Annotated in this window: 62 protein-coding genes (2 of these 62 only partly in view); 38 read left to right on the forward strand and 24 right to left on the reverse strand. The window is 59.8% G+C overall.

Annotated elements, in window-relative coordinates:
* From fliS to PW792_11610, 3 genes are all read right to left on the reverse strand, one after another.
* Positions 1-286, reverse strand: the 5' portion of a protein-coding gene (fliS, locus tag PW792_11600; GenBank protein MDE1162574.1) for a flagellar export chaperone FliS. 209 nt of this gene lie to the left of the window's left edge; only the first 286 of its 495 coding nucleotides appear in the window; it begins with the start codon at positions 284-286; the stop codon falls past the left edge of the window.
* Positions 287-303: 17 nt separating this feature from the next.
* A complete protein-coding gene (gene fliD / locus PW792_11605; GenBank protein MDE1162575.1) occupies positions 304-1,662 on the reverse strand; it encodes a flagellar filament capping protein FliD in 1,359 nt (452 codons plus the stop codon).
* 152 nt (positions 1,663-1,814) lie between these two features.
* Positions 1,815-2,672 carry a flagellin gene (locus PW792_11610; protein ID MDE1162576.1) on the reverse strand — a complete coding sequence of 286 codons (858 nt, stop codon included), beginning with the start codon at positions 2,670-2,672 and terminating at the stop codon, positions 1,815-1,817.
* A 193-nt stretch (positions 2,673-2,865) separates the two neighbouring features.
* Here PW792_11610 and PW792_11615 point away from each other — a divergent pair, with 193 nt between their 5' ends.
* From PW792_11615 to sdhB, 8 genes are all read left to right on the forward strand, one after another.
* The gene (locus PW792_11615; GenBank protein ID MDE1162577.1) at positions 2,866-3,138 is read left to right on the forward strand and encodes a flagellar FlbD family protein; all 273 of its coding nucleotides are present in this window, start codon (positions 2,866-2,868) and stop codon (positions 3,136-3,138) included.
* Positions 3,139-3,168: 30 nt separating this feature from the next.
* Positions 3,169-3,948 (forward strand): flagellar motor protein, encoded by a 780-nt coding sequence (locus tag PW792_11620; GenBank protein MDE1162578.1) that lies wholly within the window; start codon positions 3,169-3,171, stop codon positions 3,946-3,948.
* Entirely contained in the window at positions 3,945-4,691 is a 747-nt protein-coding gene (locus tag PW792_11625) for a flagellar motor protein MotB (GenBank protein ID MDE1162579.1), read from the forward strand. Before PW792_11620 ends, PW792_11625 begins: the two co-directional genes overlap by 4 nt.
* A gap of 93 nt (positions 4,692-4,784) precedes the next feature.
* Positions 4,785-5,960, forward strand: coding sequence for a hypothetical protein (locus PW792_11630; protein MDE1162580.1), 1,176 nt, complete (start codon positions 4,785-4,787; stop codon positions 5,958-5,960).
* 226 nt (positions 5,961-6,186) lie between these two features.
* Positions 6,187-6,834: a non-canonical purine NTP pyrophosphatase gene (locus tag PW792_11635; GenBank protein MDE1162581.1), complete on the forward strand. Its 648-nt coding sequence runs from the start codon at positions 6,187-6,189 to the stop codon at positions 6,832-6,834.
* A 236-nt stretch (positions 6,835-7,070) separates the two neighbouring features.
* Positions 7,071-7,859: a succinate dehydrogenase gene (locus PW792_11640; GenBank protein MDE1162582.1), complete on the forward strand. Its 789-nt coding sequence runs from the start codon at positions 7,071-7,073 to the stop codon at positions 7,857-7,859.
* A gap of 291 nt (positions 7,860-8,150) precedes the next feature.
* Positions 8,151-9,926 (forward strand): succinate dehydrogenase flavoprotein subunit, encoded by a 1,776-nt coding sequence (gene sdhA, locus PW792_11645; protein MDE1162583.1) that lies wholly within the window; start codon positions 8,151-8,153, stop codon positions 9,924-9,926.
* Between the two features lie 177 nt (positions 9,927-10,103).
* Positions 10,104-10,865, forward strand: a complete 762-nt coding sequence (sdhB, locus tag PW792_11650) for a succinate dehydrogenase iron-sulfur subunit (GenBank protein ID MDE1162584.1) — start codon at positions 10,104-10,106, stop codon at positions 10,863-10,865.
* A gap of 47 nt (positions 10,866-10,912) precedes the next feature.
* Here sdhB and PW792_11655 read toward each other — a convergent pair whose 3' ends face one another.
* Positions 10,913-12,559, reverse strand: a complete 1,647-nt coding sequence (locus PW792_11655; protein MDE1162585.1) for a HAMP domain-containing sensor histidine kinase — start codon at positions 12,557-12,559, stop codon at positions 10,913-10,915.
* 157 nt (positions 12,560-12,716) lie between these two features.
* Here PW792_11655 and PW792_11660 point away from each other — a divergent pair, with 157 nt between their 5' ends.
* On the forward strand, positions 12,717-13,121 hold the full coding sequence (locus PW792_11660; GenBank protein MDE1162586.1) for a heme-binding protein: 405 nt from the start codon (positions 12,717-12,719) through the stop codon (positions 13,119-13,121).
* A gap of 113 nt (positions 13,122-13,234) precedes the next feature.
* On the opposite strand, the gene PW792_11665 is transcribed toward PW792_11660, so the two are convergent.
* On the reverse strand, positions 13,235-13,417 hold the full coding sequence (locus tag PW792_11665) for a hypothetical protein (GenBank protein MDE1162587.1): 183 nt from the start codon (positions 13,415-13,417) through the stop codon (positions 13,235-13,237).
* An 88-nt stretch (positions 13,418-13,505) separates the two neighbouring features.
* On the opposite strand from PW792_11665, the gene PW792_11670 reads away from it, so the two are divergent.
* The 3 genes from PW792_11670 to PW792_11680 all read left to right on the forward strand — a co-directional run bounded on the left by PW792_11670 (position 13,506) and on the right by PW792_11680 (position 16,069).
* The gene (locus tag PW792_11670; protein ID MDE1162588.1) at positions 13,506-14,669 is read left to right on the forward strand and encodes a dipeptidase; all 1,164 of its coding nucleotides are present in this window, start codon (positions 13,506-13,508) and stop codon (positions 14,667-14,669) included.
* Between the two features lie 101 nt (positions 14,670-14,770).
* A complete protein-coding gene (locus PW792_11675) occupies positions 14,771-15,517 on the forward strand; it encodes a peptidylprolyl isomerase (protein MDE1162589.1) in 747 nt (248 codons plus the stop codon).
* Between the two features lie 45 nt (positions 15,518-15,562).
* Positions 15,563-16,069 carry a peptidylprolyl isomerase gene (locus PW792_11680; protein MDE1162590.1) on the forward strand — a complete coding sequence of 169 codons (507 nt, stop codon included), beginning with the start codon at positions 15,563-15,565 and terminating at the stop codon, positions 16,067-16,069.
* Positions 16,070-16,136: 67 nt separating this feature from the next.
* Here the strand turns inward: PW792_11680 and PW792_11685 are convergent, their stop codons facing one another.
* Complete coding sequence (locus PW792_11685; protein ID MDE1162591.1) at positions 16,137-17,447, reverse strand: hypothetical protein; 1,311 nt, start codon at positions 17,445-17,447, stop codon at positions 16,137-16,139.
* A gap of 112 nt (positions 17,448-17,559) precedes the next feature.
* Here PW792_11685 and PW792_11690 point away from each other — a divergent pair, with 112 nt between their 5' ends.
* Entirely contained in the window at positions 17,560-18,390 is an 831-nt protein-coding gene (locus PW792_11690) for a TPM domain-containing protein (GenBank protein MDE1162592.1), read from the forward strand.
* Between the two features lie 49 nt (positions 18,391-18,439).
* Here the strand turns inward: PW792_11690 and mdh are convergent, their stop codons facing one another.
* Both mdh and purB read right to left on the reverse strand, forming a co-directional pair.
* The gene (mdh, locus tag PW792_11695) at positions 18,440-19,372 is read right to left on the reverse strand and encodes a malate dehydrogenase (protein MDE1162593.1); all 933 of its coding nucleotides are present in this window, start codon (positions 19,370-19,372) and stop codon (positions 18,440-18,442) included.
* Positions 19,373-19,507: 135 nt separating this feature from the next.
* Positions 19,508-20,818 (reverse strand): adenylosuccinate lyase, encoded by a 1,311-nt coding sequence (gene purB, locus PW792_11700; protein ID MDE1162594.1) that lies wholly within the window; start codon positions 20,816-20,818, stop codon positions 19,508-19,510.
* 173 nt (positions 20,819-20,991) lie between these two features.
* Here purB and PW792_11705 point away from each other — a divergent pair, with 173 nt between their 5' ends.
* Positions 20,992-21,432: a MarR family transcriptional regulator gene (locus tag PW792_11705; protein MDE1162595.1), complete on the forward strand. Its 441-nt coding sequence runs from the start codon at positions 20,992-20,994 to the stop codon at positions 21,430-21,432.
* Entirely contained in the window at positions 21,429-23,330 is a 1,902-nt protein-coding gene (locus PW792_11710) for a chloride channel protein (GenBank protein MDE1162596.1), read from the forward strand. The genes PW792_11705 and PW792_11710 overlap by 4 nt, the downstream gene beginning before the upstream one ends.
* A 73-nt stretch (positions 23,331-23,403) precedes the next feature.
* On the opposite strand, the gene PW792_11715 is transcribed toward PW792_11710, so the two are convergent.
* The 3 genes from PW792_11715 to PW792_11725 are packed head-to-tail and all read right to left on the reverse strand — an operon-like array spanning position 23,404 to position 24,811.
* Complete coding sequence (locus tag PW792_11715) at positions 23,404-23,661, reverse strand: glutaredoxin domain-containing protein (protein ID MDE1162597.1); 258 nt, start codon at positions 23,659-23,661, stop codon at positions 23,404-23,406.
* A 32-nt stretch (positions 23,662-23,693) separates the two neighbouring features.
* Positions 23,694-24,467 (reverse strand): glucose 1-dehydrogenase, encoded by a 774-nt coding sequence (locus PW792_11720; GenBank protein MDE1162598.1) that lies wholly within the window; start codon positions 24,465-24,467, stop codon positions 23,694-23,696.
* The gene (locus PW792_11725; GenBank protein MDE1162599.1) at positions 24,467-24,811 is read right to left on the reverse strand and encodes a DUF3175 domain-containing protein; all 345 of its coding nucleotides are present in this window, start codon (positions 24,809-24,811) and stop codon (positions 24,467-24,469) included. Before PW792_11725 ends, PW792_11720 begins: the two co-directional genes overlap by 1 nt.
* Here PW792_11725 and PW792_11730 point away from each other — a divergent pair.
* Positions 24,753-24,971 (forward strand): hypothetical protein, encoded by a 219-nt coding sequence (locus PW792_11730; protein ID MDE1162600.1) that lies wholly within the window; start codon positions 24,753-24,755, stop codon positions 24,969-24,971. The two genes, PW792_11725 and PW792_11730, sit on opposite strands and share 59 nt — an antisense overlap.
* A gap of 74 nt (positions 24,972-25,045) precedes the next feature.
* Here the strand turns inward: PW792_11730 and tadA are convergent, their stop codons facing one another.
* The 7 genes from tadA to PW792_11765 all read right to left on the reverse strand — a co-directional run bounded on the left by tadA (position 25,046) and on the right by PW792_11765 (position 29,967).
* Complete coding sequence (gene tadA, locus PW792_11735; protein ID MDE1162601.1) at positions 25,046-25,516, reverse strand: tRNA adenosine(34) deaminase TadA; 471 nt, start codon at positions 25,514-25,516, stop codon at positions 25,046-25,048.
* Positions 25,517-25,548: 32 nt separating this feature from the next.
* Positions 25,549-26,907 (reverse strand): amidohydrolase family protein, encoded by a 1,359-nt coding sequence (locus tag PW792_11740; protein ID MDE1162602.1) that lies wholly within the window; start codon positions 26,905-26,907, stop codon positions 25,549-25,551.
* Between the two features lie 22 nt (positions 26,908-26,929).
* Positions 26,930-27,541 (reverse strand): HD domain-containing protein, encoded by a 612-nt coding sequence (locus PW792_11745; GenBank protein MDE1162603.1) that lies wholly within the window; start codon positions 27,539-27,541, stop codon positions 26,930-26,932.
* Positions 27,534-27,809 (reverse strand): Imm53 family immunity protein, encoded by a 276-nt coding sequence (locus PW792_11750; protein ID MDE1162604.1) that lies wholly within the window; start codon positions 27,807-27,809, stop codon positions 27,534-27,536. The genes PW792_11745 and PW792_11750 overlap by 8 nt, the downstream gene beginning before the upstream one ends.
* Positions 27,810-27,884: 75 nt before the next feature.
* On the reverse strand, positions 27,885-28,211 hold the full coding sequence (locus PW792_11755; GenBank protein MDE1162605.1) for a hypothetical protein: 327 nt from the start codon (positions 28,209-28,211) through the stop codon (positions 27,885-27,887).
* Positions 28,212-28,239: 28 nt separating this feature from the next.
* Entirely contained in the window at positions 28,240-28,830 is a 591-nt protein-coding gene (locus PW792_11760; GenBank protein MDE1162606.1) for a cytochrome P460 family protein, read from the reverse strand.
* A 75-nt stretch (positions 28,831-28,905) separates the two neighbouring features.
* Positions 28,906-29,967 carry an agmatine deiminase family protein gene (locus tag PW792_11765; protein MDE1162607.1) on the reverse strand — a complete coding sequence of 354 codons (1,062 nt, stop codon included), beginning with the start codon at positions 29,965-29,967 and terminating at the stop codon, positions 28,906-28,908.
* Between the two features lie 104 nt (positions 29,968-30,071).
* Between PW792_11765 and PW792_11770 the strand changes: the two genes are divergently transcribed.
* Complete coding sequence (locus PW792_11770; protein ID MDE1162608.1) at positions 30,072-31,028, forward strand: hypothetical protein; 957 nt, start codon at positions 30,072-30,074, stop codon at positions 31,026-31,028.
* 22 nt (positions 31,029-31,050) lie between these two features.
* On the opposite strand, the gene PW792_11775 is transcribed toward PW792_11770, so the two are convergent.
* Positions 31,051-31,980, reverse strand: coding sequence for a carbon-nitrogen hydrolase (locus PW792_11775; GenBank protein MDE1162609.1), 930 nt, complete (start codon positions 31,978-31,980; stop codon positions 31,051-31,053).
* Between the two features lie 98 nt (positions 31,981-32,078).
* Positions 32,079-32,633 (reverse strand): pyruvoyl-dependent arginine decarboxylase, encoded by a 555-nt coding sequence (locus PW792_11780; protein MDE1162610.1) that lies wholly within the window; start codon positions 32,631-32,633, stop codon positions 32,079-32,081.
* Between the two features lie 390 nt (positions 32,634-33,023).
* On the opposite strand from PW792_11780, the gene PW792_11785 reads away from it, so the two are divergent.
* A complete protein-coding gene (locus tag PW792_11785; protein ID MDE1162611.1) occupies positions 33,024-34,454 on the forward strand; it encodes a glutamine synthetase family protein in 1,431 nt (476 codons plus the stop codon).
* 80 nt (positions 34,455-34,534) lie between these two features.
* Here PW792_11785 and PW792_11790 read toward each other — a convergent pair whose 3' ends face one another.
* Positions 34,535-34,885 (reverse strand): hypothetical protein, encoded by a 351-nt coding sequence (locus tag PW792_11790; protein MDE1162612.1) that lies wholly within the window; start codon positions 34,883-34,885, stop codon positions 34,535-34,537.
* Between the two features lie 109 nt (positions 34,886-34,994).
* Between PW792_11790 and PW792_11795 the strand changes: the two genes are divergently transcribed.
* Together PW792_11795 and PW792_11800 are read left to right on the forward strand one after the other, a co-directional pair.
* On the forward strand, positions 34,995-35,921 hold the full coding sequence (locus tag PW792_11795) for an EamA family transporter (GenBank protein ID MDE1162613.1): 927 nt from the start codon (positions 34,995-34,997) through the stop codon (positions 35,919-35,921).
* A 56-nt stretch (positions 35,922-35,977) separates the two neighbouring features.
* Positions 35,978-36,274: a hypothetical protein gene (locus PW792_11800; protein ID MDE1162614.1), complete on the forward strand. Its 297-nt coding sequence runs from the start codon at positions 35,978-35,980 to the stop codon at positions 36,272-36,274.
* Positions 36,275-36,415: 141 nt separating this feature from the next.
* On the opposite strand, the gene PW792_11805 is transcribed toward PW792_11800, so the two are convergent.
* Positions 36,416-37,672: a threonine synthase gene (locus tag PW792_11805; GenBank protein MDE1162615.1), complete on the reverse strand. Its 1,257-nt coding sequence runs from the start codon at positions 37,670-37,672 to the stop codon at positions 36,416-36,418.
* 60 nt (positions 37,673-37,732) lie between these two features.
* On the opposite strand from PW792_11805, the gene PW792_11810 reads away from it, so the two are divergent.
* From PW792_11810 to PW792_11830, 5 genes are all read left to right on the forward strand, one after another.
* A complete protein-coding gene (locus PW792_11810) occupies positions 37,733-37,906 on the forward strand; it encodes a hypothetical protein (protein MDE1162616.1) in 174 nt (57 codons plus the stop codon).
* On the forward strand, positions 37,903-38,196 hold the full coding sequence (locus tag PW792_11815; protein ID MDE1162617.1) for a type II toxin-antitoxin system RelE/ParE family toxin: 294 nt from the start codon (positions 37,903-37,905) through the stop codon (positions 38,194-38,196). Before PW792_11810 ends, PW792_11815 begins: the two co-directional genes overlap by 4 nt.
* 1 nt (position 38,197) lies before the next feature.
* Positions 38,198-39,133, forward strand: a complete 936-nt coding sequence (locus tag PW792_11820) for an HAD family hydrolase (GenBank protein MDE1162618.1) — start codon at positions 38,198-38,200, stop codon at positions 39,131-39,133.
* A 78-nt stretch (positions 39,134-39,211) separates the two neighbouring features.
* Positions 39,212-39,883 carry a lytic transglycosylase domain-containing protein gene (locus PW792_11825; protein MDE1162619.1) on the forward strand — a complete coding sequence of 224 codons (672 nt, stop codon included), beginning with the start codon at positions 39,212-39,214 and terminating at the stop codon, positions 39,881-39,883.
* A gap of 24 nt (positions 39,884-39,907) precedes the next feature.
* Positions 39,908-40,978, forward strand: a complete 1,071-nt coding sequence (locus PW792_11830) for a lysylphosphatidylglycerol synthase transmembrane domain-containing protein (GenBank protein MDE1162620.1) — start codon at positions 39,908-39,910, stop codon at positions 40,976-40,978.
* 103 nt (positions 40,979-41,081) lie between these two features.
* On the opposite strand, the gene PW792_11835 is transcribed toward PW792_11830, so the two are convergent.
* On the reverse strand, positions 41,082-42,626 hold the full coding sequence (locus tag PW792_11835; protein ID MDE1162621.1) for a VWA domain-containing protein: 1,545 nt from the start codon (positions 42,624-42,626) through the stop codon (positions 41,082-41,084).
* Between the two features lie 133 nt (positions 42,627-42,759).
* Between PW792_11835 and nrdR the strand changes: the two genes are divergently transcribed.
* The 9 genes from nrdR to dapB all read left to right on the forward strand — a co-directional run bounded on the left by nrdR (position 42,760) and on the right by dapB (position 49,248).
* The gene (nrdR, locus tag PW792_11840; protein MDE1162622.1) at positions 42,760-43,257 is read left to right on the forward strand and encodes a transcriptional regulator NrdR; all 498 of its coding nucleotides are present in this window, start codon (positions 42,760-42,762) and stop codon (positions 43,255-43,257) included.
* A gap of 71 nt (positions 43,258-43,328) precedes the next feature.
* The gene (locus PW792_11845; GenBank protein MDE1162623.1) at positions 43,329-44,351 is read left to right on the forward strand and encodes an isocitrate/isopropylmalate dehydrogenase family protein; all 1,023 of its coding nucleotides are present in this window, start codon (positions 43,329-43,331) and stop codon (positions 44,349-44,351) included.
* 17 nt (positions 44,352-44,368) lie between these two features.
* Positions 44,369-44,758 carry a hypothetical protein gene (locus PW792_11850; protein MDE1162624.1) on the forward strand — a complete coding sequence of 130 codons (390 nt, stop codon included), beginning with the start codon at positions 44,369-44,371 and terminating at the stop codon, positions 44,756-44,758.
* Between the two features lie 33 nt (positions 44,759-44,791).
* Positions 44,792-45,184, forward strand: coding sequence for a hypothetical protein (locus tag PW792_11855; protein ID MDE1162625.1), 393 nt, complete (start codon positions 44,792-44,794; stop codon positions 45,182-45,184).
* A 23-nt stretch (positions 45,185-45,207) separates the two neighbouring features.
* Positions 45,208-45,567, forward strand: a complete 360-nt coding sequence (locus PW792_11860) for a carboxypeptidase regulatory-like domain-containing protein (GenBank protein MDE1162626.1) — start codon at positions 45,208-45,210, stop codon at positions 45,565-45,567.
* Between the two features lie 33 nt (positions 45,568-45,600).
* Positions 45,601-45,912 (forward strand): hypothetical protein, encoded by a 312-nt coding sequence (locus tag PW792_11865; protein ID MDE1162627.1) that lies wholly within the window; start codon positions 45,601-45,603, stop codon positions 45,910-45,912.
* An 81-nt stretch (positions 45,913-45,993) separates the two neighbouring features.
* A complete protein-coding gene (gene asd, locus PW792_11870; GenBank protein MDE1162628.1) occupies positions 45,994-47,103 on the forward strand; it encodes an aspartate-semialdehyde dehydrogenase in 1,110 nt (369 codons plus the stop codon).
* Positions 47,104-47,116: 13 nt separating this feature from the next.
* Complete coding sequence (gene lysC / locus PW792_11875; GenBank protein MDE1162629.1) at positions 47,117-48,547, forward strand: lysine-sensitive aspartokinase 3; 1,431 nt, start codon at positions 47,117-47,119, stop codon at positions 48,545-48,547.
* Between the two features lie 8 nt (positions 48,548-48,555).
* Positions 48,556-49,248, forward strand: a complete 693-nt coding sequence (gene dapB, locus PW792_11880; GenBank protein MDE1162630.1) for a 4-hydroxy-tetrahydrodipicolinate reductase — start codon at positions 48,556-48,558, stop codon at positions 49,246-49,248.
* Between the two features lie 69 nt (positions 49,249-49,317).
* Here dapB and PW792_11885 read toward each other — a convergent pair whose 3' ends face one another.
* The gene (locus PW792_11885) at positions 49,318-51,153 is read right to left on the reverse strand and encodes a TonB-dependent receptor (GenBank protein MDE1162631.1); all 1,836 of its coding nucleotides are present in this window, start codon (positions 51,151-51,153) and stop codon (positions 49,318-49,320) included.
* 120 nt (positions 51,154-51,273) lie between these two features.
* Here PW792_11885 and PW792_11890 point away from each other — a divergent pair, with 120 nt between their 5' ends.
* From PW792_11890 to PW792_11905, 4 genes are all read left to right on the forward strand, one after another.
* On the forward strand, positions 51,274-51,708 hold the full coding sequence (locus PW792_11890; GenBank protein MDE1162632.1) for a MarR family transcriptional regulator: 435 nt from the start codon (positions 51,274-51,276) through the stop codon (positions 51,706-51,708).
* Positions 51,709-51,769: 61 nt separating this feature from the next.
* Positions 51,770-53,038: an aminopeptidase gene (locus tag PW792_11895; GenBank protein ID MDE1162633.1), complete on the forward strand. Its 1,269-nt coding sequence runs from the start codon at positions 51,770-51,772 to the stop codon at positions 53,036-53,038.
* The gene (locus PW792_11900) at positions 53,029-54,660 is read left to right on the forward strand and encodes a trehalase family glycosidase (GenBank protein ID MDE1162634.1); all 1,632 of its coding nucleotides are present in this window, start codon (positions 53,029-53,031) and stop codon (positions 54,658-54,660) included. The genes PW792_11895 and PW792_11900 overlap by 10 nt, the downstream gene beginning before the upstream one ends.
* Positions 54,661-54,680: 20 nt before the next feature.
* Positions 54,681-55,191 carry the 5' portion of a TMEM175 family protein gene (locus PW792_11905; GenBank protein ID MDE1162635.1) on the forward strand. It continues 86 nt past the right edge of the window, so the window shows 511 of its 597 coding nt (coding positions 1-511); it begins with the start codon at positions 54,681-54,683; its stop codon lies off the right edge, out of view.

Consider the following 55,191-nt stretch of genomic DNA (forward strand, 5'->3'; position numbering starts at 1 on the left):
GCGAAGCCTCCAGGGTGAGTTGAAACATCGCCGCATAGAAGTCACCGAGCACATCCGCGGTCTTGCCTCCGATATCCGGGCGAAGACGTGCCTGCAGATACATCAGGATGTCGAGCGCCTTCTTCACCGCCACCCGGCGACCACGAACATCATCCTCCAACACAGCCTGCTGCGCACGATAGAGAAAGCGGATCGCACCGTCGTACAACGCGATAATCAGGTCCACTCCTGTTGCACCTGCAAGAGCCTGGTCACGGTAGTTATTGGCAAGATATTCCTGGGTCAAAGCGGTCTCCTCAAACATTACTTCGTGTTGTAGCCCGTCACAGCCGAGTACATCTTCTCGACCTGCTCTAGCTGGCTGGGGATGGATTGCAGAATTTCGTTCGCCTCGTTCAACTGCGTCGTCAACGTATCCTTCTGCGTGGCAATGCGTGCCTCGGTGTCGGAGATATTCTTGTTCAGCGTGCTCTCCTGCGAAGTATTCTGCTGCAGCGCAAGATAGATGACGCCAGTCGTTCGCGTAGAGCTCAAGCCGTTCAACGTGTTCGTGAGACTCGAACCAAAGCTTCCCGTGTTCTGAAAGAAGCCCACAGCATCGGAGAAGTTTGACGACAACTCCGCAAGCGCGGTGCTCTGGGTAAACGTCAACGTGCCATCCTGCCCGACATCAATCCCTAGCTGCGATAGCGAAGAGATACCCCCCGAGGCAGCCCCTGCGATCAGCGTGCTTCCCAGCTGCTGCTGAATCAACGCAAGCGTTGGATCACCATAGAGAGGCTGCGCGTTCCCGCTCGAATCCTTCCCTTCCTGCGTCTTGATGTCAGCCACCACCGTGTTGTACGCCGTCACAAACGAGCTCAAAGCCGTTGCGATCGAAGCCGTGTCATTCGTAATCTGCACCTGTATCGCGCTCGACGACGTGTTCAAAATCTGAAAGGTCACACCTGGAATCGCATTCGAAACGGTGTTCGACGAACTCGAGATCGCGATACCGTCCACCGTAAGACTTGCGTCCTTTCCGTTGTGGCCTACCTGCGTCCCAACCGCCGCGCCCGTCGTGGTGTCCGTCAAATTATTGGTCAGGGTCAACTGCCCTGCCGTGCCGCTCGTCCCGCTGACCAGCGACAGGCGCGAGCCCGATGAGTCCGTAATTACGCTCGCCGTAACGCCGATACCGGCAGCGTTGATCGCCGCGGCGAGCCCTGAGACCGTGTTATTCGAATCATCCAGCGTGATCGTCTGCGCTGTGCCGCTGCCAACCTGCAGCGTTACGCTTCCACTCAGCGTGTCCGTGCCCGTAAGCGCGTTGGAGTAGATCGACGACGTCTGTGCCAGCGACGTCACCGTAATCTCATGCGAGCCTGCAACAGCATCCGCTGTCGCCGAGCTCAATGCAACGATGCTCGTGTCCGAAGAAGATCCATCCTTCTGCGCGAAAATGCCGTTGAAGTCCGTCAGCGCTTGCACCGAGGTCGCCAGCGTGGCCAGGTCTGTGCCCATCGCAGAGAACGCTGTGTCCTGCGACTGCAGAAGCGATAGCTGGTTCTTCCACGGAGTCTCAACCGCTTGCTGAATCGCGATAATCTGCGAGACAGTCGACGCAACGTCGAAGCCATCGCCGCTTGTCGCCGACCCGAAAGAAAGACCAATCGTACCCATGCGTTTCGCCTTTTACCTGTTGAACTCAGCCAGAAGAACGTCTGCTCTCTCTATCGGCAAAACTCATAGCGGCTTTAGAAGCATTTTTCTGCAATAAACAGAGAGGCAGGACCGCAACCCTGCGGCCCTGCCTCTTCGACCTACTTTGCCGCCTAGCCCTGGAGGAGCTTGAGCACTTCCTGTGCGCTGCTGTTGGCCTGCGCCAGAGCACTGATACCGGTCTGCGAAAGCACCTGGTACTTCGCCATGTCGCTGGTCGCCTGACCGTAGTCGGTCGAACGGATGCTCGACTCTGCCGAAGTCAGGTTGACCGACTCCGTGCTGGCTACGTTGCTGGCCGCGTTCAGCTGGTTGATGTTTGCACCAATCGCACCACGCTGATACGCGACGTCCTGAATCGCAGAGGTGATCGCCGTCAGCACGTCCTTCGCGCTCGAAGCCGTCAGGGTCGAGACGGACGAAGCGCTGAAGTCTACTCCGCCGCCGCCCGAGGTCGTACCCACGGAGCTCGAGTTCAGGCTGCCGATCGTGTTCGAGAACGTTGTCGTGCCTGCGGTCGTACCATCCGAGACCACGATGTCCGTCGCCGTGGAGGTGAAGACCGAGTTGCCGTTGAAGTTCGTCGTTGAACCGATGTTGCCGATCTCCGACAGAATGTTCTGGTACTCCTGGTTGGCAGCGCCAACCTGCGAGCTGTTCAGCGTTCCGTTGGCAGCCTGCGTTGCCAGCGTTACGGCGCGGTTGAGCAAGTTGGTGACCTGGGCGAGCGCACCGTCTGCGGTCTGCAGAAGGCCGACGCCGTCGGAAGCGTTCTGTGCCGACTGCGTGAGTGCAGCGGTATTTGCGGCGAGGCCGTCCGCGACGGCCAGGCCGGCTGCGTCATCCGCGCCAGAGTTGATGCGCGAACCAGAGGAAAGCTGCGTCAGGGTCTTCTGCAAACTCGCCTGCGTCTGGTTCAAATTGTTCTGCGCATAAATAGCTGCGATGTTATTGAGGACACCGAGTGACATGCGTTTCTCCTAGGGTGTTGCGTAAGTAGAGTGTGAGCCGCGATGCGTCTGGTGCAGACCACATCTTCGGGTTCCACCACTTCATCGGCTTGTGCGGCCGTCACTTGAGAGAAAAGTTTTTACACCGATCCTGCGAGGCAGACTAACGCAACACCTCTGCCGCTCCGATAGAAGCTTTGGAGCACAACGGCACATGATCGAACTTACTCGTTTGAACGGCAGCAAGATCGCATTGAACTGCGACCTCATTCGATACGCAGAGTCCTCACCGGACACAGTTCTCACCCTGGTTACAGGAGAGAAGCTGCTGGTGCGTGAAACCGCCAACGAGGTCTGCGAGCTTGTGCGCAGCTATCGTGCAGAGCTTTTGCGCACGGCGTGGCCTGATGCCGTTAACGCACTTGCCTCACGCTCTGCCTTCGAGGCAGCCAACGCTTTTCCCTCTGAACTTACTCTCGACGAGTAACTCGCACCCCTCTCAGGAGCACCGGACACCATGGACATCGCAAGCATCGGCGGCATTCTTCTCGCAGTCATCGGCATCCTTGCCGGCATGATGATCGAAGGCGGCAACATCGCGCAGATCACGCAGCCAACGGCCGCGATGATCGTTTGCGGCGGAACGGCTGGAGCGGTGATGCTGCAGTTTCCGATGAATATTTTTCTCGCGGCGATCAAACAAGCCGCAAAGATCTTCTTTTCCGGAGGCCACGACAACGAAGCGGTGTTGAAGCAGCTCGTGGAGTTCGCCAACAAGGCCCGCAAGAGCGGCATCGTGTCTCTTGATGGTGATCTGAGCAGTGTCAAAGATCCTTTCCTCAAGCAAGCATTGATGCTGGCGGTTGACGGCACCGAACCGTCTGAGGTCCGCAAGATCATGCAGCTCGAACTCGACAACAAGGGCGAGATCGAGGAGAAGATTCCCGCAGTGTTTGAGGCCGCCGGAGGCTATGCGCCAACGGTCGGCATCATCGGTGCGGTGCTGGGACTGATCCAGGTGATGAAGAACCTCGACAACATCGACGAAGTAGGCCGAGGCATTGCAACAGCGTTTGTCGCGACGATCTACGGCGTGGCGGTCGCGAACCTTCTCTGCCTGCCCGCAGCAGGAAAGCTGAAAATTCGCCATCGCGAAGAACAGATGCTGAAAGAGATGATGCTGGAAGGCGTTGTCTCCATCATGGAAGGCATGAACCCGCGCATGATGGAGACCAAGCTGCGCACGTTCCTGATGGACACGAAGCCAGCAGGCGCTGCGAGCGAGGCGACCGCATGAGCCGGAAGAAGAAGCATGAGCATGTGAACCACGAGCGCTGGCTTGTGAGTTACGCCGACTTCATCACGCTGCTATTCGCCTTCTTCGTCGTCCTGTTTGCCAGCGGACAGGCCGACAAGAAGAAGCAGCAACGGTTTGCAAGCGCGATGCAGCAGGCGTTCTCGCAGATGGCACTCTTTGAGCCGCATGCGAAACAGCCTGCGCTAAATTCCGGTTCAGGCTCGAATCCAGATGCAGAACCAAAGCCGCTTGAACTTCCATTGGACACGGGAAAGCCCGCTTCGCTGGAGCAGAAGGTTGCCAAGCTTGTGGCGCAGCAGACATCGCCCGATGGCGGCATGAAGCTCGGCGAGTTGACAGCACGCAAGGTGCAGGATGGCGTTGCACTATCGCTTCATGAAGGTGGCTTCTTCGCCTCTGGCTCTGCGGAGTTGCGGCCCGAGGCGGTGACGGTACTGCAGCAAATTGCGACACAGTTGCCCGCGATGAGTATTCGCGTGGAAGGGCACACGGACAACCTGCCGATGCACTCGACGATGTATGCGTCGAACTGGGAGCTATCGAGCGCGCGAGCCGCAACCATTGCGCGCTTCCTGCTGGAACACTCGACGGTGAATCCGTCGCTGCTTTCGGTTGCGGGCTATGCGGAGTTTCACCCTGTAGCGTCGAACGCTACGACAGAAGGGCGAGCTGCGAACCGGCGAGTGGATGTCGTGTTTCTCGAAAGTAGCCCGAAGCAGTGAAACCCACTCCCCTCCTCGTACGGACTAACTGAAGAAACAAAATCCAGCGAGCCAGGGTTCGCGCCGTTACAGCTATGTCGTAGACTCACGCTCATGCTGAGATTGTTGGTCGCGGTGATGTTGCTGGGCGGTATAGCGCAGGCACAGTGGGTGATGCAGGATTCCGGCACGACGGCTTCCTTGCGTGGCGTTCACTACGTCGGCGAAGGTGTGGTCTGGGCAAGCGGAACCGGTGGGACGGTGCTGCGTACCGTGGACATGGGTAAGAGCTGGCAGAAATGTGCTGTACCACCGGGTGCAGAGAAGCTCGACTTCCGAGGTCTGCAGGCGTTCGACGCGAAGACAGCACTTGTGATGTCGAGCGGTAAGGGTGATCTGTCGCGGCTGTATAAGACGACCGATGGATGTGCAACATGGACGCTGATGGCAACGAACCCGGAGAAGGATGGGTTCTGGGACAGCGTACGGTCGCCACTACCCGAATTTACTGAAGAAAGCCCAGCGAGTAGCGCTCTCGTTCTTGGCGATGCGGTGAATGGCCGCACACAGATATGGGAGTGGAAAGAAGGATGGGGCGAACGTGAGCTGGAATTGACGAAGCTTGCTCCGCTACGGACAGACGGCAAGGAAGGTTCGTTCGCGGCGAGTAATTCCGTTCTGCAAACGGCGCTCGGAGCGCAGACCGATAAGACCTGGAAGTTTGAGTTTTGGTGGGCGTCGAACGCTTCCGGCAAGAGCTACATTTCGTTTCATCGGGTAGAGAGCACGGCAGCTTGTGAGCCTTGCAGAGCTGAGTCAGGACAGGTGGCTCTGCCTGTATTCGCGAATGGAAGCTCGTCGGGAGTGTTCTCGTTTGGCTTTCGATCGCAGAAAGCAGGCGTAGCTGTGGGTGGTGATTACCAGCATGAGAACTTTCGAGATCACGTAGCGGCGTGGAGCAGCGATGCAGGGTTAACGTGGAAAGCCGCCAAGACCGATCCGGGTGGGTACCGCTCCGCGGTCGCCTACAGCGAGAAGCTGAAGACATGGATCACGGTTGGGCCGAATGGCACCGATGCTTCGTTTGATGATGGACGCAACTGGCAGGCGTTGGAGCCGGGGTTGAAGGATGTCGAAGGAGCCGACCGCGGATGGAATGCCTTGAGCCTGCCGTTCGTGGTGGGAGCGAAGGGTCGGATCGGATTGCTGCGGGAGGCGACCGTCACGAGCGCTCGCAAGGGGTATGAGATGGAGAAGGCTGACCGGGCGAAGGCAAAGAAAAAGAAGTGAGTGCTTCTGCGGTACTTTGGTGTCGCGATGAGTTCCGGCATGGTGGAGACGATAGCTCGCAGGTTCTTAGCTCGCAAAGATTGTTACGAGTGCGATCGACCAGCAGGCCCTTCGCTATGCTCAGGATGACAACATCTGAGCATGTGATCTATGAAATTGGTAGGTCGAGCACGACACCTAGCTCCTCTCCGGTGACGGCAAACGATAAGGATGACGACGGAATAAGATGACGACGATTTATGCGGCGACGGGAAATGCTGGGAAGCTGGCTGAGTTTGTGGCTTCGGCGCAGGGGCAGGATGTTGAAGTGCTCGCTCTGCCCGGCATCAAGCAGATGCCCGAGCCGGTGGAAGATGCCGCAACCTATGCTGGCAATGCCGAGATCAAGGCTGTGGCCTACTCCCTGCTGGCACCGGGCAAGCTGGTCATGGCGGATGACTCCGGGCTGGAGGTCGAGGCGCTGGACGGCGAGCCGGGCGTTCGCTCCGCGCGGTTTGCCGACGATGGCGGCTTCCGGGGCGAAGGCACGAAGGATGAGCGGAACAATGCTTACCTGCTGCAGAGGCTTGCGCTGCAAAGCCAGCAGGCTGGCACCGAAGGCCAAGGCAGCACGTTGGGCGGAACGCTGAGCAAGGCCCGCTTTGTGGCCGCGCTGGTTGTGGCTCGCGATGGTGTGGTGTTGTGGCAGTCCTACGGAAGCTGCGAGGGCGAGATCCTTGGCGAGTATCGCGGTGAAGGCGGCTTTGGGTATAACCCGCTCTTCTTCATGCCCGAGACAGGCAAAACCATGGCCGAGATGACGCAGGCAGAGAAGTGGGCTGTGAGTCATCGTGGACGGGCGTTTCGCGTACTGCTGAGTGAGATGTTGGGCTAACAGTCCAGGACAATGATCGAGCAAAACGCTCAGAAGAGACCCTTTGGGCGATCAGCGACCAGCCAGCTCCGATATCGCACAGCATGGTCGATTACCGCCTTGTTTCGCGACGCTTCTGTTGACCCCGGTTTTTCTGGGGTGTGAGAATCGGTGTGCCTCCCCGTAACGGTTTTCTTGACGTGCGATTTCCGTCTCGAGCCGTAAGCGAGTTGTTATGGGAGGCCAGGAGAGATTTGATGGCCGCTGCTGCGACGCCTGCACCGCCTTCCACCACGCCACGCAAGGGCGTTCAGCCGCTGCGTGCCGGTGAGGGTAATAGCTTTCTGTGGCGCAAGCTGCACTCGCTCTCGGGCATCGTGCCGATTGGCGCCTTCCTGGTCGAGCACATCGTTTCGAACTTCGAGGCCACCAACGGCCCGCTGGCGTACGCGCAGCAGGTGAAGTTTCTGAACTCGCTACCGCTGGTACGCGTGCTGGAGTGGGCGTTCATCTTCATTCCGCTGGCGTTCCATGCACTGTATGGCGTGTTCATCGCCTTTCGCGGCCGCAGCAATGTGAATGTGTATCCATGGGCCGGTAACTGGGGCTATCTGATGCAGCGTGTGACGGGCGTCATTGCGCTGCTCTACATCGTGCAGCACGTGTGGCGTCAGCGCTTTGCGGGCGTCCAGTTGCCGGAGCACCCGGGAGCGGCGTTCCACAAGGTCCAGATGGAGCTGCATAACCCGTGGATGCTGGCGATCTATGTGATCGCGATGATCGCGACCTGCTGGCACTTTGCGTATGGCATCTGGCTCTTCGCAGCGAAGTGGGGCATTACGCCGGGCGAAAAGGCCCGCAAGAACTTTGGCTATGTGTGCGCGGCGTTTGGTACGGGCCTTTGCATTCTTGGACTGGTGGGCATGTATGCGTTCATCAACCCGAAGTACGCGAATGCACCGGAAGATGTAATGCCGGAGCAGCCTGCCGTGACGATGTCGGCGCCGGTAGTGCCGGGGGCTACGCAGGCGGGTGGAGTTCGATAGTGCAAACCCTCATGGTGGTGATGACTCTCTGCCTTGCGATTTTGATCGTGAGCGTCATCGCTGATGGACACGTCGCAAACATCATGAGGATTCGAGACGAAGAAGGCAGGCAGATGAGTTTTGCAGATCGCTTCCGATCGCCATTCAAGACACGGAAGCCACCTGCAGCCGATACGAGATTGGGGCAAATCTATCGATTTGCAAACTACGGTATCGCCATTGGCTTGGTTGGCATCGTTGGAAGCTCGATTACGATATGCGTGCTAATCACACGCTAAGAGGTTAGAGAAGATGGCAGCAGCAACACCACGGATTATCGTTGTCGGCGGCGGACTTGCGGGTCTGTCGGCGGTGATCAAGATCGCCGAAGCGGGCGGTAAGGTCGATCTGTTTTCGATCGTGCCGGTGAAGCGTTCGCACTCGGTGTGCGCGCAGGGCGGCATCAACGCGGCGAAGAACCTGAAGGGTGAGGGCGACGACGTTCTCAAGCACTTCGACGACACCATCTATGGTGGCGACTTCCTCGCGAACCAGACGCCGGTGAAGGCCATGACCGCGATGGGCCCGGCGATCATCGATCTGCTGGACCGCATGGGTGTGCCGTTCAACCGCACGCCCGAAGGCCTGTTGGACTTCCGCCGCTTTGGTGGCACGCTGTATAACCGCACCGCGTTTGCGGGTGCGACGACCGGGCAGCAGCTTCTCTACGCGCTTGACGAACAGGTTCGCCGCTTCGAGAGCGAGAACCGCGTCACGAAGTACGAGGGCTGGGAGTTCCTTTCGGCTGTGCTCGACAACAACGGCGTGGCTCGTGGCATCTGCGCGATGGACCTGCGCACGATGGAAGTGAAGACCTTCCCGTGCGATGCGGTGATCGTGGCGACGGGCGGTAATGGCGCGATCTTCGGCAAGTCGACAAATTCGGTGGTGTGCACGGGTTCGGCGCAGTCGGCGCTGTATCAGCAGGGCGCGGCGTATGCGAACGGCGAGTTCATTCAGGTGCATCCGACGGCGATTCCGGGCGAAGACAAGCTGCGCCTGATGTCGGAGTCTGCCCGTGGCGAAGGTGGCCGCGTGTGGGTACCGCGTGACAAGAACGACAAGCGTGCAGCGCAGTCGATCCCTGACAGCGACCGCTGGTACTTCCTGGAAGAGTGGTATCCGAAGTACGGCAACCTTGTTCCCCGAGACGTGGCGACGCGCGCGATCTTCAAGGTGGTGTACGAGCATGGCATGGGCATCGACGGACAGCCGATGGTGTACCTCGACGTCTCGCACCTGTCGCCGGAGCGCCAGCATAAGCTTGAGGGCATTCTCGAAATCTACGAGAAGTTCGTTGGCGATGACCCGCGCAAGGTACCGATGAAGATCTTCCCGGGCATGCACTACACGATGGGCGGCCTGTGGGTGGACTTCGAGCAGCAGACCAACATCCCCGGCGTCTTCGCCGCGGGTGAGGCGGATTACTCGATCCACGGCGCGAACCGTCTGGGTGCCAATTCCCTGCTGAGCTGCATCTACGGCGGCTTTGTGGCGGGGCCGAAGGCGATGGAGTATGCCAAGGGCTTGCCCGCGCAGGAAGGCGACGGCGGGCACGCTGCCGAACTGTTGCGCCAGAAGGGCTACAACGAGATGTTGCTCACCAACCAGGGCAACGAGAATCCGTTCAAGATCTGGCGTGAGCTGGGCGACACGATGACCAAGCACGCGACGATCATTCGCTACAACGCTGGTCTCGATGAAGCGGACGCGAAGATTGTCGAGCTGCTGGAGCGCTACCGCAAGGTAAACCTGAGCGATAAGGGCCAGTGGGCGAACACGTCGTTTGCGTTCACGCGCAATCTGTACAACATGCTGCATCTGGCACGTGTGATCGTTCAGGGTGCACGTCTTCGCGACGAGTCGCGCGGCGCGCATTACAAGCCGGACTTCCAGGAACGCAACGATGAGAAGTTCCTGAAGACGACGAAGGCGTTCTTCGACGGCGAGAAGCCTCGGTTTGAGTACGAGGATGTGGACATTGAGTACATCACGCCGCGGCCGCGCCGCTACGACGCGACGGCCTAGTGATGATGATTGACCCACAGCCGCACCGGATGAGCATGACCGCGATGAGCGGCGCGCTTGCCGTGGGAGCGTTGGTTTGTTATTTGGTTTTCCGATGGTACTCGGGATGGACGGGCGAACGAAAGACGCCGTCACAACCGAAGACCAGGGGCGAAGTGGAAGTACGGGAGCAACGAGATGGCACGGACGATTAAAGTCGAGATCAAGCGTCAGGCAACGCCGGATGCGGCAGCAGTGGTGGAGAAGTTCGAGATCCCCTACCGCCCGGGCATGAACATTACGTCGGTGCTGGGCGAAGTGGCGATGAACCCGGTAACGTGCGAGGGCAAGCCCTCGACGCCGGTGACGTATGACTCGAACTGCCTGGAAGAGATCTGCGGCTCTTGCGCGATGCTGATCAACGGCAAGGCGATGATGGCCTGCTCGGCGTTGGTGGACAAGCTGCAGGGCGGCGACCAGAACAAGACGATCACGCTGGCCCCACTGTCGAAGTTCCCCGTCGTGCGCGATCTTGCGGTCGACCGCTCGGTGCTCTTCGAGAACCTGAAGAAGGTGAAGGCGTGGGTGCCGATCGATGGCACGTATGACCTCGGTGCGGGCGCCAAGCAGGCTCCGCAGGTGCAGGAGCAGCGCTATCCGCTGTCGAACTGCATCTCGTGCACCATCTGCATGGAAGTGTGCCCGCAGTTCAACGATGCGACCGGCTTCGTCGGTGCAGCGTCGATTGCCCAGGCGAAGCTCTTCAATCTTGACCCGGGTGGATCGGTGTTGAAGGAAGAGCGTCTGCGTGCTCTGGCTGGCGATGGCGGCGTGCAGGAGTGCGGCTTTGCGCAGAACTGTGTACAGGCCTGCCCGAAGGGGCTGCCGCTGACGGAGGCGATCTCGGACATGGGCCGCGACGTATTCGTCCAGCAGGTGAAGGACTTCTTTACGCGATAAGAACGATGAAAAGAAAGGGCCGGATGCGATCTGCATCCGGCCCTTTTCTATTGCGTGGCTGCAGCTAGGCGCTGGTCGTGGAGTGGCTCCGCAAGCGGCATGAAGAGGCAGAAAACGGTTCCGCTATGCCCTGCTCTGGTGGAAGAGCGCAGCGTGAGCGAGCCTTGATGTTGTTCGATGAGGGCACGAGCCAGGGCAAGACCAATGCCGTTGCCCTGATCGCCCTTCGTGCTGAAGAAAGGCTCGAAGATGCGCGCGTGGAGTTCAGCCGGGATACCACTTCCATTGTCCGCAATGAGAATGCGAATGCCAGGACGACCGCGGCCCTTCCACTCTCTTGAAGCGTGGAGACGGATACGAATGTGGCCATGCGGCGTCGCGTCTGCAGCGTTGCCAATGAGGTTGATTAGCACCTGGCGCAACTCTCCGTCCTTGCAGAGGACAGCTCCAACGGGGTTCAACTGTTCGTAGGCGAAGCTCGCTCCTGCCGCGTCAATATGTCCGCGCAAAAGCTTGAGCGAAGAGAGGATGAGATCGTCCGGAGAGCAGTGCGAGAGCGCATGGTTTTCGCGGTAGAAGCTTAGCGTCTGGCTGGTAATCTGCGTGACGCGAAGCACCTCCTGCTCGGCAAGGGCAGCGTACTCCTGAATCTCTGCGAGGGTTTGCGAGCCCTGAATGAGGAAGAGCAGATTGCTGACAGCCTCAAGCGGATTGTTGATCTCATGCGCGATGGAAGCGGAGAGTCGCCCAATGACAGCTAGCTTTTCGCTCTGCAGCATGGCCTGTTCGGCCATCTGCTGGCTGGTCTGGGCGGCTGCCAGTGCAAGGTTGTCGTGCCAGAGGACCAGACTTTGGATGGCGATGAGAATGACCACGAGCAGCGCCATCGTGAACGGCGCGTCGAAGAGCCCGGAGCGGAAGCCTTCGAGCAGAGGAAACGCGAGCAGCAGCGGCAGCAGCGTTACGCTGAGCAGCAAAAGACCTTTGCGATTGCCTTCGCCAATGTGCGCGGTCAAGGAGTACAAAGGCTCCTGCCTCGGCAGCAGGAAGAGCGTCGAAAGTTGCACAAAGAGGATGCTGACGGCCGTGGGAATGGCGAAGGAGCGGAACCAGAGAACTTCCGGGAACGGACCGAAGTGGAAGCAATAGGCGACGAGCGTCGAGACCGAGAGGAAGGTTCCACACAGGGTGAGGACCACCGCTACGCGCGGAACGCGACGCACAAAAAAGATAGCCACGGTGGAGAGCAAAAGCGTAAACGCTGTGGCACGGGACATGCGGCCGGCCGGATCGCCGTACTTGTCTGCAGAGACGTGAAGCAGAAACTGATCGATGCCAAGGTTGTGGCCGGTGAGGTACTCCAGTGCGCTGCCAAAGCTGAGAACGAAGGCCACCAGCAAGGCGGCGTAGGCAAGCCGAGCAGCCCACCTGTTCGAGCGAAGATGCAGCAGCACAGCGATGGCTAGAGCCAGGATGCAGCGTGCGGTCGATGGTTTGGTCGTCGCAAACCCCGGAAGCCACGATGCCAGCACGGGATGCCCGACCCACCAGCCAATAAGCGCGAGGAGCGTGATGAGGACAGCCGCAAGCGCAAGGATGCATGCGACGATGCGGGACTCCAACCAGGAGGCCATGCGCGCGTGCAGACGTCGAGCAGGCGGAGCAGGCATTACTGTTCGAATTCGGTACGGCATGTCGCTGGCTCCGGAGACGGCTTAAAACAACGCCGGTGGACGCGGCAGCTACATCTTACAAGCAGAGTTCGCCCGGAGGCTTCGCAAAAAAGATGGGGCGCATCCTACGGAAGTGGGAGTGGATAGGACTGTTGATATCACCCGAGGAGACAAAGTAATGAGTGCCATACAAAAGTCAGTGCAGTTGGTAGACGCACGCCGAATGGTGGACGCGGCAAGAAAGAAGGCCGAAGAGCTAAAGCAGTCCGTGAGCATCGCAGTGGTATGCGCCGGAGGCCACCTGCTGGTGTTCGAACGGATGGAGGGCGCGTGGCTCGCATCCGTCGAACTGGCAGTAGACAAGGCCTGGACAGCCCGGGCTTTTGATGTGGCAACAAAAGATCTGGCGAAAAAGGCGCAGCCGGGCGGGGAGTTTTACGGTGTGACGGGTGGGCGGACGACGCTGCTTACTGGCGGTGTGCCGGTGCTGCAGGATAACGCCGTGGTGGGTGCAATCGGCGTAAGTGGCTGCGCTGCAGCGCAAGAGCAGGAGATTGCAGAGGCTGGCGCTCAGGCATTCTGATAGCTTGTGCGCGAAGTGATTTGCGGGTCTGGTTCTTCTTATCCGAAGCGCTAAACAAGACACGACCCGTCAGCTGAACTGACGGATCGTGAAGACTGCTCTCGTGAAAAGAGTTACTTGGAAAAGATGGTGTTGCTGGAGTTGGTGTTTTCGTTTTTGTGAAGTCGTTCCTGCGCCTTCTTGGCGCCTTCCATGGCGACGCTGTCGATCTTCGTCTCTTCGTTGTCGAGGACATCTTCGTGCTGCGAGGGCAGCTTGCCTACGGGCAGTTCGGTCGTTCCGTTATTGAAGTTCATGGTGTTTACCTCACTCGACTAAGTGTGACGAGAGGAGCAGCTATGGAGTTGTCCGCGATATGCTCAAGCTCAGCGAGGTCTTTTTAGCGTGAGCAACAATCTGGATTGGCAGGATCTGCACTTTTCGTCGCTGGTCATTGATGGCCACGCGGATACACCGCAGCGTTTTGTAGACGAGGGCTGGCACTTCTCCGATGCTTTGGGCGATGGAATGTTGAATCTCGAGAGCGCTCGTACAGGCGGCCTCGGAGCTCAGTTCTTTGCCATCTGGCCGAAGCCCAGCGAGTGGAAGGGACGCTTTGCGCATCGCACGCTGCAGCTTCTCGACGGCGTGTATCAGCAACTGGCCCGGCATAGCGAAGATCTGATGCTGGGAACCTGTGCGGACGACATCGACCGCGCGTATGCAGAGCGCAAGCTGTGCATCCTGCTCGGGCTTGAGGGTGGGCACGCGATTGAAAACAGCCTCGCGTTGCTGCGTTGCTACTATGCGCTGGGCATCCGCTACATGACGCTAACGTGGGCCAACTCAAACGAGTGGGCCGACTCGTCGGGCGACCTCGACGATGAGAGCGTGACGCACCACGGCGGTCTCACGGAGTTCGGGCGCGACGTGATTCGCGAGATGAACAGACTGGGCATGATGGTGGACGTCAGCCACGTCTCCGATGCCACGTTCTGGGACGTGATGCGAACGACGCAGGCACCGATCGTGGCATCGCATTCGAGTGCGCGAGCGCTGGCGAACTCACCACGCAACCTGACCGATGAGCAGTTGAGCGCGATGGCGACCAACGATGGCATGGTGATGGTGAACTTCTATCCCTCCTTCCTCGACGACTGCTGGCGGGATGCGTGGGACGCCAGCGAAGACGAGCGGAAGGCGTTGCATGAAGCAGCCGCCGCACCGTTCCGGGAGCGCGGCGAGCCTGTGCCCTATGTGACCCGGATGCGCGTGGAGCGCGAGTTCTACCGCACGGAGTTTGCCGCACGATGCGAACTGCCCGGCGTGGAGATGCTGCTCGACCACTTCGACCATGTAGCAAAGGTCGCAGGGATCGACCATGTTGGAATTGGTTCTGACTTTGACGGCATCGGACTCGCGCCTGCGGGCATGGAAACGGCAGCGCAGTTGCCCGAAATTACGCGCGGCCTCGTGGCGCGTGGCTACACAGCCGAGCAGGTGAAGAAGGTGCTGGGCGGAAATATGCTGCGCGTGATGAGGGCCGTGGAGAAAACGGCTGTGCGGTAGACGAAACTCAACCGGACACAGGGCTTGTGGGAAGGGAACGCCGAGGCTGCGTGCAGAGCTTGGCTCGAAGCGGAGGAAGGAGTAGCCTTGAGAGCGGAATGATACGTACACGCTTTGCACTGTTTGGATTGGTTGGGGCGATGCTGCTGCTCGCGGTTTCGTGCGTGGCACAAAGCTCGGCGCAGTTGCCGGACGCTCCCAGCACGATGACGCACCAGGAAGCTCCGGCTGCACCGACGGGGCCGACCGTCGTCTTCGACACGACGATGGGTCGGTTGGTCTGCAAGCTCTTCGCCACCGAAGCACCGATAACCAGCGAGAACTTTATCGGCCTGGCAACGGGCACGAAGGAGTGGACCGATCCCGCAACCGGCAAGAAGGTTGACGGCAAGCCGTTCTACGATGGCGTGACGTTTCACCGCGTGATTCCCGGCTTTATGATCCAGGGCGGCGATCGCCTGGGAACAGGCGCGGGCGACGCAGGATACTTCTTCGACAACGAAACCTCCCCTTCCCTGCGCTTCGATGTTCCGGGACGTCTGGCGATGGCAAACTCGGGACCGAACACCAACGGCTCACAGTTCTTCATCACCGAGCAGGCGCACCCGGAGTTGAATGGCTCGTACACCATCTTCGGCCAGTGCGATTCGCACACGGTGCTGCTGGTGGCGTCGATTGCACGCGTGGAACGCAATGCAGAAGACAAGCCGACCACGCCGGTAATCATCAACAAGGTGTCGATTGTGCCGGACGGTCAACCACTGCCGCCCGTCCCCCCGGGACCGCAGAACGTCGTACCGTATGATTCTTCACCAATCAGCCGCCCCCCGGCTGTCGCACATCCGTAAGATGGAAAACGTAGAGTTTCGCAACAACAGAAAGGCAAGATAACTATGTCAACAATTGCTGTGTTCAAGACGACGGAAGGCACGATCAAGTGCAAGCTCTTTACCGCAGAAGCACCCGAGACGGTTGCCAACTTCATCGGCCTTGCAGAAGGCACGAAGGAGTGGAACGCTCCCGGCAAGAAGACCGACAAGCTGTATGACGGTACCATCTTTCACCGCGTGATCCCGGAGTTCATGATCCAGGGCGGCGATCCGATGGGTTCCGGCATGGGCGGCCCCGGCTACAAGTTTGCCGATGAGACCAAGACCTCGACGCAGACCTTCAAGGCTCCGGGCAAGCTGGCTATGGCGAACTCCGGCCCGAATACCAACGGCTCGCAGTTCTTCATCACCGTCACAGACACGAGCTGGCTGACGGGCAAGCACACCATCTTCGGTGAAGTCACCGAGGGCTATGACATCGTCGAGAAGATCTCGAAGGTAAGCCGCGATGGCATGGACCGCCCGAAGACGCCGGTTGTGCTTGAGTCGGTAACGATCGAACGCGACTAGTTGCAAGACGTTCAAAACGACACTGCCCGCTCCTCATGAGGAGCGGGCAGTGTCGTTTGCGCATGAGTTACCGATGGATTGATGCCGATGCTGTGTTTAGAAAGAGCCCGGTCGGAAAAACCTTCAGGCTGAAGTCGCGTTGGTTCAACGCATCGTAGAAGTAATCCTGATCGTTGTTGGGCACATGGGCGAGCCTGTCGATGGCGTGCAAGGCGTGTTCGTCTGCGTTCCATACAGGCTGAAAGCCGAAGCGTACAAAGAGCAGCACTGCGGCAACGCTCAGAACCATCGAAGCGCCAGCAGCCCAAGCCGCCAACGCGCGCCCTGCCATACAGGCAAGCACGATGCCCAGCGCACTGAAGATCTGGAAGATTCGAGCACCGGGGTCAGAGATTCCGAGAATCACGCTCGGCAGTAACAGGTAGAACGGCACCATGCTGAGGATCGCCAACCAGAGAAAGCGGTCCGCCGTACACTGAGCGAACGACCGTCGGGCGGCGCGAACAGCAAGAAGCAGCAGGATGCCGATGAGCAGAACGTTCGCGCACAGCAGCACCGCAAAGCCAGCCTTGCCCAGCCAGATGGAGTCCGCAGACAGTGGGTTTACCAAGCCAAAGGACTTCAGGCAGGAGTTCACTTTGAACGCCCAGAAGAGGCGCGACAGGTACGGTGCAGCGTCCTGCATTCCGGTGTCACCATCAGCGTTGCGTGCAACCAGGTAGCGGCCGAGCACATACCAGATCGTCATCGCAAAGGCTGGAACAGCCACCCAGAGCGTACGCCAGCGCTCCGTTTGCCAGACGTACAGCAGCAACAGCAGGCAGCAGAACGCGAAGGGCACCATGTGCGTGAAGAACGCGAGCAGCAGCAACCCGGCAACAGGCAGATCGCCACGAGCAACGCCTTGAGCGCGACGCAGCAATAGCGCAGCCAGCAGCAGAACCCAGCAGAGGCCAAGCTGGAAGTTGAGGAAGCCGTACCAAAGATTCACGTTCAGAAAGACAGCTCCGGGAACGATGATCCAGACAGCAGGATGCGCTCCCACAGCACGCACCAGAGAACGAAGGCAGAAGAAAGCCACAAGGAACTGCAGACATAGCCATGTCTTCACAGCGACGACCCATGGCAGGCATAAGGCCAGCAGTGCCATGCCGACAGTGTTTGCACTGTTGGGCACGGGGTATTGCTTCAGCAGGTGTGCCGGATCAGGAACACCGAGAAGATGGTTGTGCAGCAGAACGCCCTGATAGGTCCAGTTACTGAAGTCCGTAAAGCTGGGCGGGGTTCGATGCGCAAACAGGATAACGGCGTAGACGAGGAAAAGTCCGGCCGCAAAGAGCTCTGTAACTCTGCTGGAATTCAGTGATGCTGGACGCATCCCCCTACGCTACGCGATGTCTCTGCTCCTGCAAAGCCTATTGCACAAGGTAGTTGACACTAGAGCTATGCAGCGTCACTCACCGTCACTACGCCGCGCGTAAGATGGCGTCATGCGGAAGATATGGCTTAGCCTGCTGACGATCGCGCTCGCAACGTGCGCTGTGGCCTCGGCAGAAACAGTAGCTTCTCTGGGACAGCCGACAGCGTATGTAAACGACTACGCAAACGTTCTTTCCTCGCAGGCAAAAGAGGAGGACGAAGCTCTTTGCCGCGAGGTACATGACAAAACGCATGCGCAGATATTTGTCGCCACCGTAAAAACGCTTGATGGCACAGACGTCGACCAGTATGCGAACGACCTCTTCCACACATGGAAGATCGGAGAGAAGAAGACGGATCGTGGCGTCCTGATCCTGCTCGCCACAAACGACCACAAGTACCGCATCGAGGTGGGCTATGGGCTTGAAGGCGCACTGAACGATGCGAAGGCCGGAGACATCGGCCGCAGCATGGTGCCTGCCCTTCGTGCGCGCGACTATGACAGTGCCGTGGCGAAGAGCCTTGTGCAAGTCGCCGAGACGATCGCCGCCGACGCCAAGGTAACGCTGCAGGATCAACCTCAGGCGGCCAATCCCGATGGCCTCGCACCGCCGGAGCGAAGTGCCACCCATCCCAGGCTCGCCATGCTGGGCGGCGTGCTCGGAGTCCTCCTTGTGTTTGGGCTTATCGGCGGCACCTTTATTTTTCTCTTTTTCGTGATCCGCGCCCTCCTGCGTGCTGCACGCAAGGGGCCTCGTGGCGGGTCGAGCGGAGGCGGATCGAGCGCCGTGGGGTGGAGTTCCTGGAGCGACTCGTCCAGTTCGAGCAGCGATAGTGGCAGCAGTTTCAGCGGCGGAGACGGTGGAGACTCCGGCGGCGGTGGAGCGAGCGGAGATTGGTAAACAGGAAAGGCCGCCCGAAGGCGGCCTTTCTCCTTGCTTGCAGTATTGCTTAGGCAACGCCGATGACGGTGCAGAGTTCCTTCACCGCTTCAGCCGATTTGTTGAGAGCAGCCTGCTCTTCCTCCGTCAGCTTGATCTCGATGATCTTCTCGAGGCCCTTGGCGCCGAGCTTGCACGGCACACCAACGTAAAGGCCGCTGATGCCGTACTCACCCTGCAGATACGCTGCGCAAGGCAGAATCTTCTTCTTGTCCTTCAGGATCGCTTCAACCATCTCCACCGCCGAGGCCGAGGGAGCGTAGTACGCCGAGCCGGTCTTCAGATGCTTGACGATCTCTGCACCGCCGTTGGCAGTGCGGGCCTCGAGCTCCTTCAGGCGAGCGGGCTCGATCAGTTCGGTGATCGGGATGCCAGCAACCGTTGAGTAACGCGAGAGCGGCACCATGGTGTCGCCATGACCGCCGAGCACGAAGGCCGTAACGTTCTCTACGGAGACTTCGAGCTCTTCTGCGATGAAGGTGCGGAAGCGGGCGGAGTCCAGCACGCCAGCCATGCCGAGCACGCGCTCACGCGGCAGGCCGAGCTTCTTGAACGCGGTCTGCGCCATGGCGTCGAGCGGGTTCGAAACGATGATGAAGATGGCGTTGGGCGAAGCGGCGAGTGCCTTCTCCGCAACCTGGCTCATGATGCCGAAGTTGGTGTTCAACAAGTCGTCGCGGCTCATGCCGGGCTTGCGAGCAATGCCTGCAGTGATGACGACGATGTCCGAGTTTGCCGTGTCCGCATAGTCGTTGGTTCCAACGATGGCAACGTCGCGCTTCTCCACCTGCATGGCCTGCAAAAGGTCGAGGGCCTTACCCTGCGGCACGCCTTCGATCACATCGATAAGGACGACGTCTGCGAGTTCCTTAGCCGCGATCCAGTGGGCGGCAGTTGCGCCGACGTTGCCGGCGCCAATGACTGTAACTTTCTTGCGCTTCATGGTGTTTGCTATCTCCAAAAAGGATTGAGCTTGGCGTCCGAAGACCGTCTGGCTCACGGGCTTGATGATACGCCGTAGCGGTGTGCTTTGGCCGATATCGGCATGTTATGCGCGGATATCGGCCAGCCAACGCTCTCAGCCAGCCGCGAGAACACGTGCGAAGACTTTGTCGATGTTTGCAAGCTGACGCGTGTAGTCAAACGCGTGGTCGATCGTTTCCTTGTTCAGCTTCGCCGAGATCACGGGGTCAGCGTAGATGAGTTCGCGGAAGTTCTTGCCGTTCTCCCACGCGTCCATCGCGTGCGTCTGAACGGTCTTGTAAGCGTCCTCGCGGGTAAGTCCGGACTGCGCAAGCTCGAGCAGAAGCTGGCCCGAGAAAACGAGGCCGCCAGTAAGCTCGAGATTCTTCATCATGCGCTCGGGATAGACAAGCAGGTTCTCAATCAGAGTCGCCGTCTTCTGCAGCAAATAGTCGGTCAGCGTCGAGGAGTCTGCCAGCACAACACGCTCTGCCGACGAGTGCGAGATGTCACGCTCGTGCCAGAGAGCCACATCCTCAAAGCCAACCTGGGCGTTCGCACGAACGACACGGGCGAGACCCGAGATCTGCTCGCAGGTGATCGGGTTGCGCTTGTGCGGCATTGCCGACGAACCCTTCTGCCCCTTGGAGAAGAACTCCTCTGCCTCCCGAACTTCCGTGCGCTGCAGGTGGCGAATCTCGGTAGCGATCTTGTCCAGCGAGGAGGTGATCGTCGCGAGCGTGGCCAGGAAGTGAGCATGGCGGTCACGCGAAAGCACCTGCGTAGAGACCAGCGCGGGCTCAAGGTTCAGACCGGCGAGGATCGCGGCTTCGTGCTCCGGCTGCAGGTGGCCAAAGCTGCCGACGGCGCCTGAGAGCTTACCCACGCGGAGATCTTCTGCAGCGAGGTCGAAGCGCCGTAGGTTGCGACCCATCTCCGAGTACCAAAGCAGCATCTTCATGCCAAACGTCGTCGGCTCGGCGTGCACCCCGTGCGTGCGGCCGATCGTCGGCGTGTGCTGGAACTCGATCGCGCGGGTCTTCAAGGCCTCACGCAGACGGACGATTCCAGCACGGATGAGCACAGAAGCTTCTACGAGCGCGAGCGCCTGCGCGGTGTCGACCACGTCGGTCGAGGTCAGCCCGAAGTGCAGCCAGCGCGCAGCGTCAGAGCCTGCAGCTTGCACCGTCTCGGCAACCGAGGTGGTGAAGGCGAGCACGTCGTGGCGCGTCGTCTTTTCAATTTCGTTGATGCGATCTACGGTGAAACCGGCATGCTGGCGGAGTTCGCGAGCAGCCTCTGTGGGAACGAGTCCCGCTACGGCAAGAGCATCCGTGGCAGCCAGTTCAACCTGCAGCCAACGCGAGAACTTCGCCTGTTCAGACCAAAGATCGGCCATAACCGGGCGGCTATATCGAGAAATCATGCTAACTCCGACAAAAGATAGGGTTAGGCGTCAAAATGGGTATGCCTTCAACGCTCGCCACCTGCTAGTGTATTCGGATATCGCGATACCTACCTGTGGAGCTATCTGAGTGTGGGCCGAGGAGCGTCAAACCACGTCGGAATGCGATATAATAAAGAATGAGCGAGGATTTTATGAGCAACGACACGAACGAGCTGTCTGCTGCCTTTGCGCCGTACCTGCAGGATCTGGCCGCATTTCGTTTTCAACTACGTAAGTTCCTGTCTTTCAGCGAAGTAGCTACGGAGCGTACGGGCATTCAGGCGCAGCAGTACCAGCTGATGCAGGTGATCGCCTCCCTGCCTTCCGATCAGCAGTCGTCGATTACCTATCTGGCAGAACGCATGGTGCTGCGCCACAACTCCACCGTGGAGTTGGTCGACCGCGCCGAGCGCGCAGGTCTGGTGGAGCGTCGCAACGATGCCAAGGACCTTCGTCGGTCGCTGGTTGTGTTGACGCCGAAGGGCGACGAAATTCTGCGGGCCCTGATCGCAGAACACATGCAGGAAGTGAAGCGCGTTGGACCTGAGCTGATCCACGCATTGCAAGAACTTATTAACTCGGAGACGGAGTGACCCCTACAGCAGCTGCCCGATTACGCGATTACACGGCCGATAGTCGCATCTTGTATGTGAGTGCTTTGGCCGCAGCCCTTGGAGCAATTGCTGCTGCTGCCGCATGGGCTTTGCTGATGCTGATCGCATTAGCCACCAACCTGTTCTACTTCCGCCACTGGAGCTTTGTCGATCACGATCCGTGGCAGGCCACCATGCACTGGTGGAACATCTTCATCCCCGTTATTGGCGGGTTGATCGTAGGTGTGATCGCGCGCTATCTGGCGCCTCAGGTTCGCGGACACGGTATGCCGGAAGCCGTAGAGACAATCGTCTTTGGCGGCGGTAAGGTTCGCCCTCGCGTTGCCGTTCTTAAGCCAATCGCAACAGCTATCGCCATCGGTTCCGGTGGCCCGTTCGGTGCAGAAGGTCCGGTGATCGTGACCGGCGGGGCGATCGGTTCCGTACTCGGCCAGTTGCTGCCGATGACAGACTCTGAACGAACCGTACTGATGGTGGCTGGCGCGTCCGCAGGCATGGCCGCGACGTTCAACTGCCCGATGGCTGCGATCCTTCTTGCCGTTGAAATTCTGCTCTTCGAGTGGAAGCCTCGCTCCATCGTCCCTGTTGCCATCGCCTGCGTTACAGCAGGTGCGGTTCGCCGTCTGTTGCTCGGCCCTGCCGCGTTGTTTGCCATGCTGCCGTCCACCAAGCCCGTGCATCATCAGCAGATGCTGGGCGCGTTGCTCATCGGCATCGTGGCTGCGTTCTTCGCAGCGTTCCTCAGCAAAGCGATCAGCTTCAGCGAGCACATGTTCCACAAGCTTCCCTTCCACTGGATGTGGTGGCCTGCAATCGGTGGCCTGGGCGTCGGTATCGGCGGCCTGATCTTCCCTGAAGCACTGGGTGTCGGTTACAGCACGCTGCAGGTAATGATCACGAACGGACGCTTCACGGCATGGCACATCCTGCTGGGCGTACTCATCATCAAGACGCTGGTGTGGGTCTTTGCGCTGGGCTCGGAAACCGCCGGCGGTATTCTCGCTCCCTTGCTTCTGCTGGGTGGAGCGATGGGGGCAACCCTCGGCCACGCGATGCCGACGATGTCGGCTGGCTCGTGGGTCGTCGTCGGCATGACCTCAACGCTTACCGCTGCAATCGGCTGCCCGCTGACCTCTGCGATGCTGGCGCTTGAGCTGACACGCAACGCCGGGCTCATGCTGCCTGTGCTGCTGGCCTGCATGGCGGCGTACGCCCTGAGCGTACTCATTCAACCTCGCTCGATGCTGACCGAAGCACTAAGCGCCAAGGGCCTGCATCTGAGCCGCGAGTTCAGCGTCGACCCTCTGGAAACGATGCTCGTCTCGCAGGCGATGCACACCAGCGTCTTCGCCATGAACCAGGACGCTCGCGTACAGGACGCCATCGACTGGATGAAGACGATGGAAGAGCGTGGCGGCACCGCCTGGTCCCACTGGCAGCGCATCTTCCCGCTGGTCGATACAGAGGGCAAGCTCTGCGGCGTGTTGACGCGCTCGCAGATGCTGCACGCGGCAAACGCGGGCGATCCGCAAGCACCGCTGCTGCAGTTCGGTCAGACGGAAGCCCAGGTAATCTCGCCGTTCCATACGCTGAAGGCCTGCGCCGCAGCCATGGCATCGTCGAAGCTAACGGCGTACCCGGTCGTCTCCAGCGACGGCAAACTGCTCGGCGTGATGACCATCGACGATCTGTTGAAGGGTCGCCAGCAGCAGTCGCATCGCGAGAACTCTCGTGCTCGCGTCCTGCGTTTGCGCTGGCCGTTCGGCAGCCACGAACCCATCGTCGAAGGCGCGGCTACGGTTGTTCCCGCCTCGCGTCCGATCGATGACAGGGCCGCCGCCGAAGCCGCTGCCGATGATGAACTGATCGGGCACTAGAAACTGCTTTGGGCAAACAGAAAGGGCACGGCTCACGCCGTGCCCTTTCTCATTTTCGTCACGCGCTATGCGATTACTTGTTTCCAACACCAAAAAGTTCAGACATCTCCTCATGCAGGAAGCCCTGCCCCGGACGATAGGGCTGCACCCATTTGCCGTCGATCACAAACTGAGGAATACCACGCTTGCCGGTCTGCGCGATCACTTCGTCGGCGGCTCCCGGTGTAGTCTCGATGTCGATCTCGCGATACGGAATATTGTTCGTGTCGAGAAATTGCTTGGCCACGCGGCAGTCACGGCACCAGTCAGCGGAGTACACAAGAAGTTCCATCCCTCTATTGTCTCGCAGATGAGCTTTCGGCGTCACTGCTCGTGATAGTTCCGGATCAGTCCCCCATCAATGAAGTACGTGGAACCAGTGACATACGCCGCATCGTCGCTTGCAAGGAACGCGGCAACTCCGGCAACCTCCTCCGGCTTGCCAAGCCTGCCCAGCGGAATGTTACGCAGTAAAGCCTTCATTTCGGTTGGGTTGTTGAGCAGCGAGTCATTGATCGGCGTAGCGATCGCTCCGGGCGCAATGTTGTTGATGGTGATGTTGTACGGACCAAGCTCAACAGCAAGATCGCGCATCAGCATTCGCATACCGCCCTTTGACGCGCAGTAGGTTGCGAACTTCGGGAAGACCATATCTTCATGCACCGACGAGATATTCACGACCCGCCCCGGACGCTTGGCATCGCGAAGCTTGCGTACAAAGGCCTGCGTCAGGAAGAACGCCCCCTTGAGATTCACGTTGAGCACCATATCGAAGTCGGCCTCGGTCACATCGCAAAACTCAGCCTCCTTCTCCACGCCCGCGTTGTTGACGAGGATGTCGCAGGAACCGAGCTGAGCCCACGCCTGCTGGACGAGGTTCGCTGTGTCCGCCAATTTCGAGACGTCTGCCTGCACAAGGATCGCCTTGCTGCCTGCTGCCGCAACCCGGTCCGCCGTGTCCTGCGCCTCATCCTTGTGATTGCGAAAATCAACAACAATCGAGGCACCTTCAGAGGCCAGACGAACAGCAATGGCCTTGCCAATGCCTGAACCCGAACCTGTGACGACTGCAACCTTGCGATCGAGACGACGTGACATTAGCGACTTCCCTTCTTCGTCGTCTTTTTGGCGACCTTTTTTGTTGAGCTTGATTTGGCAGAAGTCTTCTTCGCCGTTTTCTTTACGGTCTTTTTTACCGTCTTCTTCGCAGACTCCCGAGGAGACTTGCCTTCCTTCTCCCGCAAAATATCCTTTGCTTTTTCAAGCGTCTTCGTCCTCTCCGACGAAAGATTTTTGCCGCCTCTGTTCTCGTAAAAGGAGAGCATCTGCATCGCCTGACCAGGGCCTTTCGGAGAAACGGACTTCTTCGACAATCCCTCAGCGATGGTCTTCGCAGACTTCTTAAAAAGTCCTGGACCCGGCTTTGTCGAGTCTGTCGTCACCTTTGCCGACCATCGTTTCGCAGGCGGCGTTGTTGATCGTTTTGCTGACTTCTTCGGAGCTTTCTTCGTTGAACTCTTCTTTGCCGCTTTCCCCGTTGCCATCGGATACACCTTTCCATCGCTCACAGGTTGTGATGCGATTTCCGGAGACGATGGCTAATTACGTTTTGTGAAGCGTCGGGAACCTGTTTCTAACAGCAAACCCGGAGCGGGAGAATTGGAGCGAAATTTCGATTACGCCAGCTTTCCGCTGTTGCGACGCGATCGAAAAAACGTTGTGAGCATCCTGCTGCACTCCGCTGCGAGAACGTCCGCTGTCACCTCAATACGATGGTTCAGAGCGCCATGATTAAGCGCCTGCATCACGGAGCCATCGGCACCAGCCTTCGGATCACGTGCCGCGTACACGAGGCGCGCGATGCGTGCATGGGTCATCGCTCCGGCACACATCACGCAAGGCTCCAGCGTACAGACAAGCGTGCATCCGGTAAGCCGATAGTTCGCCAAATGCGCTGCAGCCGCGCGCATCGCGACAATCTCGGCATGGGCTGTTGGGTCATTCTGTCGAATGACCTGGTTGTTGCCGCGGCCGATAATCTCGCCTTCCGCCGAAAGCACGATGGCCCCGACAGGGACTTCGCCCGCTGCTTCAGCAGCGCGGGCGTCGTCCATAGCGAGGCGCATCAGAGATTCATCGTCGAGCATTTCATCCTGCAAAGGCATCGAGATGATTGTAGTTAGTTTGCCGGTGCAGGCGGAGGATTCGGGATCAGCCTGCCGTGGTGATACACCGCTGCGATGTGCTCCGTGTTGTGAATGTTCGCGAGCGGGTTCGCCGTGAGAACGATGAAGTCTGCGGAGTACTCCGGCTTCAACTCACCAACACGCAGCGTTGGATTGAGCTTGTGAATGAACTTGCCTGTGGTGCCAGTGCCCAGCGTAATCGCCTGCAGCGGCGTCAGGCCAGAGGCGACAAGATCCTGCAGTTCGCGATGCTCGCTGAAGCCGGGGATGCGGCCAGGAGTGGCACCCGAGTCGGTCCCCAAAGCGACAGGGATGCCCGCGTCATAGACGCGCTTGAGGTTCGCGCGCGCCATCGCCTCGTCCTTCTCATGCTGCGGCGTCAGAGGAGCAGCAAGCGTCTTGCTCGCATAGTCGGGCGCCTCCAGCGTGGCAAGAAGATCGGGGCCCGCAGCGGCACGGAAGAACGGGCTCTTCAGCAACGCCGGATCTTTGGCGTACAGATAGAACGCTTCATCAAGCGCCAGCGTAGGAATGTACCAGGTACCGTGCTGCTTCATCGCTGCGATCAACGCCGGGTCGATGGGCTGGTCGCGAACCGAGTGAGCGAGAAGGTCGATGCCATCGGCAACCAGCTTCTTCGCGTCCGCAATGTAGTAGACGTGGGCCGCGATGGGCAGGTGGTCCTTGTGCGCTTCATCGATAGCCGCAGCATAGATCGCGGGGTCCATCTTCGGAACCTTGTTGTAGAAGTTGTCGACCCAGACCTTCACGATATCCGTGTGGTGCGCGGCGTACGCGTCAACGTCCTTGCGGGCTTCTTCCGGCGTTGACGGACGATCAACTTGTCCCGGCGCAGTCTTGAACGGTGGTGCGCCGTTGGGCACGCCGATGCCACGGCCAGCGGTCAGCAGCGTAGCTCCACCGAGCTTGCCTTCGTGCTGCTCTTCACGCAGCGTGTAAACCAGGTCCGTATTCAGGCCGAGCGAAGTCACCGTCGTGACGCCGAAACGTTCGAACTGATCGAGTGAAGCCGTAACGTTGGCGCGGTTGTACGCATCCGGCGAAGGCGTTGCGTTGTTCAACAGCACGCCAAGATGCGAGTGTGCGGAGATGAGGCCCGGGATAATGAACTTGCCCGTGCAATCGACGACCTTTGTCGGGGCATGGCTGCGGGCCTTGCCCGTGGGAGCAACCGAGACAACGACGCCATCACGAATCGTGAGATCGACGTGCTGCTGCGCGGGCGCGCCGGTGCCGTCAACGAGTGTGGCGTTGCGGAAGAGAGTGGTTTGCTGGGCGGCTGCGGTAGAGGCGACGAGAGCGACGGAGAGAGCGAGATGTCGGGCACGCATATGCTCTTAGCATGCGCCCAAACTACTCGAGATGCGAGCCCGCCTCGGCGTCGAGCGCGAGCAGAAAGCTGCGCAATGCAGCAATACGCGGAGCGGCAAGAGCACGCGTAGCCTCGAGCCGAATCTGCTGCGGCAACGTATCCAGCACCCGCTGAAGGCTGCGGCTCGCATCGGTAAAGCGATGAAAACGCGTGTCCGAACCAAGCTTTGCCGCTGTACGAAGAACGCCGATCGCGCCGAGCTGCTCAAGGATGTCAGCATCGCGAAGCACGATGGCTTCGGGCGAAGTAGGCGTATCGTGCGGCTGGTGCTGCTCGATAACTTCTATGACTGCGGTCAGTTTTTCCGATGGAAAACCGACGTCTGCAAGGATGCGCGGAGCCTGCTCGCGCACATACGCGACATGGTCCCACTGCTTCAGCTGCTCGGGTGACTCGGGCCGATGCCCGATGAAGACGCCGAGATCATGTAGGAACGCCGCCGCGAAGAGCACGTCATCATCCACCACGAGTTGCTCTGCGGCAACAATCTGCTGCGTGAGCGCATAAAGCCGCGGCTGATGGCCGTACTTGTGCGCGGGGTTCGCTTGCTCGCGAAGGTACGCGACGAGTGCGGGACGAAACTCTTCAGGCATAAGTTCTCTGCTCGATCCAGTGGCGAAACGTCGTCAGTATGGCATCGAGGCTGGAGCCTGCCCCCTTGAAGAGACCGTTGGCCACGCTTGCCGAAAGCCAACCCGCTTCATCGCTGCGCGTGTTCGCCAACGTAACGTCAAGCGCGCGCTGGCCGGTGTCGATAACCACCATCCAGCCGCCGGTCTCCAGTGTTTCGATGGTGACCACAGCATGATGCTGCGCCTGCCAGCGTTCAAGCCAGTCGAGATTGGTGGAGATTTCACTCATGCGTTATCTCTGCGCGGAGCAGCAAGCTTCACTCCGAAGGACAACTATAAATGGAACGCCTTACGAGCCCGAACTCTACGCGCCGCGCACCTGCGGTTTGGCAGCAGGGCCGAAGAACTTGGCAATCTCAGCCGCAAGTGCGCGAAGCTTCGGCTGCCGCGTGGCAAGGGCTGCATCATCAAGCTCGAACGCTCCCTGCCAGATGCCCGACAGAACCGGCTCGATGCGCTCGGCAGTAAGCTCCGCGATCGTCCATGTGCTGAGCAATTCGTGAATCTCTTCAGCCTCGATCTCGTACTCGTCCCCCGGAGCGCCTTCGGCAAGGAAGCCTTCGACGTCAATGGTGGCTACGATTTCGTTAATGGATTCGAGGTCAGGCGGCGGTGGCCAGGGCTTGCTCATAGAACGGAGGAACTCCTGATAAAAGTTGCTACGGGTTGAGTACTTCGATCTGCTTCAGATACTCGGGCGAGAGTGTGTGCTTCTGCGTCGCAACGGGGAGCAACGTGGGATAGAACTGCACGAACGTCGTCTCCACGGCAGCGTGCTGCTCATGGCAGCTATAGCAGTCGGCCGTGGTGGGAACAACCTTTGCCGCAGCCGCCCCGGCATCCGCTTCATAAAAGCGCCACGCGCCTTTGTCCTTCACGTGGATCTCAAGCCCCATCACATCAGCGGACTGCGTATGGCCGCGCTTGTTGATCGAGACCGGGCTGTCAGCTCCACGCACTTCGAGGATAAACGTCGTCTGCTCCGGCCATCTCCCCGTCGCCAGGAAGGCACGATATGACTCGGGGTTGACGAAGACATTGTCAAAGCGATGATGCGCAGGATCGGCGCCCACCGCGTACGACATATCCATACCGGAAGTAAGGAAGATCCACTCGCGATACTGCTGCGGCACAACAAGATCCTTCTTGGCGGTGTAGGCAGGCGCGTTCGTCGTCTTCTCCGCCGCATTGACAGCAGTTGGAACGGCAAAGAGCGCGAGGCAAAGAAAAGCTGCGGCTGGTTTCAGCATGGAGCATTCATCCTTTTCGAACGAGGCAATGTTGCTAGTACGCAGCCGCAGCCGAGTTGGTTCCGTTGCAGAAGCCTAAGCAGGCTCCTGCTGCGAGAGGCAATGCAGCGCACCGAGGCCCCAGATCAGATCGGTGCAGTTGATCCCCGTAACCTTATGCTTCGGGAAGCACTCTGCAAGGGTGTTCAGCGCGATGCGATCGTTGGGATCGTTGAACGTCGGCACAATCACAAGCCCGTTCGCGATGTAGAAGTTCGCATAGCTCGCGGGCAGGCGTTCCCCTTCAAAGACCACCGGCGCGGGCATGGGCAGCGTCTTGATCTCGAACGGACGCTTGCTCAGGTTGCGTGCAGACTTCAAGCGGTCGAGGTTCTCCGCCAGCGGCTCGTGGTTTTCGTCGCTCTTGTTCGCCTCAATTGCCGTCAGGATCGTGTTCTTGCCGACGAAACGTGTGATGTCATCGACATGGCCATGCGTGTCATCGCCTGCACAGCCGCGGTTCATCCACAACACCTTCTCGACGCCGAGGTACTGCTGAAACGCAGCCTCAAGCTGCTCCTTCGTCACGCCGGGGTTGCGCTGCTGAACGTCCGAGAGCAGACACTCTTCCGTGGTGATGAGGATGCCTTCACCATTGGTATCAATCGATCCACCTTCGAGCACGAGACGCTGCTTCTTGCCGTTCGCCAGCGTGATCTCGGGCTGCACGGAGCTCATCTTGTGCAGCTTCGCCACGCGCGACGGAATCTTGTCATCGTTCTTCCAGTTCGGATACTTCGCCCAGGCATTGAAGCGCCAGTCCGTGATCTGCCGTTCGCCAGCAGCGTTCTTCACGAAGATCGGGCCGGAGTCACGCAGCCAAATGCGATCCGTCGGCCACTGGTGAAAGTGAATGCGCTCAAGCGTCGCGTGCTGCCGCGTCAGAATCGTACGAGCGCGCTTCTCTGCGGCAGCATCGTTGACGAGCAGATGCACATCTTCGACCGCAGAGAGCAGGCGAACGATCTCGGCATAGACCCACGGAATCGGCTGAAACTTGCCAGGCCAGTCCTCCGCATTGTGGGGCCAGGCGATCCAGGTAGCGGCGTGCGGAGCCCACTCTGCGGGCATACGGAAGGTGACGGGTTGAGAGCTCATGCTTCGATCATTTTAGTGGGCAAATGTGAAAATAGAGCATGGGCCCTTTTCGTTGCTGGCAATGGTTGATTTGCACCGTCCTCCTACTAGGCTGCACGAGCGCCATGCACTCGCAGACGTCAACGATCGACAGCGACCATGATGGCTTGCCCGACGCACTCGAGCAGCAGTTGCTGGAGCAGTTTCTTCCATCGTTTTCGATCGGTCAGCATGAGTGCGCCGGTCTGCCAGCGGAGTTCACTCCGGGCATCGTCTCCCCGAAACCACTGGCCGAAGACGGTACCATCTACGGCCAGGCGTTCCTCGCAAAGCATTCCACCCCCGAGCACCCTCTCGTGGAGTTGCACTTCTACCACCTCTGGGCCAAAGACTGCGGCGCACGCGGCCACACCCTCGACACCGAGCACGTCGCCGCCCTCGTAGAAGCCTCTTCGCCAGACAGAAATAAAGCGAAGTGGACGGCAGAGTACTGGTACGCTGCCGCGCATGAGAACACCGTCTGCGAAGTCAGCCAGATCGCTCGCGCGTCCACGCTGAAGGCAGAACATCACGGCGCAAAGGTCTGGGTATCTCCGGGAAAACACGCGTCGTTCCTGAATGAAACGCTCTGCAAAGCCGGTTGCGGCGCAGACCATTGCGAAGACATGACGCCCATGAAGGTGACGCAACTCATCAATCTGGGAGAGATCAAGCACCCGATGAATGGATCGACGTTCATCGCTTCCACCGCATGGCCGCTTGAGACCAAGATGTCGACGACGAACTTTGCGGATGAACCGATTGCGAGGCTCGACGCCATGCCCGAAAACGACATCGCCTGGTATCTCCCCGGCAAGCATCCCGCCCAGGGCGTCATCGCCGTAAGCGGAACGACCGCCGGAGCGATTGCCTTAGGTGGTGACGACACCGGTGCGGCACTCTCGCTCGCCGACGACAAAACCAGCAACGCGCTTGGCACCAGCTATCACAAGACCAAACACGCCCTGGGCCTTTCGATGAAGAACGTCGGCAAAGCGCTGCGAATGTCATCTGGAGACAAGAAGGACCCCGCCACGCCGTAGCGAGATCCTCCGATTGGAAGCCTTAGTCCAGGAAGCGGCTGGTGATGCCGCCGTAGGCGTCGATGCGGCGATCGCGCAGGAACGGCCAGTGCTGACGCGTAATCTCCACTTCCTTCGCATCAAGGTCAGCGTAGAGAATCTCTTCCTTGTCGTGCGACGCCTTGGCGAGGATACGGCCGAAGGGATCAGCGATGAAGCTGCCGCCCCAGAACTCGAGGCCTGCGCCTTCGGGCCCCTTCATCATCACGCCGTTATGCTCCACATCGCCGTGCTCGTGGCCCACGCGGTTCACCGCGCAGACGAACACGCCGTTTGCGATCGCGTGCGAACGCTGAATCGTCTGCCACGCGTCGTACTGGCGCTCGCCATACTCTTCCTTCTCGCTGGGATGCCAGCCAATGGCCGTCGGGAAAAACAGCGTCTCCGCGCCCTTCAGCGCGGTAACGCGAGCGCCCTCGGGATACCACTGATCCCAGCACACGAGCGTGCCAATCGGACCAGCCGAAGTGCGCTGCGCCATGAAGCCAAGGTCGCCCGGCGTGAAGTAAAACTTCTCGTAATAAAGCGGATCGTCCGGGATATGCATCTTGCGATACACCGACGAAAGGCAGTCCTGGTTGGGGCTTGCGTGGTCAAGGATCGCCGCCGTGTTGTGATACAGCCCCGGAGCGCGACGTTCAAAGAGGCTCGCCACAACAACGAGCTTGTACTCGCGAACCACTTCGGCAAGCGCCGCAGTGGACGGCCCCGGAATGGCCTCGGTAATGTCAAAGAGCGCGTGGTCTTCGCGCTGGCAGAAGTACTGCGCACGGAAGAGCTCCGGCAGGCAGATGAGGGTTGCGCCATTTTGCGCGGCTTCGCGCACGCGGGCGACGGCCTTCGCCAGGTTCGCCTCGGTGGAGGCCTCACACGACATCTGAATCAATGCAACTCGGGTAGTTTTCGCAGCCATTCTTCTTCCCTGCTCCTTACGTGGTCTTCCTTCAAACAAATCAAAAGCGCCAACGGTTTTCGTCAGCGCCATTGCTCATACTGCCCCTGCGCTTCGGGTTACTTCGCGTCGTCACGCAGCAGAATCGCTGCAACGATCGTCGTAGTCCAACGACCGTTTTTGTCGCCAACCGCCGACTGCGTTACGTTCGCCGTACGCACAATCCTGTTCGAGATCCTGTAGATCTCTTTCTTCTCATCCCAGCTCTTGTCAGGGTCAAAGTCGACGTCGAGCGTGGTGGCAAGCATCTCTGCGGCAAGCTCTTCTGCATAATCTCCAACCTGCTCCTCGGTTTCGCCGAAGGCGTGATGTTCGGAGAGGTAGCCGAAGGCGTTCTGGTCCGTCGGGATCGCCACGCCGATGGAGCTGACCGCAAGACGTTGCGGCTCGCGCGTGGCACTCTCTGCAACAACGGCGAAAACAGCATCGCCCGGAGGAAGACGCTTCAGACCTTCTTTCCGGGTCAGCAGCCTGCAGTTGGGTGGAAAGGTCGACGAAACCCGGACAAGGTTTTCTGCAGCAATGCCAGCGTCGCCGAGCGCCATCTCAAAGGAGGTGAGCCGGTCCTTGTGCTTGCCGACACCCTTCGTAAAGAAGAGGCTCGTGGGAACCATGTTCTTGCCCAGGACTGAACCCTCCCCAGGGATTGCCGCAGCCTTTGGCTGGGCAGCATTTGGCTGGACTTCCACGCAAAACTAGCGTTATGCCCAGAGAAAAGTATCCCACGTTTTGACTCCGGCCGCATGATCGGAGCATGAAGATCGCGGCATCGTTTCTCCGGCAAAAAGCACGGCCTCCGATCTGCGGGCTTTCTCTCCGCAAATGCTTGCGACAGGCAGGTTCACGCACTATCGCAGAGAAATTTCTGCTAATTTTGAGGCAGGGTTTCCCGAATATCGGACTGTGCACTTTTCTACCGTATTCTCGAAGTCATAGCAGCATCTCTAGGTATCTTCCGGGCCGTGAGCGGCCAGGGCATCTGTGTAGTCATGTAAAGGAGCACTATGTCGAGCGAATTTCGCAATTTTCTGGAGTTGTCGTACGAAGAACTTGAGGAGATGAACCTCAAGGCCAAAGACCAGCGCAAGAAGCGCGTGGATCCGGGCAAGATCCAGGAAGAGCGTTTGAAGTACCTGACCGATACGCCGGGCATCAAGGCGGTCACGGTCCTGTTCTCCGACCTTGAAGGTCGTCTACACATGCTCGACTATGACAAAAAGTTCCTGGTCAACAGCTATGACAACCTCACGTTTGACGGCTCTTCGATCCGCGGCTTTACCGCGCAGCGTGAGTCCGATCTCCGCCTCGGCCTTGACTGGAGCTCCTTCTATTACGCTCCCGCCGACATCTTCGGCGCAGGCAAGTGCCTGGTCTTCGGCGAAGTCATCGACAAGGACGGCAAGCCCTACCTCGGCGACGCACGCGGCCTGCTGAAGACGCTTGCTGATGAGCAGTTCAAGACCAACGGCTACACGCTGAACGCTGCCAACGAAATCGAAGGCTTCCTCTTCGACGGCCTCGACGCAGAGCGCGAGTTCCATAAGACCGGCAAGTTTGAATACGTCAACCACGGCGGCTACTACCACTCGCTGCCCGGCGACCCGCTCCGCGAGTTCATCGATATCTCGGCTGAAGTACAGCGCGCGATGGGCTTTGAAAACGAGAAGGACCACCCGGAAGTGGCTCCCTCGCAGTTCGAAATCAACTACACCTACGGCGACGTCGTCGCGGCTGCTGATCAGATCCAGCTCTACAAGCTGATCTGCCGCCAGGTTGCCACGCAGATGGGCATGACCGCCAGCTTCCTGCCGAAGCCGGTCACCGGCGTAAACGGTTCGGGCATGCACACCAACGTGTCCATCACCAAGAACGGCGAGAACCTCTTCTGGGATCCGAACGGCGAAGAGAAGGTCTCCACCATGGCATGGGAGTTCATCGACCGCATCCTCACGCATGGCAACGACATCTGCCTGCTGCTGAATGCTTCGGTCAACTCGTACCGCCGCCTCGATCCGCACTTCGAAGCACCGAACCAGATCAAGGCTTCGGCCACAGATCGCGGCTCGATGGTTCGTATCCCCATCGGCAACAAGAAGTCTGCCCGCGTGGAAGTTCGCTCGGTAGGCCCGGACGCGAACCCCTACATGGTGCTGCACTCGGTCTTCAAGACCGGCCTGCACGGCAAGACCTCGGACATCAAGAACCTGCGCCAGGCCGAGCGTTACCTGCCCGACAACATCTACGACGCGATCCAGAACTTCCGCGACGCAGAGTGGACGACCGAGCTGCTCGGCGCCGACGTGAAGCAGCGCTACGCCGACCTGAAGCAGGCTTCGGCAGACCGTTGCCCGCGCCTGCTCGGCACCATCGTCAAGCCCTGCGAAGTGCAGTTCCACCACGACGTCTACAACCAGCTTCTGTGGGGCCAGTTCTAAGGCTCTGCTCAATAGCAAAAGAAAATCGCGCTTCTGGCCTATGCCGGAAGCGCGATTTTCTTTTGCTCGAAGTGCAAAATCTACGCGTCGGGATAAAGCAGGCTCGCCTTCCCCGACATCTCGAAGTACAGGCACTCTTCACGAAGCTGGCGACAGACCGAGGCCAGAAACTCCTTCAGCTCCGGCACACCTTCGTCGTTTGGCAACGCAACGACGAACTCGCGGTGCTCGCCATAGAGCTGCTGCCCATGCTCATCGCGCCAGAAGCCGAAGAGGCTGGCCGACGTAGCGGTGTAGCCGCCAAAGTGCTCCACCAGGAACGCGTGGACGCTGCGCTCCAGCGACTCGCCGCTGCGGGCGGGCTGCATCAGCTTCAGCGACGGAAGCAAAAAGCGAACGTTCTTGCCAAGCGGTTTCTCGTGATACGGCATAACGGTCCTGTCTGGTTCAGGGATGGGCAACGCGGCTTGCTTCGAGTGTAGCTGCCAGGCATGTCGCTGCAAGCCTCCACAGACCCGCGTGCGAAGCTGGAGGGGCACCATGTTGAACCGCACTCAAAATCGTCCGCTGGGTTTCGCCGCCTGCGCGCTGGCCAGCATGTTCTGGGGCTGCGGCTTCTTCTTCGGCAAAATTGCCCTGCATGAGATGAACGTCGGGGCGATGGTGCTCTTCCGCTGGACCTTCGCCTGCATCGCCCTGCTGCCCATCCTCCTCACGCACAAACCCAGCTTCACGAAGCGCGAGTGGGGCGAACTTGCCATTGCGTGGAGCTTCGGCGTCCCGCTGCAATTCCTGCTGCAGTTCAAAGGCCTTTCCCTCACCTCCGTCTCCCACGCCTCGCTCATGGTCGGCACCATGCCCGTGATCCTCGCCGTCGGCGCAACTCTCTTCCTGCGCGAACGCCTGCAGCTTGCGGGCTGGATTTCCATCGCCTTTTCGACCGCGGGCGCGGCCCTCATCGTCATGGGCAAAAGCGTTGCCGGGCGCGGCGACGCCCCCACACTGCGCGGCGACCTCTACGTTGTCGCCTCGCTAGCGATCGCACTCGTCTGGGTACTCGGCAACAAGAAGCTGATGGCCAAACACTCGGCCCTGATGGTAACCGCGTGGGGCGCACTGCTCGGCACGGCGATTCTCGCCGTACTGACGCCGATGCTCTACGGCCTGCCCTCGCTGCACGTCAGCGGCAAGGCCTGGGCGGCCTCTGCTGCGGCTGGATTTCTCTGCACCGCAGCCAGCACCGCGCTCTGGAACTGGGGCCTGACGCAGGTCCCCGCCTCGCAGGCCGGCGTGCTCCTCAACATGGAACCACTCATCGGCTCCCTGCTCGGCGTCCTCGTTCTGGGCGAGCAGCTCGGCACGGCAGCCTACCTCGGCGGAGCCATGATCGTCGTCGCCGCCATCACGCTCACCGTAGTGTCTTCGCGCTCCGCAGCAGCCGAAACTTTTCTGGTGGAGATGCAGTAGCGACTGCTATGCTGCTCGCGTCGTCCATCTGCGACGGCCACAGAAAGAAGGTACCTATGCTTCGTAAGACCTCGATCGTTCTTGCAGGCCTGTTGATGATGGTCAGTGGCATCAGCGCCCAGGACAAAGCGGCTCCCGCGCAAAAGAACGCCCAGCCCGCCCAGTTGAAGCCGCAAGCCAAACAGGCTCCCGGCGCAGGCCCGGACAAGGTCTGGATCAACACCTCGTCAAAGGTCTACCACTGCCCCGGCGCCACCTACTACGGCAAGACAAAAGAAGGTAAGTACGTCACCGAAGCCGAAGCGAAGAAAGAGGGTGCCAAACCCGCGCACGGCCAGGTCTGCTTCAAATAACTCCTCCGCCAGCAATATGATGGCCGAGCCAGCGAGACATTAGACCAGCAGACATTAGACAGCGAGACATTAGACAGTAAAGAGGCCTCACAACCAGCCGTCTCTACTGTCTAATGTCTCTCTTCTGTCTAATGTCTTCTTCTACACCGGCGTAATAATCCCACCCACCGGCAACGACTTTGGCAGCAACCCGGGCCGTCTCAGCTTCATCGCCGCAGCCATCGTGTCGACATACTTCAGCCCTGCCCCGGTGTTGAAGAGCACCACCTTATCGCTTGCCTTCAACTCACCCGACGCCAGCAGCTTGTCGTACGCCGCCGTCGCCGCCGCTCCTTCAGGCGAGAGAAACAATCCCTCGTTCCTCGCCCAGTCCCCCACCGACGCAAGAATCTCTTCGTCCGTGCTCGCCACCACCGAGCCGCCGCTCTTGCGCACAATGTCCAAAATGATCGCGTCGCCATACGGCTTCGGCACGCGCAGCCCGGCAGCAACAGTGTCGGCGTTCTGGAAGAACTCGCTCTCCGCCTTCCCGGCCTCATAAGCCGTCGCAATCGGCGCACAGCCCGCGGCCTGCAGCGCATACATCTTCGGCCGCTTGCCCGTCACCCAACCCAGCGCTTCCATCTCTTCAAACGCCTTCCACATGCCGATAAGCCCGACGCCGCCACCAGTCGGATAGAACACCGCCTCCGGATACTCCCAGCCGCACTGCTCCACCAGCTCATAGCCCATCGTCTTCTTGCCTTCGACGCGAAACGGCTCCTTCAACGTCGAGATGTCGAACCAGATCTCTTCCGGCGCAACTCCCGCCTCGCGCTGCGCCTTGATCGCTTCTCCAACCATGCGCGCGCAGTCAGAGATCAGCCCATCCACCAGCGTGACCTCCGCGCCATAGAGCACGCCCTCCAGGTGGTTCGCCAGCGGCACATCCTGCGGCATGTAGAGATGCGCCTTGATGCCCGCCGCCGCCGCGTAAGCCCCCAGCGCAGACGCCGCGTTGCCAGCGCTCGGTACCGCAAGATGCCGCAGCCCATAGTGCTTCGCCATCGTCACAGCCAGCCCCAGCCCCCGCGCCTTGAACGTGCCCGTTGGGTTCGCACCCTCTTCCTTCACCAGCAGCCCAGGGAAGCGTTTGCTCTGCAGCATCGGCGTCCAGCCTTCGCCCAGCGTCACCGGCGCAACGTCGGGCAGCACATCGCGATAACGCCACATCCCCAGCGAGTGCGAGGCCTCCGCTGCATAGCGAGCGACGTTCTCGCGCTTCGCCGTACGGCGAAGCTGTTCCAGGTCGTAGCGAACAGACAACATTCCCGCGTCCAGCGGGCAAAGCGTCTGCGGTGTGTCGGCGGAAAGCTGGTGGCCGCAGCGCGAGCATTCGAGAAAAGCAATCTTTGGCATAGCAACAATAGGCTATCGCGACAACGAGCCTGGAAGTTAGCATGGAGCCAAGGAGTTCCTATGGCGATCACTCATCGGTTTGGCGCACCCAGCCCGGAAACCCCGGAGGAGCTTGAGAAGCTTCTGCAGGAAGCCGAAACAAGCGGAGAGCCAATCGAGATGACGCAGCAGGAATGGGATCGCCTGCGCGATGAGGTCCGTCATGAAGCCGAGAAGCGCCGGAAAGCTTCTTGATCCGCTATCAGCCGCAATCCATTCAAGACGTGCGATCTGTGGCTTCCTACTTCGAGGAAGCAGCAGGGCTAAACCTTAGCAATCGCTTCGTCGATGCCTTCCAGCAGACATGCAGCTTCCTGGAACACTCCCCGGGAATCGGAAGCCCCTTGAGCCGAAGCACCTACCGCCGTTTCCGCGTCGATGGCTTCGAACGATACCTGATTTATTACCGCGAGATCGAATCAGGGGTTCTCATCGTCAGGGTTCTGCATGGGATGCGTCATTTACCCTCAATCTTGGCAGAATAACGTGAATAGAAAGCCCCAACTGATCGCCGTCGACATGGACGGCACCCTGCTCGGCTCTGACGGCAAAGTAAGCACCGGCAACATGGCAGCCCTGCGTGCGGCGCACGCCGCACGCGTCGAAGTCGTCGTTGCGACCGGCCGACGGCATTCGTTTGCCATGCAGGCCCTGCGTGCCTGCAATCTACCCGGCAAAAACGCCCTCATCAGTTCGAACGGCACCGTCATTCGCACTGTGGATGCAGCGTTGATTCATCGCAGCCACATGTCCGCCGAGGCCGCCAGGTGGCTCGTGCAACATAGCAACGAGTTCCGCTCCTCGATGGTCTTCACCTTCGACTGCGTTGGCACAAACGGTGACGACCAGCAGGGTGCGCTCGTCGCGGAGCATGGCCACGATCTTGATGGCAACATCGGTCGCTGGATGGAGGCGAATCGGGCCTACTTCGCAAACGTCAACCGCCTGGAAGACGCGTTCGACGGCAACGTCGGCGACCCGATTCAGGCGATGCTGTGCGGCACCCCCGAGCGGATGGACGAGGCGCTGAAGCACCTCCTCCAAAGCAAGCGGGTCGTGCTCTGGGAAGGCGAACAGAACGCCCCGGAGGCGGAAATCGTGCTGCACCGCACCGAGTACCGCGAGAAAAACCTCATCATCGTCGACATCCTCCCCGCTGGCTGCTCCAAGGCCTCCGCGCTGGAGAAGCTCGTAGCCCTGCGTGGCCTCTCCATGGCCGACGTCCTCGCCATCGGAGACAACTGGAACGACGTGCCCATGCTCGAAGCCGCAGGCCAGGCCATCGTCATGTCCAACGCGCCGGAAACCCTGCTAAAGATGGCAAACGACCGGGGCTGGAGCCTCGCTCCGACCAACGACGAAGACGGCGTGGCGTGGGCCATCGAGCAGGCCCTGGCTGCAGAGCCCGCGCTGACCCGCTAAGCAGGAATTTCAACCTAACGAAACAGCCGTTTTGGTAGTCTTACAACAGTGACTCCCCTGTTCCGGATGCGGTGTGTAGTGACGCTGTTGGCCTGTGCCGCGGCTCTGCCTGCGTGCGCGATGGAACGCGTCAACCTTCGAACCGGTTTCAGCTATGACTGCACACGGCATGAGTCGCTGCAGAATGGCAACGTCCGGCTCTATATCGACGCGAACGCCAACAACTACGTCGACCTTTCAGCCGCACAGATCGAGAGCGTCGACATCCTGCCCGACCCTCCGCCGGTCGTCGTTGTCATCGTTCCCAAACCGTCAGCCGCAACAACGGGCGAACCGGATGTAAAGGCTCTGCTTTCAGACGCCGGCTCGAAGCACAACATCGACGTCGATCTGCTGGCAAGCGTCGTTCGCGCCGAAAGCGGCGGTCGGCAGCGCGCGGTTTCGCGCACCGGGGCGCAGGGCCTGATGCAACTGATGCCCGGCACCGCCCATCAGTTGGGCGTGAACGATGCCTTCAACGCCGACCAGAACATTCATGGCGGCACGGCGTACCTCGACGCCCTGCTGACGCGCTACCACGACAACGTCGTGCTGGCTCTGGCCGCGTATAACGCCGGTCCGGCAGCCGTGGACAAGTACCACGGCGTTCCGCCGTACCGCGAAACCCGCCAGTACGTCGTGCGGGTCGTCAACGAGTTCAAGCGACGCAAAGCGGCAGAAGCTCGCACGGTAAAACTGGCTCAACGCTAACGCGTACCGTAGGATGTTCCCGAGGTGAGCGTGCACAAACTGCGGAATATCCTGATCGGGCTGCTGCTTGCAGCCCTGCTAGTGGGCCTTTGGTGGGCGCATACTCATGTTCCGTTTGACTGGGGCAATCTGCGGACGCAGATGCGCTCGGTAAACTGGTTGCTCATCGCGGCCGGCGCTGCAATGATTCACCTCTCCTTACTGCTTCGGGCGTGGCGTTGGCGCACGCTGCTGGGCCGCGAAGCCAATGGAGCCAGCGGCGCAAAGCTCGTGGGCCCACAGTTCGTCGGCTTCACCACGGTAGCGCTCTTCGGCCGTGTCGCCGATCTCGCCCGCCCCTATATGATCGCCCGCAAGACCGATACCCCCGTTGGCACGCAGCTTGCGGTTTACTCGCTCGAACGGGCGTTCGACCTTGCCGCAGCCGCCATCCTCTTCTCCACGACGCTGATCTTCGTACCGAAGGACATGCCGCACCACCATGAGTTCGTCCGGGCCGGGCTCGCCGCGATGACGTTGACGCTGGTGATCGTGGTCTTCGCCCTTCTGGTGCGCTTCTCCGGTGGCGCGCTCGCGTCCATGGCCCGGGGAGTCTTTCGCGTCGTCTCGCAGGAGTTTGCCAACGGCGTCGCCGAAAAAATTCTGGACTTCCGCCAGGGCATGACCACCGTAAACTCCTGGGGCCAGATGCTCGGCTGCCTCCTGTGGTCGCTCGCCGTCTGGGGTCTGATCGCCGCAGCCTACTGCGTTACCGCCCGATCCTTTGCCCTGACGCCGGAGCTGTCCCACTTCACCGTCTCGATGACAATGCTCCTGCTGGCAACCAGCATGGGCGCCTCCCTGCTCCAACTGCCGGTCGTCGGCTGGTTCACCCAGATCGCCGCCCTTGCGCTGGCCCTGCACGCCTTCTTCGCCGTCCCGGTAGAGGTCGCCTCCGCCGCTGGCGCTCTGCTGCTGCTGGTGACCACGCTATGCATCGTCCCGGCAGGCCTGGTGGCCGCAAAGCTGGAGGGCGTAAGCCTGAAGGCGGTGGCAAAGACCAGCGAAGCGGCTGAGAGTTCCGTTCTGGACGGCAGCAGCGAACCGCAACCCTAAGCGATTTCCGGCAAAAAAGAAGAACCTCCGCACCCTGCTGAAAATGGCAGCTGCGGAGGTTTTTGAGTGTGTTCGTAAAACGTTTCAAAACATCGTTCGGAGGTTATTTCAGCACGATATCGTCGGTGCCCATTTTGCCATTTCGGGCATCCCGGACCACGAAGCGAACACGGCGAGCATTCGACGGAACGGTCACGGGCAGCTTGAACGTGACGCCTCCGTTCACGCGAGAAGCGGTCAACTCCCGCGCAACATGCCCCAAAAGCTTGCCTTTTCCGTCATACCAGCCTGCGGCCACGGTGTCCTCGGTGCTCTGATTCCCCTCTGCCGTGGGGTCAGACCACGCAATCCCCTGCTCTGACACGGCGATGCTGTACGTTCCATCGCCGTCCTTCGTCGCATGAATCTCAAGCCCGTTGTACGAGATGGTGGAGGTCAAAGCAGAGCTTAGATCGAGCTGCAGATTGGCACGCGCCTGCTTGGCGTCCATCGTCTTGTCCATCAACGGATTCAGGTCCGGCGCGGAGTTCGCGTAGTACCCCGAGCGTGTGACGGCACGAAGGTCAGGGTCTTTCATGACGATGTGAACGGTGCGATAGTCCGTCTTCGCATCCACCAGAACCGAAGGGGTGTAGGAGAGTGTGTAGTAGTCGCGCCCTTTGTTTATGCCCTCTCCGATGATGTTGTCGATGTCGTTGCGGCCGGTGAAAGCGGTGCCGCCGGTGGAAGGAGCGAGGCTGGAAAAGCTGATACCGCCCGAGCCGAAGGGGTCACTGCCGTATTCGTCGGTGACGTTCAGATCATCCGGGCTTTCGACGTCGACCGTTGCGGAAGAACCCGGAGCAGGGTTGATGGAGTACATGGTGATGCGTGCCGCGAGCAGGCGCGAGGTGACGCGCCGTATCGCGGCTTCGAGCGTTGCCGTGGTCTGGTCGTCAAGGCCAACAAGGTTGGCGGTGGGGAAACCGGTCCCGACCCAGATGAGGTTCTTGCGGCCCGGCGTGCCGGTGGAGGCTTCGCAGATCTGCTGAAGCGCGGCAAGCACCTGCGCCATGCGCTCTACCGCTGCGGGGCCGCCACGCTGGTTCGCCTTATACGGGAACTCCGGCATGTGCTTCTTGACGATCTGGATAAGAGCATCGCGGTCCTGCGTGTAGTCGTGAAGCTGCGAGAACCGGGAGTTTGTCGCAACCAGCAGAACCGTGGGCTGAGGCAGGACAGCGGGTTGGCGCTGCAGATACTTCACCAGCATCTGCCGGGAGTAGCTCATGTCTTCAAAGCGGGAATTCAACTCGTCGAGCACCAGAACCGTGACGGGAGCGTCGCCGATCTTGCGCAGATCTGCAGCAGAGTTGACGATGGGCTTGTCCGCGGCGGGCATACGGTGCTCGTCCGGGGTTTCGAAGTGGCGGATGCGCTGCTCGACTCCGTTGTCTTTGATGACGAAGTCGTCCTTGGTCAGCTTGCGATCGACGAGGTTGCCCTTCTTGTCCGTCACGACGACGTCGAGCACGACAAGTTGTGTGGTGACGTGGAGAGTGGAGCTGTCCGACGAGGTCGAGGGCTGCTGGGCAGCAAGGCCGACCGACGTAAACGTCGCGGCAAGAAGAGACATAGCGGTAAGAAGGCGCAACGGGCGGAACGGCATCTGCTGAGAACCTCAACGCAAGCGATAGGAAGGGCGCGTACCAGTCTAGACGCAATCGTGCAGGGTTTTGTTGCGATCGATCTTCGAACCTCTCAAGCCAGCACTGGATACCGGAAGGTACAATCGATTCGCTATGAAATGTCCGTACTGCGGGTTCACCCAGGACAAGGTGATCGACTCGCGAGAGAGCAAAGAAGCCGATTCGATCCGCCGCCGGCGGGAGTGCGAGCGTTGCAATAAACGCTTCACGACGTATGAGCGTTTGGACGAAATTCCCTACATGGTGGTCAAAAAAGACGGTCGCCGTGAGCGGTTTGACCGTCAGAAGGTCCTGCAGGGCCTGCTGCACTCCTGCCAGAAGCGCAAGGTGAGCGTGACGCAGATGCAGGAGATTGTGGACGCCGTGGAGTCGTTTGTCGTGGACTCGCCGGAGCGCGAGCGGTCGACCTCGGCCGTGGGTGAGTTGATCATGGCCCGGTTGAAGGACATGGACACGGTCGCTTACATTCGCTTCGCGAGCGTCTATCGCGACTTCAAGGATGTGAACGAGTTCAAGGAAGAGCTCGAAGGTCTGCTGCGCGGTGGTAGCCGCCAGGACGCTGGAAAATTGAAGCGTCCGGGGCTGCGGTAGCGCGGGCAAAAGGATTTCAGCAATACAAGCAGTACAAACGACTTCAGCAACACAAACGATGAGGAGAGACGATGGCAGACGTTCGCACGCATAAGATCACGCTGGTTCCCGGCGATGGTATCGGCCCGGAAGTGGCTGCAGTGATGGTGAAGGTGCTGGAGACAGCAGGCGCGAAGAACGGCTGCGCGTTCGAGTGGCACTCCTTCGAAGCAGGCGCTGACGCCCATGCGAAGAACGGCGTGCTGATTCCTGAAGAGCTTTATACGTCGATTGAAACGAATAAAGTCGCGATCAAGGGACCGACGGCGACTCCCATCGGCGGCGGTTTTTCGTCGATCAATGTGGCGATGCGCAAGAAGTTCGACCTCTACGCGAACGTGCGCCCGGTAAAGTCCCTGCCCGGCCTGGAGACGAAGTACCCCGGCATCGACCTGGTGATCTTCCGTGAGAACACCGAAGACCTGTACGCCGGGCTTGAAGTGATGGTGAACCCAGACATCGCGCAGAGCCTGAAGATCATTACGCGCAAGGGTTCGACACGCATTGCGGAAGCGGCGTTCGAATATGCGAAGAACAACGGCCGCAAGAAGGTTCACTCGATCCACAAGGCCAACATCATGAAGCTGTCGGATGGCCTGTTCATCAAGTGCACGAAGGAAGTCGCGGAGAAGAACCCCGAAGTCCAGTACGCTGAGCACATTGTGGACAACGCCTGCATGCAGTTGGTGATGAACCCGTACCAGTACGACGTGATCCTGACCGAAAACCTGTACGGCGATATCCTGAGCGATCTTTGCTCGGGCCTGATCGGCGGTCTTGGACTCGTCCCGGGCGCAAACATCGGCAAGGATTGCGCGATCTTTGAAGCCGTGCACGGATCGGCCCCCGACATCGCGGGACAGGACAAGGCAAACCCCACGGCGCTGCTGCAGTCGGCCGTGATGATGCTGAACTACCTGGGCGAAACCGAGACCGGCGCGCAGGTGCAGGCCGCGATCGAAAAGGTCTACGCCGAAGGCAAGACGCTGACCCGCGATGTGGGCGGCAACTCCGGCACAAAGGCGTTCGGCGAAGCGGTTATCGCAGCGCTGTAACTCACTCAAGGACTCCAATGACAGTCCGCAAACCACTCAAGGCCGCAGCCATCACGCTCTTCGTGATCTTCTGCGGCCTTGCTGTTTCTGCTCTACTTCTCTACTGGAATAACCGTAGACTCCAGCGTGCAGACGAAGCGACCTTTGAGATGAAGGCAGACGAAGTCGAACGCGCCTTACCCGTCGGTACTCCGCGAGCAGCCGTCGAAGACTATGCAAAAATCCACGATCTGGACCTCTTCGATGATGGCTCGTCGAATGTCAGCATCAGACTCCAGCGCATCCATTCGGCACAGTGGTATTGCGGCGATTGGATAGGCGTCGTGCAACTTGGCTTCAACTCGAAGAGTGAGAAGGCTCCCCGCACAACAACGCTCCGCAACATCTCCGGTGGCGATTGCTTGTGACGAACTGGCTTACGAAGGCGCAAAATAGAAGTTGTGAAGACGCTCGTTACGACCTCGCTCCTCCTTGCCGCCTCCCTCTCGCTCGCCGGATGCAAGTCCGACAAAGCCACCAAACAAGCGGAGTCCGTGGACAAGAGCGCGACGCCAGTCGCTGCTGCGGCTGTCATTCCGGCCGACGCTGGAGAGATTAGCGGCGTGGTGAACTTTACCGGCAAAGCCCCGGCTCCGGTGGCGATCGACATGAGCATGGACCCGGCCTGCGCCATGTCCGGCGGCACGAACACGAGTGAGCAATATGTGGTGAACGCTGGCAAGCTGGCGAACGTTTATGTCTACGTGAAGGGCGTGACGCCGAGCGTGGCTCCGGCGGGACAAGCTCCGGTGGTGCTCGACCAGAAGGGCTGCAAGTACACGTTCCGCATGTGATCGCCGTGCAGCAGGGCGGCAGCGTGAAGTTTGAAAACAGCGACCCCACGATGCATAACGTCCACACCATGCCGAGCGTGAACCCAACGACGGACGTAAGCCAGGGCCCGATGGGTGCGCCAGAGACGAAGCAGTTCACCAAGCCCGAGACGATGATTCCGGTGCGCTGCAACAACCATCCGTGGATGAACGCATTCATCAACGTGGCGAACTCGCCGTACTTTGCGGTGACGGGCGCTGACGGAAGCTTTACGATCAAGGGCCTGGCGCCGGGAACGTACACCGTGGCTGCCGTGCATGAGAAGCTCGGCGAGCAGGATGTGCAGGTAACTGTTCCGGCGAAGGCAACCGCAAAGACTGCGTTTGCGTTCCAAGCGAAGTAGCTGGTAAGCCAGCTCTTCGGAGGAACCACCGTCATGGATGTGCACGCAGCTCTTCTTACACACACCATTCCGCTGTGGTTCCTCGTACTCAGCCTGTTTCTGCCGCGCCTCTGCATCGCGCTTGCCTTCGTCCAGCACTCGATGGGGCACTACATTCCATCGGCGGTGGGACTGATCCCGATCCTGGTGTGGCTGCTGGTTCCGCGTATTTTGATCCTCTTCTGGATCTACCAGGACCAGGGTATCGGGCTGTGGTTCCTGATCCACGCGATTGCCCTGCTGCTGGCCTGGGGCGGTGGCGGAACGAGGGTCGTACGACGACGCCGGGTCGAAGTGTACGACTAGCGCCCAATGTGACTACAAAGTCTTATAGATGGATAAGCCGAAGCAGCGATTGACGCGGCTTTGGTGCGTTATCCTAATGGGATGGAACGTCGTAACGTCGGTATTCTCGGCGCGACCGGTGCGGTCGGCCAGCGCTTTATTCAACTTCTCGCCAATCATCCCTGGTTTGAGATTACGTGGATTGCTGCGAGCGATCGCTCGGCAGGCAAGACCTACGAAGATGCCTGCAAATGGCGCCTGGATACGCCGCTGCCCGAAAGCATTGCCAAGATGGTGCTGCAGCCGAATGTGCCCGAAGGCTCGGCTGTCGAAGTGCCGCGCATTATTTTCTCGTCCGTGGACTCGGACATCGCCAAGGAGCTCGAACCGAAGTTTGCCGCTGCTGGATGCGCGGTGATCTCGAATAGCTCGGCGTTCCGCATGGGTGCGGATGTGCCGCTGGTGGTGCCGGAAGTGAACGTCGACCATCTCGACGTGATCGAGAAGCAGGCTACGCGCAAGACCTCGGGCGGCTACATTGTGACCAACCCGAACTGCTGTGCGATTGGACTTGTGCTGCCGCTCGCAGTGCTTGAGCAGAAGTGGGGCATCGAGAAGCTGTTTGTCGCGACGATGCAGGCGGTCTCCGGTGCAGGCTACCCCGGCGTGGCGTCTCTGGATATTCTCGGCAACGTGATTCCGTACATCAAGAATGAAGAAGAGAAGCTACAGGAAGAAGTATCCAAGCTGCTGGGCGGCGTGACTGACGGCGAGTTTGCACCGGGCAACATGACCGTGAGCGCAATGTGCCATCGCGTGCCGGTGATCGACGGCCACACAGAAGCTGTAAGCGTCAAGCTGAAGAAGCCCGCGACCGCCGATGAGATCATTACGGCCTGGCGCGAGTTCCAGCCGCTGCACGGCAAGGGCCATGAAGGGCTGCATCTGCCTTCTGCTCCGCTGAGCCCGGTGATCTACCAGGATGGTGTGGACCGTCCGCAGCCGCGACTCGACCTGCAGGCCGGCGATGGCATGACGACGACGGTTGGCCGTCTGCGTCCGTGCACGCTGTTCGACTGGAAGTTCACGCTGCTGAGCCACAACACGATTCGCGGCGCGGCTGGTGCGGCGCTGCTGAACGCAGAGATCCTCGCAGTGCTGGGCAAGTTTGATTTTCGTAACTATCCGCCGGTGAACTCGGCGAAGGCATAAGGACTGGAACGCAATGAGCTCTCCGCGCAACCATATCGTAGTGATGAAGTTTGGCGGCACGTCGGTGGAAGATGCTACCGCGATGCTGCGTACGGCAGCCATCGTTGAAGGCCGCTTGAAGAAGGGGCTAAGCCCTGTCGTCGTTGTATCGGCCATGGCGAAGGTTACGGACACGCTGCTTGCAGCGGCTGCAGCCGCAGGCAAGAACGACCGCGACGAAGCCCTGAAGCTTTCCGACAGCCTGCGCACACGCCACCTCGGCGTTGCAGCAGAGCTGGCAAGCGGCGATGCCCTGACCTCGCTGCAGATCAACATTCACCATGACTTTGACGCGCTGGACGAAATGCTGCGCGGCATCTGCGCGGTGGGTGAGTTGACGCTGCGTTCGACCGACAACATCGTCAGCTTTGGCGAGCGTCTGTCCAGCCGCATGGTGACCGCGGCGTTCGCGCACAAGGGAATGAACTCGGCGCACGTCGATGCGCGTACCGTGATCATCACCGATGACCACTACGGCAAGGCTGCACCGGATGAAGCGAAGATCGCGCTGGCTCTTGAGGCTGGCGTGCTTCCGCTGATCGACGGCGGCAAGGTGCCGGTGATGGGCGGCTTTATCGCCTCGTGCAATGGCGTAACGACGACGCTGGGACGTGGCGGCTCGGACTACACTGCGGCCCTCGTTGGCGGCGGCCTGCATGGTGGAGCGATCGAAATCTGGACGGACGTCAACGGCATTATGACGACCGATCCTCGCGTGGTGCCAGAGGCCCTGCGCGTGAAAACAATCAGCTTCGAAGAAGCGGCTGAGCTTGCTTACTTCGGCGCGAAGGTGCTGCATCCGGCGACGATTCTGCCAGCCGTGCAGAAGAACATTCCGGTGTGGGTACTGAATAGCCGCAACGCGGAGAACGAAGGCACGGTAATCACCGCGACTCCGCCGCCGTGCAAGAGCCCGTTCAAGTCCATCGCCGCAAAGAAGAAGCTGACGATCATCGATATCGTCGCGAGCCGTATGCTGCTGGCTCACGGCTTCCTGAAGCTCGTCTTCGACGTGTTTGACAAGTATGGATGCGCGATTGATATGGTTTCGACGTCGGAGGTTTCGATCTCGGTGACTGTCGACTCCCGTGAGAACCTGCCGCAGATCTGCGAAGAGCTTTCGAAGATTGCTGACGTAAAGCTTGAAGGCGCCAAGGCGCTGATCTGCATGGTGGGCGAAGATATTCGCGGACATGCAGGCATCGCCGCACAGGTCTTCGACGCGGTAAAGCACGTCAACGTTCGCATGATTTCGCAGGGTGCAAGCGAAATCAACATGAGCTTCATGATCGAAGAGCAGGATGTCGAAGAGACGATTCGTTCGCTGCACAAGAAGTTCTTTGCAGCCGCAGATCCGAACATCTTTGACGTAGAAGCAGTGGCCGCTGTGGCCGCGAAGGCATAGGGACAACCATGAGAATTCTCGTATTGGGCGTGGGCAAGACAGGCAAGCTGGTGGCAGAGGTTGCTGCCGAGCATGGTCATAGCGTTCACGTACTCGATGCCACCGAAAACAAGGGTGGCGCAGCGCTGACGCCGCCGTTCGTCGCGGGCTTCGATGCGGTGATTGACTTCACGACACCGGAAGCCGTGCTGACGAACATGCGTGCGGTGCTGGCTACCGGCGCGAAGATGGTCGTCGGAACAACGGGCTGGTATGAGCGCCTGCAGGATATGTCGCAACTGGCAGATCGTCGCGGCGCTTCCCTGCTCTACGGAACGAACTATTCGATCGGTGTCCAGATCACGATGGAGCTGGCGAAGCGGATGGCGGATGCGCTGAAGGGCCTCGGCTACACGTTCTCTATCGATGAGACGCATCACACGTCGAAGCTGGACTCGCCGAGCGGCACCGCGCTGACGCTGCGTGATGTTGTGGCGAAAGAAGTCGGGCTGGAGGACGAGATCGTCATCACGGCTCATCGTACGGGTGATGCTGCCGGTATCCACACACTGGAAGCTGACAGCGCAGGCGACAAGCTGGTGCTGACGCATGAGTCAAAGTCGCGGCGCGCGTTTGCCGAAGGCGCTGTGCGCGCAGCAGAGTGGCTCACCGAACAGAAGCCTGGTGTCTATAACTTCCGCGATATTTACAGCAAACTGTAATCGCTGGCAGAAACGGAAACAGAACGAGCGCCGAGAATCTCTCGACGCTCGTTCTTGTTTGCGGGTTTGTTAGCGCTTGCCGAGCGCAAGTTCGATACCACCGGCAAAGGCGCGTGGGGGCATCGGAACACCGATGACTTCCTGGTAGCTGGCGTTGTTCAGGTTGGTCATCTGCAGATAGGGATGCAGACGCCAGCGCTCGTAGGCGAGCGAGGAGTCGAAGACGGGATAGAGCTGACCGTCGAAACGGTTCACCACGCGAAGGCGCTCGCGCAGTGTGAGGCCGTTGCGAAAGCTGCCGTTGTAGACGACGCTGGCGTTCTGGTTGGCGTAGTTGAAGACGTACTCCGATTGCAGGCCGTTGAGAGCGTCGCGTGCGCCGGTGAGCGTGGTGAGCGAGACACGAATCTGCTGCCCAGCACGCGGACGCCACTCCGCAGCAAGCTCCACGCCGCTGAGTTGAATGTGCGTGAGGTTTGCGGCCTGCCAAAGATCGGAGCTGGTCGCACGGACGTAATCGATGACGTTGGTCTGCGACGAGGTGAAGCCCGTGGCGGAGAGCGCCCAGCGATCGCTCGGGTAGTAGTCCGCACCGCCTTCGTAGCTCCAGGCGTTTTCAGGCTTCAGGTTCGGATTGCCCTTGCTCGTTGGGTCGGAGTAGTAAAGGTCCGTGTAAGTAGGCACGCGGAAGCCACGGCTGATGGCGCCGCGAAGCTTCAGGCGTTCGCCAAGGTATTGATCCACAGCAAAGGACGGGATGAAGACTTGCGTTCCGCCGGAGAAGACCTCTTCGCGAGCGCCCAGGGTTACGGCTCCGTGGCGCGTGGTGCGGAGACGCGCGTTGAGATATCCCGCTCCACGGTTGCGTCCATGCTTGCCGAGGTTTGAGCTGTCGATCTGGTCGAAGTTGAAGTCCAGACCGGAGTCCAGCGTAAGGGATTGCCAGTGGAAGTCGTCATGACGACGAAGAACGCCCTGCCACGAAGTGTCGATGTGGTTGTTCTGATAGGCCGCAGGATTCGTGCGATAAAGCGTGAAAACGTCCGTATGGCGACGATAGGCGAGCGCGGTACTCATACTTGAGCCGAGTTGCTGTTGCAACGCAGCGTACCAGTCCTTCGTGCGCTCGTAGGAAGGATAGTTGCCGTAAAACTGTGCCGCACCGTACGCGCGATCGCTGGTGGCAAGCAGCACGGAGCCTTCGCCAAGCGCGCTGTGCAGATAGCTGTCGCTCGCCACCTCCTCCGAGCGGTAGTCACGATCAGCCATGAAGCCTTCGGAGAAGTCACGCGCCCCGCTCAACTGCTCGCTGAAGCGTTGCGAGCCGTAGCCGAGCACGGCGGATTCAGAGTTGCCGCCGAAGCTGCCTGCCCCGGCGCGCAGGCGTGCCGAGTAGCCCGACACAGGCTTTGCCGTGGTGAGGTTGACCACACCCGAGACAGCATCAGAGCCGTAGAGCGTCGAGCCTGCGCCATGCAGCGTATACACACCGCTGAGCGCCTGGAACGGGACAGGGATATCGAAGTTGAAGTGTGAGGTCTGGGCGTCGTTGATGCGAAGGCCATTCAACAGGACGAGCGTCTGCTCGTACGACGAGCCACGGATGGAGACATCGTTCTGCACGCCGCCGTTGCCACGCTGTTGGATATCGACGGAGCTATCGTCGCGAAGCAGAGAGGACGCACCATCAACCAGATTGCGCACAGGTTGGACGTCGAGCGCCGTGGTGGCACGCTCAGAGTCTGCCTGGGTGACAGGGTCGACCACACCAATGACGGTGACTGTGTCTCGAACCGCGGTTGTCGCACTCGAGCTCTGCTGAGCCGTGGCGGAATAGGCGAACGTAACCCCTGCCGGTAGCAGCAAACCCCACACAAACAACCTGGACTTCCATACGAACCTCATGCCACACCTATTTCGAAAACGTTGAAGAAGCTTCTTGAGCTTGAACCAGATATCTATGCTCTTCAACCGTAGTTTTGTATCATTCGAAATAGTTGAACAGATCAATCAAAGGCCTTCTCTGTGCGCATCGAAAACTTCCTTACCGAAAGCCCCATGTTCTGCGTCATCCGGAGCGCACGCCACTTCGACAGCTTAGCCACCCAGCTCTTCAAGGCCGACGGTCTGAACTTTCTTGAGGCGCTTATCCTCTCTGCGCTCTTCTTCGAGTCTGCGGAGCTGGTGAAGCCTTCTCAGCTCGCGGAGGCTTTCTCGACGACCCGGAGCAGTGTGAGCCATTGCATCTCCGCCCTGGAGAGCCGGGGTCTTGTGCAGCGCAAAGTCGACCCCACCGATGCACGCGCGTATCACATTGCGCTGAGGCCGCAGGGCCGAAAGGCCGCCATTCGCGTGATCGGTGCGCTCGACAGGCTTCAGAAGCATTTTGAAGATCAGGTGGGCAAGGATTCTCTTCAATCGAGCCTCAATATTCTGCGCACGTTGACCACCCCGGTATAGCCAGCAAACCTATTCGCGGTCACCACTTGTACTCGCAGCGTTCCCGACCTACGCTATAAGGATGGCAACCGCAACCGCTCCCATCTTCGCGTCTCTCTCGTTCGAACAGAAACTCGACCGCCTCGCTGAAGTAGCTGTTCGTATTGGCCTTGGCCTTCGCGAAGGCCAGGAACTCGTGCTGACAGCGCCGACCGACGCGCTGCCACTGGTACGCCGCATCACGGAACATGCGTACAAGGCCGGAGCCAAGCTGGTGACGACGTTCTTCTCCGACGACGAGACGACGCTCGCACGCTACCAGAACGCCCCCGAAGACAGCTTCGACTACGCTCCAGCCTGGTACTACGACGCTATCGCTACAGCGTTCAAATCCGGCGCAGCGCGCATGGCCATCACCGGGACGAATCCCGGGCTGCTGAAGGCGCAGGACCCAAGCAAGGTTTCCCGGGCAAGCGTTGCGGTTTCGAAGGCCTATAAACCCGCAATGGAGCTAATCACACGTCACGAGATCAACTGGGCGATTGTTGCCGCTGCGACGCCCAAGTGGGCCGAGCTTGTCTTTCCCGGTGAGCCGGAAGACGTTGCCGTGAGCAAGCTTTGGGAGGCGATCTTCCATGCTTCGCGCATTACGAGCGATGACCCGGTGGCCGAGTGGCGCGAGCATGGCGAAAATCTGAAGCGCCGCGTCGATATGCTGAACGCCAAGCGTTATCACTCGCTGCACTTCCACACCGCCGATGGCAAAACGGACCTGACCGTCGGACTGGCGGACCAGCATCTGTGGGCTGGCGGTGGAACGCTTGCTGGCAACGGTATTTACTGCCAGCCGAATATCCCGACCGAAGAGTGCTTCACGACGCCGCACAAGGAGCGTGTCAACGGTATGGTGACGGCATCGAAGCCGTTGTCGCACCAGGGCACGCTGATTGAAAACATCCAGTGCACGTTTGTGAACGGCAAGATTGTGAAGGCGACGGCAACAGCAGGCGAAGCCGCGCTGAACAAGTTGATCTCCACCGACGAAGGCGCTCGCCAGTTGGGCGAAGTGGCACTGGTTCCGCACAAGTCTCCGATTGCGGAGTCGGGCATTCTCTACTGGAACACGTTGTTCGATGAGAACGCAGCCAGCCATATTGCGTTGGGGCAGGCCTACTCGACGTGCCTGATCGGCGGCGAGAAGATGAGCGATGAAGAGTTGGGCAAGCTCGGTGCCAACGAGAGCCTGATCCATGTGGACTGGATGATCGGTGGCCCGACGATGAGCGTCGACGGCGTCCACGAAGATGGCTCTGCAGAACCGCTGATGCGCGAGGGCAACTGGTGCGCGTAAGCCGCCACGTCGCCTGCTCTGCGCTGTTGCTTTGTGGCCTGGCCGCGGCAGCAGCGCAGAGCAGTGCCGCGCCGTCCTCTACAACACAGCCGAACATCAGCTCGTACATCCATGAGAGCTGGGACAAGCTTTCTCGCTCCACCACGGAGTGCGCGTCGCTGACCGACACCAAGGTGTCTACGGTGCCGGTGCTCTATCTGCCTGCCGATCAGCGTATCCCGGCCGACGTAAGAGCACTAACGAAGACGTGCAAGGTCGACGTACGGAAGCTGCCGAAGGCGATTCATCATCAAGGCGATGTGGTTCCCGCAGACCTGAAGCAGCCCGGCCTGCTGTATCTGCCGCACCCTTACGTTGTGCCGGGTGGGCGCTTCAACGAGATGTATGGCTGGGACTCTTACTTCATTTTGCTCGGTGAGATCACCGATGGCAGAGTGGACCTGGCGCGGGGCACGGTCGAGAACTTCTTCTACGAGATCGAGCATTACGGGGCGATCCTGAATGCAAACCGCAGCTATTATCTGACGCGCTCACAGCCGCCGTTTCTCTCGTCGATGGTGCTAGAGGTTTATCGCGCAGAGCTGAAGAGCGACCCCGTGGCGGCGAAGAAGTGGCTGCGCGAAGCATGGCCTTACCTGAAGCGCGACCACGAGTTGTGGATCAGCGAACCGCATCTTGCAGGCACTACCGGGCTAGCCCGATACTCCGACCTCGGGCACGGCCCTGTGCCGGAGATGAGCGATGACAGCAGCTACTACGTCGACATCATCCACTGGTTGCAGGCGCACCCGAAGGAAGCGCCGAAGGCGTACCTGGAGCCGGCGAAGGATGAAGCCAAGTGCGCAGCGGGCGAGCATTGTCTGCGCGCAGAAGCCAACGGCGTACAGCTAACGGAGAGCTTCTTCGCCGGAGACCGGGCGATGCGCGAGTCGGGCTTCGACACGAGTTTCCGCTTCGGTCCCTATAGCGGATCGACGGAAGAGTATGCTCCCTCCGGCCTGAACGCATTGCTCTACAAGTACGAACGCGATGTCGCATTTATTGCAGCGACGCTCGGCGAGCGCGACGAGGCCATTGCGTGGAGTTCTACTGCGGGGACGCGGCTGGCGACCATCCGCCGCCTACTGTGGAACGATTCGCTCGGGATTTATACGGATTACAACTTCCGCACGCAGCAGCAGTCGACGTATGCGTTTGCGACGACGTTCTATGCACTTTGGGCTGGCGTTGCCACGCAGGCGCAGGCACAGCAACTGCGAGACGCGCTGCCGGAGTTTGAGCGCAAAGGGGGTCTGCTGACGAGTACCCACGTCACCGGCGTGCAGTGGGACGCGCCCTTCGGCTGGGCCCCGCTGAACTGGCTGGCGGTGGCAGGACTCGAGCGGTATGGCTTTGACTCCGATGCTCGGCGGCTAGCAAAGGAGTTCATGCGCAGTGTCGATACAGGCTACGAGCACGATGGAACGATTCGCGAAAAGTACAACGTGGAGCAGGCATCGAGTGAAGTTATCGTTGGCGCTGGCTACAAGAGCAACGTGATCGGTTTTGGCTGGACCAACGGCGTGTATGCGAAGATGCAGGAACTGCTGGCGCCCCCGGCAAGTGTGACCGCGAAGCCCTAAGAAGAGGACGAAGAACGGCGATGGCGAAGCAGATGACAACCGGGCGGCTTGAGGCCTTCACCGATGGCGTGGTGGCGATCATCATCACCATCATGGTGCTGGAGTTGAAGGTTCCGGCGCATGAGATGTCGAACGGCGAAGCGATTCGCTCCATGCTGCCGATGCTTTTCGTCTACCTGCTGAGCTTCGTCCAGACCGGCATTTACTGGGTGAACCACCACTACATGCTCGACGACGTCGAGACGGTTTCGCACGGGCTGCTGTGGTCGAACCTCATCTTTCTCTTCACGCTTTCGCTGATCCCCTTCGGGACAGCCTGGGTCGGAGAACGCGGACTGTCCCCCTTCTCTATCGGGTTGTTTGCGATTTGCTACATGCTTCCGGCGGTGTCCTGGTACGCGGTATCGAACGCCATCTGCAAGCTGGGCGGTCAGCGTGTTGCGGGCGATGGAGGGACCGGCAAGCAGATTGCCTCTTCGGTTCTCTACATTGGGGCGATTCCGATGGCGTATGTCTCGGAGCACGTTGCGA

The sequence above is a fragment of the Acidobacteriaceae bacterium genome, from assembly GCA_028283655.1.
Taxonomy (GTDB): Bacteria; Acidobacteriota; Terriglobia; order Terriglobales; family Acidobacteriaceae; genus Granulicella.

What these genes read in the sequence shown, in the direction of transcription:
- fliD (MDE1162575.1), bottom strand. Translation starts at nt 1,662, where the DNA reads ATGGGTACGATTGGTCTTTCTTTCGGGTCGGCGACAAGCGGCGATGGC.
- PW792_11610 (MDE1162576.1), bottom strand. Translation starts at nt 2,672, where the DNA reads ATGTCACTCGGTGTCCTCAATAACATCGCAGCTATTTATGCGCAGAAC.
- PW792_11615 (MDE1162577.1), top strand. Translation starts at nt 2,866, where the DNA reads ATGATCGAACTTACTCGTTTGAACGGCAGCAAGATCGCATTGAACTGC.
- PW792_11620 (MDE1162578.1), top strand. Translation starts at nt 3,169, where the DNA reads ATGGACATCGCAAGCATCGGCGGCATTCTTCTCGCAGTCATCGGCATC.
- PW792_11625 (MDE1162579.1), top strand. Translation starts at nt 3,945, where the DNA reads ATGAGCCGGAAGAAGAAGCATGAGCATGTGAACCACGAGCGCTGGCTT.
- PW792_11630 (MDE1162580.1), top strand. Translation starts at nt 4,785, where the DNA reads ATGCTGAGATTGTTGGTCGCGGTGATGTTGCTGGGCGGTATAGCGCAG.
- PW792_11635 (MDE1162581.1), top strand. Translation starts at nt 6,187, where the DNA reads ATGACGACGATTTATGCGGCGACGGGAAATGCTGGGAAGCTGGCTGAG.
- PW792_11640 (MDE1162582.1), top strand. Translation starts at nt 7,071, where the DNA reads ATGGCCGCTGCTGCGACGCCTGCACCGCCTTCCACCACGCCACGCAAG.
- sdhA (MDE1162583.1), top strand. Translation starts at nt 8,151, where the DNA reads ATGGCAGCAGCAACACCACGGATTATCGTTGTCGGCGGCGGACTTGCG.
- sdhB (MDE1162584.1), top strand. Translation starts at nt 10,104, where the DNA reads ATGGCACGGACGATTAAAGTCGAGATCAAGCGTCAGGCAACGCCGGAT.
- PW792_11655 (MDE1162585.1), bottom strand. Translation starts at nt 12,559, where the DNA reads ATGCCGTACCGAATTCGAACAGTAATGCCTGCTCCGCCTGCTCGACGT.
- PW792_11660 (MDE1162586.1), top strand. Translation starts at nt 12,717, where the DNA reads ATGAGTGCCATACAAAAGTCAGTGCAGTTGGTAGACGCACGCCGAATG.
- PW792_11665 (MDE1162587.1), bottom strand. Translation starts at nt 13,417, where the DNA reads ATGAACTTCAATAACGGAACGACCGAACTGCCCGTAGGCAAGCTGCCC.
- PW792_11680 (MDE1162590.1), top strand. Translation starts at nt 15,563, where the DNA reads ATGTCAACAATTGCTGTGTTCAAGACGACGGAAGGCACGATCAAGTGC.
- PW792_11685 (MDE1162591.1), bottom strand. Translation starts at nt 17,447, where the DNA reads ATGCGTCCAGCATCACTGAATTCCAGCAGAGTTACAGAGCTCTTTGCG.
- PW792_11690 (MDE1162592.1), top strand. Translation starts at nt 17,560, where the DNA reads ATGCGGAAGATATGGCTTAGCCTGCTGACGATCGCGCTCGCAACGTGC.
- mdh (MDE1162593.1), bottom strand. Translation starts at nt 19,372, where the DNA reads ATGAAGCGCAAGAAAGTTACAGTCATTGGCGCCGGCAACGTCGGCGCA.
- purB (MDE1162594.1), bottom strand. Translation starts at nt 20,818, where the DNA reads ATGATTTCTCGATATAGCCGCCCGGTTATGGCCGATCTTTGGTCTGAA.
- PW792_11705 (MDE1162595.1), top strand. Translation starts at nt 20,992, where the DNA reads ATGAGCAACGACACGAACGAGCTGTCTGCTGCCTTTGCGCCGTACCTG.
- PW792_11715 (MDE1162597.1), bottom strand. Translation starts at nt 23,661, where the DNA reads ATGGAACTTCTTGTGTACTCCGCTGACTGGTGCCGTGACTGCCGCGTG.
- PW792_11720 (MDE1162598.1), bottom strand. Translation starts at nt 24,467, where the DNA reads ATGTCACGTCGTCTCGATCGCAAGGTTGCAGTCGTCACAGGTTCGGGT.
- PW792_11730 (MDE1162600.1), top strand. Translation starts at nt 24,753, where the DNA reads ATGGTCTTCGCAGACTTCTTAAAAAGTCCTGGACCCGGCTTTGTCGAG.
- tadA (MDE1162601.1), bottom strand. Translation starts at nt 25,516, where the DNA reads ATGCTCGACGATGAATCTCTGATGCGCCTCGCTATGGACGACGCCCGC.
- PW792_11740 (MDE1162602.1), bottom strand. Translation starts at nt 26,907, where the DNA reads ATGCGTGCCCGACATCTCGCTCTCTCCGTCGCTCTCGTCGCCTCTACC.
- PW792_11745 (MDE1162603.1), bottom strand. Translation starts at nt 27,541, where the DNA reads ATGCCTGAAGAGTTTCGTCCCGCACTCGTCGCGTACCTTCGCGAGCAA.
- PW792_11750 (MDE1162604.1), bottom strand. Translation starts at nt 27,809, where the DNA reads ATGAGTGAAATCTCCACCAATCTCGACTGGCTTGAACGCTGGCAGGCG.
- PW792_11755 (MDE1162605.1), bottom strand. Translation starts at nt 28,211, where the DNA reads ATGAGCAAGCCCTGGCCACCGCCGCCTGACCTCGAATCCATTAACGAA.
- PW792_11760 (MDE1162606.1), bottom strand. Translation starts at nt 28,830, where the DNA reads ATGCTGAAACCAGCCGCAGCTTTTCTTTGCCTCGCGCTCTTTGCCGTT.
- PW792_11765 (MDE1162607.1), bottom strand. Translation starts at nt 29,967, where the DNA reads ATGAGCTCTCAACCCGTCACCTTCCGTATGCCCGCAGAGTGGGCTCCG.
- PW792_11770 (MDE1162608.1), top strand. Translation starts at nt 30,072, where the DNA reads ATGCACTCGCAGACGTCAACGATCGACAGCGACCATGATGGCTTGCCC.
- PW792_11775 (MDE1162609.1), bottom strand. Translation starts at nt 31,980, where the DNA reads ATGGCTGCGAAAACTACCCGAGTTGCATTGATTCAGATGTCGTGTGAG.
- PW792_11780 (MDE1162610.1), bottom strand. Translation starts at nt 32,633, where the DNA reads ATGGTTCCCACGAGCCTCTTCTTTACGAAGGGTGTCGGCAAGCACAAG.
- PW792_11785 (MDE1162611.1), top strand. Translation starts at nt 33,024, where the DNA reads ATGTCGAGCGAATTTCGCAATTTTCTGGAGTTGTCGTACGAAGAACTT.
- PW792_11790 (MDE1162612.1), bottom strand. Translation starts at nt 34,885, where the DNA reads ATGCCGTATCACGAGAAACCGCTTGGCAAGAACGTTCGCTTTTTGCTT.
- PW792_11795 (MDE1162613.1), top strand. Translation starts at nt 34,995, where the DNA reads ATGTTGAACCGCACTCAAAATCGTCCGCTGGGTTTCGCCGCCTGCGCG.
- PW792_11800 (MDE1162614.1), top strand. Translation starts at nt 35,978, where the DNA reads ATGCTTCGTAAGACCTCGATCGTTCTTGCAGGCCTGTTGATGATGGTC.
- PW792_11805 (MDE1162615.1), bottom strand. Translation starts at nt 37,672, where the DNA reads ATGCCAAAGATTGCTTTTCTCGAATGCTCGCGCTGCGGCCACCAGCTT.
- PW792_11810 (MDE1162616.1), top strand. Translation starts at nt 37,733, where the DNA reads ATGGCGATCACTCATCGGTTTGGCGCACCCAGCCCGGAAACCCCGGAG.
- PW792_11835 (MDE1162621.1), bottom strand. Translation starts at nt 42,626, where the DNA reads ATGCCGTTCCGCCCGTTGCGCCTTCTTACCGCTATGTCTCTTCTTGCC.
- nrdR (MDE1162622.1), top strand. Translation starts at nt 42,760, where the DNA reads ATGAAATGTCCGTACTGCGGGTTCACCCAGGACAAGGTGATCGACTCG.
- PW792_11845 (MDE1162623.1), top strand. Translation starts at nt 43,329, where the DNA reads ATGGCAGACGTTCGCACGCATAAGATCACGCTGGTTCCCGGCGATGGT.
- PW792_11850 (MDE1162624.1), top strand. Translation starts at nt 44,369, where the DNA reads ATGACAGTCCGCAAACCACTCAAGGCCGCAGCCATCACGCTCTTCGTG.
- PW792_11865 (MDE1162627.1), top strand. Translation starts at nt 45,601, where the DNA reads ATGGATGTGCACGCAGCTCTTCTTACACACACCATTCCGCTGTGGTTC.
- asd (MDE1162628.1), top strand. Translation starts at nt 45,994, where the DNA reads ATGGAACGTCGTAACGTCGGTATTCTCGGCGCGACCGGTGCGGTCGGC.
- lysC (MDE1162629.1), top strand. Translation starts at nt 47,117, where the DNA reads ATGAGCTCTCCGCGCAACCATATCGTAGTGATGAAGTTTGGCGGCACG.
- dapB (MDE1162630.1), top strand. Translation starts at nt 48,556, where the DNA reads ATGAGAATTCTCGTATTGGGCGTGGGCAAGACAGGCAAGCTGGTGGCA.
- PW792_11885 (MDE1162631.1), bottom strand. Translation starts at nt 51,153, where the DNA reads ATGAGGTTCGTATGGAAGTCCAGGTTGTTTGTGTGGGGTTTGCTGCTA.
- PW792_11895 (MDE1162633.1), top strand. Translation starts at nt 51,770, where the DNA reads ATGGCAACCGCAACCGCTCCCATCTTCGCGTCTCTCTCGTTCGAACAG.